General features: G+C 64.2%; 54 protein-coding genes (1 of these 54 only partly in view). 40 read left to right on the top strand and 14 right to left on the bottom strand.

Going from position 1 to position 41193, the window contains the following annotated elements; all coding sequences use genetic code 11:
- Positions 1 to 128 precede the first annotated feature (128 nt).
- The 11 genes from rpsJ (at position 129) to rpsQ (ending at position 5566) form a co-directional block, all read left to right on the top strand.
- Entirely contained in the window at positions 129 to 440 is a 312-nt protein-coding gene (rpsJ, locus tag A7V84_RS18870; RefSeq protein ID WP_025514447.1) for a 30S ribosomal protein S10, read from the top strand.
- A gap of 365 nt (positions 441 to 805) precedes the next feature.
- The gene (gene rplC, locus A7V84_RS18865; protein WP_082832947.1) at positions 806 to 1495 is read left to right on the top strand and encodes a 50S ribosomal protein L3; all 690 of its coding nucleotides are present in this window, start codon (positions 806 to 808) and stop codon (positions 1493 to 1495) included.
- Positions 1496 to 1499: 4 nt separating this feature from the next.
- Positions 1500 to 2117, top strand: a complete 618-nt coding sequence (rplD, locus tag A7V84_RS18860) for a 50S ribosomal protein L4 (protein WP_025514443.1) — start codon at positions 1500 to 1502, stop codon at positions 2115 to 2117.
- Complete coding sequence (rplW, locus tag A7V84_RS18855; RefSeq protein ID WP_025514441.1) at positions 2114 to 2410, top strand: 50S ribosomal protein L23; 297 nt, start codon at positions 2114 to 2116, stop codon at positions 2408 to 2410. Before rplD ends, rplW begins: the two co-directional genes overlap by 4 nt.
- Positions 2411 to 3238, top strand: coding sequence for a 50S ribosomal protein L2 (gene rplB / locus A7V84_RS18850; protein ID WP_025514439.1), 828 nt, complete (start codon positions 2411 to 2413; stop codon positions 3236 to 3238).
- Between the two features lie 12 nt (positions 3239 to 3250).
- Positions 3251 to 3526, top strand: coding sequence for a 30S ribosomal protein S19 (rpsS, locus tag A7V84_RS18845; RefSeq protein WP_025514437.1), 276 nt, complete (start codon positions 3251 to 3253; stop codon positions 3524 to 3526).
- A gap of 3 nt (positions 3527 to 3529) precedes the next feature.
- Positions 3530 to 3859, top strand: a complete 330-nt coding sequence (gene rplV / locus A7V84_RS18840) for a 50S ribosomal protein L22 (protein ID WP_025514436.1) — start codon at positions 3530 to 3532, stop codon at positions 3857 to 3859.
- 9 nt (positions 3860 to 3868) lie between these two features.
- Positions 3869 to 4660, top strand: coding sequence for a 30S ribosomal protein S3 (gene rpsC, locus A7V84_RS18835; RefSeq protein ID WP_025514433.1), 792 nt, complete (start codon positions 3869 to 3871; stop codon positions 4658 to 4660).
- Between the two features lie 2 nt (positions 4661 to 4662).
- Positions 4663 to 5079, top strand: a complete 417-nt coding sequence (gene rplP, locus A7V84_RS18830) for a 50S ribosomal protein L16 (RefSeq protein ID WP_025514431.1) — start codon at positions 4663 to 4665, stop codon at positions 5077 to 5079.
- 11 nt (positions 5080 to 5090) lie between these two features.
- Entirely contained in the window at positions 5091 to 5282 is a 192-nt protein-coding gene (rpmC, locus tag A7V84_RS18825; protein ID WP_025514429.1) for a 50S ribosomal protein L29, read from the top strand.
- A 2-nt stretch (positions 5283 to 5284) separates the two neighbouring features.
- Positions 5285 to 5566 carry a 30S ribosomal protein S17 gene (gene rpsQ, locus A7V84_RS18820; RefSeq protein WP_025514428.1) on the top strand — a complete coding sequence of 94 codons (282 nt, stop codon included), beginning with the start codon at positions 5285 to 5287 and terminating at the stop codon, positions 5564 to 5566.
- Between the two features lie 100 nt (positions 5567 to 5666).
- On the opposite strand, the gene A7V84_RS18815 is transcribed toward rpsQ, so the two are convergent.
- Genes A7V84_RS18815 through A7V84_RS18790 form a run of 6 tightly spaced genes read right to left on the bottom strand, consistent with a single transcriptional unit; the run spans position 5667 to position 11295 of the window.
- The gene (locus tag A7V84_RS18815; RefSeq protein ID WP_025514426.1) at positions 5667 to 6737 is read right to left on the bottom strand and encodes a branched-chain amino acid ABC transporter permease; all 1071 of its coding nucleotides are present in this window, start codon (positions 6735 to 6737) and stop codon (positions 5667 to 5669) included.
- Positions 6738 to 6746: 9 nt separating this feature from the next.
- Positions 6747 to 7766: a branched-chain amino acid ABC transporter permease gene (locus A7V84_RS18810; RefSeq protein WP_025514423.1), complete on the bottom strand. Its 1020-nt coding sequence runs from the start codon at positions 7764 to 7766 to the stop codon at positions 6747 to 6749.
- Positions 7763 to 8494, bottom strand: coding sequence for an ABC transporter ATP-binding protein (locus A7V84_RS18805; RefSeq protein WP_025514421.1), 732 nt, complete (start codon positions 8492 to 8494; stop codon positions 7763 to 7765). The genes A7V84_RS18810 and A7V84_RS18805 overlap by 4 nt, the downstream gene beginning before the upstream one ends.
- Positions 8491 to 9252 (bottom strand): ABC transporter ATP-binding protein, encoded by a 762-nt coding sequence (locus A7V84_RS18800; protein ID WP_063491694.1) that lies wholly within the window; start codon positions 9250 to 9252, stop codon positions 8491 to 8493. Before A7V84_RS18800 ends, A7V84_RS18805 begins: the two co-directional genes overlap by 4 nt.
- A 4-nt stretch (positions 9253 to 9256) precedes the next feature.
- Positions 9257 to 10429, bottom strand: a complete 1173-nt coding sequence (locus A7V84_RS18795) for a substrate-binding domain-containing protein (protein ID WP_033535214.1) — start codon at positions 10427 to 10429, stop codon at positions 9257 to 9259.
- 11 nt (positions 10430 to 10440) lie between these two features.
- Entirely contained in the window at positions 10441 to 11295 is an 855-nt protein-coding gene (locus tag A7V84_RS18790; RefSeq protein ID WP_025514416.1) for an alpha/beta fold hydrolase, read from the bottom strand.
- Between the two features lie 156 nt (positions 11296 to 11451).
- Here A7V84_RS18790 and A7V84_RS18785 point away from each other — a divergent pair, with 156 nt between their 5' ends.
- The gene (locus tag A7V84_RS18785) at positions 11452 to 12450 is read left to right on the top strand and encodes an AraC-like ligand-binding domain-containing protein (RefSeq protein ID WP_025514414.1); all 999 of its coding nucleotides are present in this window, start codon (positions 11452 to 11454) and stop codon (positions 12448 to 12450) included.
- Positions 12451 to 12490: 40 nt separating this feature from the next.
- On the opposite strand, the gene A7V84_RS18780 is transcribed toward A7V84_RS18785, so the two are convergent.
- Complete coding sequence (locus A7V84_RS18780; protein ID WP_025514412.1) at positions 12491 to 13918, bottom strand: NAD-dependent succinate-semialdehyde dehydrogenase; 1428 nt, start codon at positions 13916 to 13918, stop codon at positions 12491 to 12493.
- A gap of 269 nt (positions 13919 to 14187) precedes the next feature.
- Here A7V84_RS18780 and A7V84_RS18775 point away from each other — a divergent pair, with 269 nt between their 5' ends.
- From A7V84_RS18775 to rplQ, 19 genes are all read left to right on the top strand, one after another.
- Entirely contained in the window at positions 14188 to 14937 is a 750-nt protein-coding gene (locus A7V84_RS18775; RefSeq protein ID WP_025514411.1) for an aspartyl/asparaginyl beta-hydroxylase domain-containing protein, read from the top strand.
- A 407-nt stretch (positions 14938 to 15344) separates the two neighbouring features.
- Positions 15345 to 15713, top strand: a complete 369-nt coding sequence (rplN, locus tag A7V84_RS18770) for a 50S ribosomal protein L14 (RefSeq protein ID WP_025514410.1) — start codon at positions 15345 to 15347, stop codon at positions 15711 to 15713.
- Between the two features lie 10 nt (positions 15714 to 15723).
- Entirely contained in the window at positions 15724 to 16044 is a 321-nt protein-coding gene (rplX, locus tag A7V84_RS18765) for a 50S ribosomal protein L24 (RefSeq protein WP_025514408.1), read from the top strand.
- Positions 16045 to 16056: 12 nt separating this feature from the next.
- Entirely contained in the window at positions 16057 to 16596 is a 540-nt protein-coding gene (rplE, locus tag A7V84_RS18760; protein WP_025514406.1) for a 50S ribosomal protein L5, read from the top strand.
- A 12-nt stretch (positions 16597 to 16608) separates the two neighbouring features.
- Positions 16609 to 16914, top strand: a complete 306-nt coding sequence (gene rpsN, locus A7V84_RS18755) for a 30S ribosomal protein S14 (RefSeq protein WP_005017321.1) — start codon at positions 16609 to 16611, stop codon at positions 16912 to 16914.
- 10 nt (positions 16915 to 16924) lie between these two features.
- Positions 16925 to 17320, top strand: a complete 396-nt coding sequence (gene rpsH / locus A7V84_RS18750) for a 30S ribosomal protein S8 (RefSeq protein ID WP_025514403.1) — start codon at positions 16925 to 16927, stop codon at positions 17318 to 17320.
- A 10-nt stretch (positions 17321 to 17330) separates the two neighbouring features.
- Positions 17331 to 17864, top strand: a complete 534-nt coding sequence (gene rplF / locus A7V84_RS18745) for a 50S ribosomal protein L6 (RefSeq protein ID WP_025514401.1) — start codon at positions 17331 to 17333, stop codon at positions 17862 to 17864.
- An 18-nt stretch (positions 17865 to 17882) separates the two neighbouring features.
- Positions 17883 to 18245, top strand: coding sequence for a 50S ribosomal protein L18 (gene rplR, locus A7V84_RS18740; RefSeq protein ID WP_025514399.1), 363 nt, complete (start codon positions 17883 to 17885; stop codon positions 18243 to 18245).
- 15 nt (positions 18246 to 18260) lie between these two features.
- Positions 18261 to 18782: a 30S ribosomal protein S5 gene (gene rpsE / locus A7V84_RS18735; protein WP_025514397.1), complete on the top strand. Its 522-nt coding sequence runs from the start codon at positions 18261 to 18263 to the stop codon at positions 18780 to 18782.
- Between the two features lie 3 nt (positions 18783 to 18785).
- A complete protein-coding gene (gene rpmD, locus A7V84_RS18730) occupies positions 18786 to 18971 on the top strand; it encodes a 50S ribosomal protein L30 (RefSeq protein ID WP_025514395.1) in 186 nt (61 codons plus the stop codon).
- Between the two features lie 9 nt (positions 18972 to 18980).
- Positions 18981 to 19421 (top strand): 50S ribosomal protein L15, encoded by a 441-nt coding sequence (gene rplO, locus A7V84_RS18725; protein ID WP_038851822.1) that lies wholly within the window; start codon positions 18981 to 18983, stop codon positions 19419 to 19421.
- 14 nt (positions 19422 to 19435) lie between these two features.
- A complete protein-coding gene (gene secY, locus A7V84_RS18720) occupies positions 19436 to 20761 on the top strand; it encodes a preprotein translocase subunit SecY (RefSeq protein WP_025514390.1) in 1326 nt (441 codons plus the stop codon).
- Positions 20762 to 20787: 26 nt separating this feature from the next.
- Entirely contained in the window at positions 20788 to 21006 is a 219-nt protein-coding gene (gene infA / locus A7V84_RS18715; protein ID WP_003806927.1) for a translation initiation factor IF-1, read from the top strand.
- 34 nt (positions 21007 to 21040) lie between these two features.
- Positions 21041 to 21154 (top strand): 50S ribosomal protein L36, encoded by a 114-nt coding sequence (rpmJ, locus tag A7V84_RS18710; RefSeq protein ID WP_003806928.1) that lies wholly within the window; start codon positions 21041 to 21043, stop codon positions 21152 to 21154.
- Between the two features lie 42 nt (positions 21155 to 21196).
- Positions 21197 to 21562, top strand: coding sequence for a 30S ribosomal protein S13 (gene rpsM / locus A7V84_RS18705; RefSeq protein WP_025514374.1), 366 nt, complete (start codon positions 21197 to 21199; stop codon positions 21560 to 21562).
- A gap of 15 nt (positions 21563 to 21577) precedes the next feature.
- On the top strand, positions 21578 to 21979 hold the full coding sequence (gene rpsK / locus A7V84_RS18700) for a 30S ribosomal protein S11 (RefSeq protein ID WP_003806930.1): 402 nt from the start codon (positions 21578 to 21580) through the stop codon (positions 21977 to 21979).
- A gap of 11 nt (positions 21980 to 21990) precedes the next feature.
- Complete coding sequence (gene rpsD / locus A7V84_RS18695; protein ID WP_025514334.1) at positions 21991 to 22614, top strand: 30S ribosomal protein S4; 624 nt, start codon at positions 21991 to 21993, stop codon at positions 22612 to 22614.
- Between the two features lie 200 nt (positions 22615 to 22814).
- Entirely contained in the window at positions 22815 to 23801 is a 987-nt protein-coding gene (locus A7V84_RS18690; RefSeq protein ID WP_025514332.1) for a DNA-directed RNA polymerase subunit alpha, read from the top strand.
- A gap of 151 nt (positions 23802 to 23952) precedes the next feature.
- Positions 23953 to 24348 (top strand): 50S ribosomal protein L17, encoded by a 396-nt coding sequence (gene rplQ / locus A7V84_RS18685; protein ID WP_025514330.1) that lies wholly within the window; start codon positions 23953 to 23955, stop codon positions 24346 to 24348.
- 58 nt (positions 24349 to 24406) lie between these two features.
- Here rplQ and A7V84_RS18680 read toward each other — a convergent pair whose 3' ends face one another.
- Positions 24407 to 24841 carry an HIT family protein gene (locus A7V84_RS18680; protein WP_025514328.1) on the bottom strand — a complete coding sequence of 145 codons (435 nt, stop codon included), beginning with the start codon at positions 24839 to 24841 and terminating at the stop codon, positions 24407 to 24409.
- 98 nt (positions 24842 to 24939) lie between these two features.
- Between A7V84_RS18680 and cutA the strand changes: the two genes are divergently transcribed.
- Together cutA and dsbD are read left to right on the top strand one after the other, a co-directional pair.
- Positions 24940 to 25281, top strand: a complete 342-nt coding sequence (gene cutA / locus A7V84_RS18675) for a divalent-cation tolerance protein CutA (protein WP_025514326.1) — start codon at positions 24940 to 24942, stop codon at positions 25279 to 25281.
- A 9-nt stretch (positions 25282 to 25290) separates the two neighbouring features.
- On the top strand, positions 25291 to 27198 hold the full coding sequence (dsbD, locus tag A7V84_RS18670) for a protein-disulfide reductase DsbD (RefSeq protein WP_063491695.1): 1908 nt from the start codon (positions 25291 to 25293) through the stop codon (positions 27196 to 27198).
- A gap of 23 nt (positions 27199 to 27221) precedes the next feature.
- Here the strand turns inward: dsbD and hemB are convergent, their stop codons facing one another.
- Complete coding sequence (hemB, locus tag A7V84_RS18665; RefSeq protein ID WP_025514322.1) at positions 27222 to 28235, bottom strand: porphobilinogen synthase; 1014 nt, start codon at positions 28233 to 28235, stop codon at positions 27222 to 27224.
- Positions 28232 to 28855, bottom strand: a complete 624-nt coding sequence (gene yihA / locus A7V84_RS18660) for a ribosome biogenesis GTP-binding protein YihA/YsxC (protein WP_025514321.1) — start codon at positions 28853 to 28855, stop codon at positions 28232 to 28234. The genes hemB and yihA overlap by 4 nt, the downstream gene beginning before the upstream one ends.
- A gap of 208 nt (positions 28856 to 29063) precedes the next feature.
- Between yihA and A7V84_RS18655 the strand changes: the two genes are divergently transcribed.
- From A7V84_RS18655 to ccsB, 3 genes are all read left to right on the top strand, one after another.
- Positions 29064 to 29723 carry a c-type cytochrome gene (locus A7V84_RS18655; protein WP_051348217.1) on the top strand — a complete coding sequence of 220 codons (660 nt, stop codon included), beginning with the start codon at positions 29064 to 29066 and terminating at the stop codon, positions 29721 to 29723.
- 87 nt (positions 29724 to 29810) lie between these two features.
- A complete protein-coding gene (locus A7V84_RS18650) occupies positions 29811 to 31892 on the top strand; it encodes a cytochrome c biogenesis protein ResB (RefSeq protein ID WP_025514316.1) in 2082 nt (693 codons plus the stop codon).
- Positions 31889 to 33217, top strand: coding sequence for a c-type cytochrome biogenesis protein CcsB (gene ccsB / locus A7V84_RS18645; RefSeq protein WP_025514314.1), 1329 nt, complete (start codon positions 31889 to 31891; stop codon positions 33215 to 33217). Before A7V84_RS18650 ends, ccsB begins: the two co-directional genes overlap by 4 nt.
- 48 nt (positions 33218 to 33265) lie before the next feature.
- Here the strand turns inward: ccsB and lysA are convergent, their stop codons facing one another.
- Together lysA and lptM are read right to left on the bottom strand one after the other, a co-directional pair.
- Positions 33266 to 34558: a diaminopimelate decarboxylase gene (gene lysA / locus A7V84_RS18640; protein WP_063491696.1), complete on the bottom strand. Its 1293-nt coding sequence runs from the start codon at positions 34556 to 34558 to the stop codon at positions 33266 to 33268.
- Complete coding sequence (lptM, locus tag A7V84_RS21725) at positions 34555 to 34746, bottom strand: LPS translocon maturation chaperone LptM (protein WP_231886831.1); 192 nt, start codon at positions 34744 to 34746, stop codon at positions 34555 to 34557. Before lptM ends, lysA begins: the two co-directional genes overlap by 4 nt.
- A gap of 41 nt (positions 34747 to 34787) precedes the next feature.
- On the opposite strand from lptM, the gene cyaY reads away from it, so the two are divergent.
- Positions 34788 to 35117: an iron donor protein CyaY gene (gene cyaY, locus A7V84_RS18635; RefSeq protein ID WP_025514312.1), complete on the top strand. Its 330-nt coding sequence runs from the start codon at positions 34788 to 34790 to the stop codon at positions 35115 to 35117.
- 39 nt (positions 35118 to 35156) lie between these two features.
- Here the strand turns inward: cyaY and A7V84_RS18630 are convergent, their stop codons facing one another.
- Positions 35157 to 37607: a penicillin-binding protein 1A gene (locus A7V84_RS18630; protein WP_025514311.1), complete on the bottom strand. Its 2451-nt coding sequence runs from the start codon at positions 37605 to 37607 to the stop codon at positions 35157 to 35159.
- A 114-nt stretch (positions 37608 to 37721) separates the two neighbouring features.
- On the opposite strand from A7V84_RS18630, the gene A7V84_RS18625 reads away from it, so the two are divergent.
- From A7V84_RS18625 to A7V84_RS18615, 3 genes are read left to right on the top strand one after another with little or no spacing between them, the layout of a single operon-like run.
- Positions 37722 to 38354: a shikimate kinase gene (locus tag A7V84_RS18625; protein WP_025514310.1), complete on the top strand. Its 633-nt coding sequence runs from the start codon at positions 37722 to 37724 to the stop codon at positions 38352 to 38354.
- Positions 38354 to 39439 (top strand): 3-dehydroquinate synthase, encoded by a 1086-nt coding sequence (gene aroB / locus A7V84_RS18620; protein WP_025514309.1) that lies wholly within the window; start codon positions 38354 to 38356, stop codon positions 39437 to 39439. Before A7V84_RS18625 ends, aroB begins: the two co-directional genes overlap by 1 nt.
- 31 nt (positions 39440 to 39470) lie before the next feature.
- A complete protein-coding gene (locus tag A7V84_RS18615) occupies positions 39471 to 40613 on the top strand; it encodes a deoxyguanosinetriphosphate triphosphohydrolase (protein ID WP_063491697.1) in 1143 nt (380 codons plus the stop codon).
- Between the two features lie 168 nt (positions 40614 to 40781).
- On the opposite strand, the gene A7V84_RS18610 is transcribed toward A7V84_RS18615, so the two are convergent.
- Positions 40782 to 41193, bottom strand: partial view of a helix-turn-helix transcriptional regulator gene (locus tag A7V84_RS18610; protein ID WP_025514306.1) — the 3' portion only. The gene runs 668 nt beyond the window's last position; the window shows 412 of its 1080 coding nt (coding positions 669–1080); its start codon lies beyond the right edge, outside the window — the gene reads right to left on this strand; its stop codon occupies positions 40782 to 40784.

Here is a 41193-nt window from a genome sequence, read left to right as displayed (position 1 = left end):
CCATCCGCGAAGGCGGCCGTACCGTCGGCGCCGGCGTGGTCGCCAAGATCATCGCCTAAGCAAGACCCCATCACGAAGGCGGCCCTGTGCCGTAGGCCGCCTTCGTTTTTCGTTCTTTAGGAAACGTCATGAAAAACCAAAAGATCCGCATCCGTCTGAAGGCTTTCGATTACAAGCTGATCGATCAGTCCGCAGCGGAAATCGTTGACACCGCCAAGCGTACCGGCGCTGTCGTGCGCGGTCCGGTTCCCCTGCCCACGCGCATCCGTCGCTACGACGTGCTGCGTTCGCCGCACGTCAACAAGACGTCGCGCGACCAGCTCGAGATCCGCACCCATCAACGCCTGATGGACATCGTGGACCCCACCGACAAGACCGTTGACGCCCTGATGCGTCTGGACCTGCCGGCTGGCGTAGACGTCGAGATCGCGCTGCAGTAAGCAAGACGCCACGGGTTTGTGCCTGGCACGGGCCCGGCAAAAGGCCGCACCTCTTCGGGGTGCGGCCTTTTTCTTTGCAGGGCGGGGGCAGTTCGATCCGACCCGTTTTTTTAAGGCCACATCGCAAGCCCGCGTGCGCTAAGTACTTGTGCCAGCAGAAAAAACCGTGCTAATATGCGAGGCTTGCCATTTTGTGGCAACAAAAACTATGGAGCGGCGTCGGGTCAGGCCTTCCCAGGCGATATCTTCCGGATATTCCTGTGTTTCCACTGACGTTACTTCGGAGTTCTTAGCCCTGTAGGGCGAAGGCCGTTACCCTTTGCCTGATTAGCCCCGACCAATCGCAGTCGGGAATGGAGAAAACAATGTCGAATACGACGCCCACGCCCGCCGCCCATCGGCTGGGTCTGGTGGGTCGCAAGGTCGGCATGACCCGCATTTTTACCGAGGATGGCGAGTCCATTCCGGTCACTGTGCTGGACGTGTCCAACAACCGAGTGACCCAAGTCAAGTCCCTGGAAACTGACGGCTACGCCGCCATCCAAGTGACTTATGGCAACCGCCGCGCCACGCGCGTGACCAAGGCTGAAGCCGGTCACTTTGCCAAGGCCGGTGCCGAAGCCGGCAGCATCCTGAAAGAGTTCCGCCTTGATCCCACCCGCGCCGCCGAGTTCGCTCCTGGCGCCGTGATCGCTGTGGAATCGGTGTTCGAAGCCGGCCAACAGGTCGACGTGACGGGCACCACGATCGGTAAAGGCTTTGCCGGTACCATCAAGCGCCACAATTTCGGCGCCCAACGTGCTTCGCACGGTAACTCCCGCTCGCACCGCGTGCCTGGCTCCATCGGCCAAGCGCAAGATCCGGGCCGTATCTTCCCGGGCAAGCGCATGGCTGGCCATCTGGGTGATGTGACCCGTACCGTTCAGAACCTCGACGTCGTGCGCGTCGATGTCGAGCGCGGCCTGCTGATGGTCAAGGGCGCTGTCCCGGGCCACGCTGGTGGTGATGTCATCGTGCGTCCGGCAGTCAAGGCGCCGGCCAAGAAGGGGGCGTAAGTAAATGGATCTCAAGCTCCTGAACGACCAAGGTGAAGCCGCTACCTTCAGCGCGCCCGACACCATTTTCGGTCGCGATTTCAACGAAGCGCTGGTGCACCAGATCGTCGTGGCCTACCAGGCCAACGCTCGCAGCGGCAACCGCGCTCAGAAGGATCGTGCCGAAGTCAAGCACAGCACCAAGAAGCCCTGGCGCCAGAAGGGTACCGGCCGCGCTCGCGCCGGCATGACCTCGTCGCCGCTGTGGCGTGGGGGTGGTCGTGCGTTCCCGAACTCGCCTGAAGAGAACTTCAGCCAGAAGGTCAACAAGAAGATGTACCGTGCCGGGATCCGCTCGATCCTGTCGCAACTGGCCCGCGAAGGCCGCATCGCCGTGGTTGATTCCTTCTCGCTCGAGTCGCCCAAGACCAAGCTGGCTGCCGCCAAGCTGAAGTCGCTGGGTCTGGAATCCGTGCTGATCATCACCGACTCGGTGGATGAAAATGTTTACCTCGCCACCCGCAACCTGCCGCACGTTGCCGTGGTCGAGACCCGCTATGCCGATCCGCTGTCGTTGATCCACTACAAGAAAGTGCTGATCACCAAGCCGGCCATCGCGCAACTCGAGGAGATGCTCGGATGAACGCCGAACGCTTGATGCAAGTCATCCTGGCGCCGGTCGTGACTGAAAAAGCCACGTTCGTCGCCGAGAAGCACCAGCAAATCGCCTTCCGTGTCGTGGCCGACGCCACCAAGCCGGAAATCAAGGCTGCCGTCGAACTGCTCTTCAAGGTGCAGGTCGAAGCCGTGCAGGTCCTCAACCGTAAGGGCAAAGTCAAGCGCTTTGGCCGTTTCGTTGGCCGTCGTCGCAATGAGCGCAAGGCTTACGTCTCGCTCAAGGACGGCCAGGAAATCGACTTTGCGGAGGTGAAGTAAATGGCCCTCGTTAAAGTAAAGCCGACTTCGGCCGGCCGCCGTGGCATGGTGAAGGTCGTCAACCCGAAGCTGCACAAGGGTGCCCCGCACACCGCGCTGCTCGAGAAGAAGACCCGTGGCTCCGGCCGCAACAACAATGGCCACATCACTGTGCGCCATCGTGGCGGTGGTCACAAGCAGCACTACCGTGTGGTGGATTTCCGTCGCAACAAGGACGGCATCCCGGCCAAGGTTGAGCGTCTGGAATACGACCCCAACCGTACCGCCCACATCGCCCTGCTGTGCTACGCCGACGGCGAGCGCCGCTACATCATCGCCCCGCGCGGTCTGGAAGTGGGTGCCACGCTGATCTCGGGTATCGAAGCCCCGATCCGCGCCGGTAACACGCTGCCGATCCGCAACATCCCGGTGGGTACCACGATCCACTGCATCGAAATGATCCCTGGCAAGGGCGCCCAGATGGCGCGCTCGGCCGGCGCATCGGCGGTGCTGATGGCCCGTGAAGGCACCTACGCTCAGGTTCGCCTGCGCTCCGGCGAAGTGCGTCGCGTGCACATCGAGTGCCGCGCCACCATTGGCGAAGTGGGTAACGAAGAACACAGCCTGCGCCAGATCGGCAAGGCCGGCGCCATGCGTTGGCGCGGTGTCCGCCCGACGGTTCGTGGTGTTGCCATGAACCCGATCGATCACCCCCACGGTGGTGGTGAGGGCCGCACCGGCGAAGCTCGCGAGCCGGTCAGCCCCTGGGGTACTCCGGCGAAGGGTTTCAAGACCCGTCGCAATAAGCGGACGAGCAATATGATCGTCCAACGGCGCAAGCGCAAGTAAGAGGCGAACACTATGTCACGTTCGATCAAGAAAGGTCCGTTTGTCGACGCACACCTGATCAAAAAGGTGGAAACTGCCGTGTCGGGCAAGGACAAAAAGCCGATCAAGACCTGGTCGCGCCGTTCCACGGTGCTGCCCGAGTTCATCGGCCTTACCATTGCTGTGCACAACGGCCGCCAACACGTTCCGGTTTATATCAACGAGAACATGGTCGGCCACAAGCTCGGCGAGTTTGCGCTGACCCGTACGTTCAAGGGTCACGCCGCGGACAAGAAGGCGAAGAGGTAAGCGATGGAAACTACTGCCATTATCCGTGGGGTTCACATCTCGGCCCAGAAGACCCGGCTGGTTGCGGACATGATCCGCGGCAAGTCGGTCGCTCAGGCGCTGACCATCCTCAACTTCTCCCCGAAGAAGGCTGCCGGCATCCTGAAAAAGGCTGTTGAATCCGCCATCGCCAACGCTGAGCACAACGACGGCGCTGACATCGACGAGCTGAAAGTCACCACGATCTACGTGGACAAGGCGCAATCGATGAAGCGTTTCTCGGCTCGCGCCAAGGGCCGTGGCAACCGTATCGAGAAGCAGACCTGCCATATCACGGTCAAGGTCGGAGCGTAAGGAGTCAAGATGGGTCAGAAAATTCACCCCACTGGGTTCCGTCTCGCGGTCACCCGTAACTGGTCCTCGCGTTGGTACGCCGACGACAAGGCTTTCGGCAGCATGCTGGCCGAAGACATCCGCGTACGTGAGTACCTGAAGAAGAAGCTCAAGAGCGCTTCTGTCGGTCGCGTGGTCATCGAGCGTCCTGCCAAGAACGCCCGCATCACCGTTTACTCGGCTCGTCCGGGCGTGGTGATCGGCAAGCGTGGCGAGGACATCGAGAACCTGAAGGCTGATCTGCAGCGTCTGATGGGCGTGCCCGTGCACGTCAACATCGAGGAAATCCGCAAGCCGGAAACCGACGCTCAGCTGATCGCCGACTCGATCGCCCAGCAGCTCGAAAAGCGCATCATGTTCCGCCGCGCCATGAAGCGCGCCATGCAGAACGCCATGCGTCTGGGCGCCCAGGGCATCAAGATCATGAGCTCGGGCCGTCTGAACGGCATCGAAATCGCACGCACCGAGTGGTATCGCGAAGGCCGTGTGCCGCTGCACACGCTGAAGGCGAGCATCGACTACGGCACCTCGGAAGCCCATACCACCTACGGTGTGATCGGCATCAAGGTGTGGGTCTACAAGGGCGACATGCTGGCCAATGGCGAGCTGCCGGCCGAAACCGCTGCCCCGCGTGAAGATGAGCGCCGTCCGCGCCGTGCGCCCCGTGGCGATCGCCCCGATGGCGCCCGCAACGGCCGTCCGGGTGGTCGTGGTCGTGCTCCCCGCAAGGCGGACGCGGCTCCGGCTCCTGAAGGAGAATAACCATGCTGCAACCCTCTCGCAGAAAGTATCGCAAAGAGCAAAAGGGCCGCAACACCGGCCTGGCCACTCGCGGCGCGCAAGTGTCGTTCGGCGAGTTCGGTCTGAAGGCCACCGGCCGCGGTCGTCTGACCGCACGTCAGATCGAAGCCGCTCGTCGTGCCATCAACCGCCACATCAAGCGCGGCGGCCGTATCTGGATCCGCATTTTCCCGGATAAGCCGATCTCGCAGAAGCCCGCCGAAGTCCGTATGGGTAACGGTAAGGGCAACCCGGAGTTCTGGGTCGCCGAAATCCAGCCGGGCAAGGTGCTGTACGAAATGGAAGGGGTCAGCGAAGAGCTGGCGCGCGAGGCGTTCCGCCTGGCCGCTGCCAAGCTGCCGATCTCGACCACGTTCGTCGCGCGTCATATCGGTGCTTAAGGGGTACAAATATGAAAGCTAGCGAACTCCGTTCGAAAGACGCCGCCGAGCTGGGCAAAGAGCTCGAGAGCCTGCTGAAGGCGCAATTCGGTCTGCGTATGCAGAAGGCCACGCAGCAGCTCGGCAACACCAGCCAGCTGCGCAATGTGCGTCGCGACATCGCGCGTGTGCGTACCTTGCTGACTGAGAAGGCAGGGAAATAAACATGAGCGAAACGCAAAACACCCAGGTTACCAAGCGCCAGCGTACGCTGGTTGGCAAGGTCGTCAGCAACAAGATGGACAAGACGGTCGTCGTTCTGGTCGAACGCCGCGTCAAGCACCCCATCTTTGGCAAGATCATCATGCGCTCGGCCAAGTACAAGGCTCATGATGAATCGAACCAATACAACGAAGGCGATACCGTCGAAATCGCAGAAGGCCGCCCCATCTCCCGCTCGAAGGCGTGGAGCGTGGTGCGTCTGATCGAAGCGGCGCGCATCATCTAAGTTGTGCCTGCTGCGCCCCGGGTCCGACCCAGGGCGGCAGCAAAAGAAAAACCGGCATGGAGCGATCCCTGCCGGTTTTTTTATGGGCGCTGTCCCCGGTTCAGGGAGTGCGGCGCAACTTGCCGGCGATGCCGCCAGGAAAGTAATAGACCGACAGCACGAACAGCACACCCAACCAGAGCAGCCAGCGTTCGGGGGTGAGCAGCGGCTCCAGCCACGGAGCCAGCGGCCCCAGGCTGGTCGCGCCCTGGTGCAGAATCTGCAGACCATCCTGCAGATAGCTTTGGGCAAACACGAACAACGTGGCGCCCAGTACGGCGCCATACATGGTGCCCATGCCGCCGATCACCAGCATCAGCAGAATGTTGAGCATGATCTCGAAAGAGAGCGTGGTGTCGGGCCCGTTGTAGCGCAGCCAGAGCGCGTAGAGTGCGCCGGCCAGAGTGGCGAACAGCGCCGCCAGCACGTTCGATGCGCTGCGATAGATTACCGTGCGGTAGCCGATGGCTTCGGCGCGGAAGGGATTCTCGCGAATGGCCTGCAACACCCGACCGAAGGGCGAATTGACGATGCGCAGCAACAGCAGGAAGAGCACGAGGGCGGCAAAGAAGATCAGGTAGTAGGTCAGGATGCGGCCATCGATCCTCAGACCCAGCACCGGCTCGGCGAACAGTCTGTAGGCCGGGCGCAGCAGGGCAGGCACTTTGAAATTCAGGCCGTCTTCGCCACCGGTGAGCGCCGAGAGCTGTGAGCTGAGGGTCTGGAAGGCCGCAGCCACGGCCAGTGTGATCATGGCGTAGAAGATGGCCCGCACGCGCAGGCTCGCCAGGCCGATCAGCAGGGCAAACAGCAGCGATACGCCCAGTGCGAGGGCCACGCCCGTGCCGACGGCTGCCCAGCCCGGTTCCATCCGGGTGCTGGCGATCGCCACGCCGTAGGCGCCGATGCCGAAGAACATGGTGTGCGCGAAGCTGACGATGCCGGTGTAGCCCAACAGCAGGTCATAGCTGGCCACCAGCACGATGAAGACCAGGATCTTGGCGGCCACGGCCAGTGCGCGCGGACCGGGAAAGGCAAAAGGGGCGATGGCCAGCAGCACCACGATGAGGATGAGCAGCAACGCCAGCAGGCGGCTGCGGGGCGGATCGCCGGAAAGGATCTGTACAGGCATGGCGGAGGGTTAGCGCGGCTGGGCGACGGGATAGACGCCTTGCGGACGCCACAACAGGATGGCAACCATCAGGGCGATGTTGGAGAACAGGGCGGCTTTGGGCAGCAGAAAGCCGGTGTAGTTGGCCATCAGGCCAACCAGCAGCGCGCCGATCAGGCAGCCCACGGTGGACCCCAGCCCGCCGATCATGATGACGATGAAGATCAGCACGTTGACCTGCGCGCCCATCTGCGGCACGACGGACTGCTGGTAAAGCCCCCACAGCACGCCGCCCAGCCCGGCCAGCATGGACCCGGCGACGAACACGGCCACGAAGAGATGCCGGATGCGATAGCCCAGGCTCTCGACCATTTCGCGGTCTTCGACACCTGCCCGTATCAGCAGCCCGAGCTTGCTGCGGTTGAGGATCCAGACCAGCAGCAAGAGCACTGCCACGCCGCTTCCCAGCGCCAGCAGCCGGAATTTCTCGATCGCCGCATCGCCCAGCAGCAACGCGCCGCGCAGGGCCTCAGGCATCGGCAACGACAGGGTCTGGGGACCCCAGATCATTTTGATCAGTTCTTCGCCGATGATCAGCCCGCCCATGGTGATGAGGATCTGCTTGAGGTGCTGGCCATAGACGGGGCGAACGATCACGCGCTCGAACACCGCGCCGATGGCGCCTGCGACCAGCATCCCCACGATCATGGCCGGCACGATGGCGCCCAGATTGGCCAGCAGGCTAGGGCTGGCGGTCCAACCACCCATGGCGCCCAGCACGGTGGTTGCCATGTAGGCGCCGATGGCAATGAAAAGGCCGTGGCCGAAATTCAGGACGTCCATCAGGCCGAAGACCAGCGTCATGCCGGAGGCGACGATGAAGATGATCATGCCCATGGCCAGACCGGCCAGCGTCAGCGTCAGCCAGGTCGACCAGGATCCCACCAGCAGCAGCGCGATCAATGCCAGGCCGAGCACCAGCAGGGCAGGCAGGAAGTCGCGCCGCGCTGCGGGCAGGCGTTCGTCGACAGCGGAAAGGGTCGCGTTCATTGATGACTCCCGAGGGATAGCCCGAGCAGACGCTGTTGCAGGGCATCGTCTTCGGCCAGTGCGGCCATGGGGCCGCGATGGATCACGCGGCCGTCGTCCATCACGGCGACGTGATCGCCCAGCTGGCGCGCGAAACCGAAGTTCTGCTCCACCAGCAAGATCGTGGTGCCGCCCTGCTTGAGCTCCAGGAAGGCGTCGATCATGTTCTGCACGATTGCCGGGGCCAGCCCCTTGCTCGGTTCATCGACGATCAGCAGGCGGCGCGGCTCGATGATGGCGCGTGCGACGGCCAGCATCTGCTTCTGTCCGCCCGACAAGTTGCCAGCCGGGTACAGCCAGAACTTGCGCAGCGCCGGGAAGAAACCGAAGATCCATTCCAGCCGGTCGCTGTCCATGTCCCGGGCGCGGCGCGCCTGGCGGGCGGCGAGCAAGAGGTTCTCCTTGACCGTCAGGCCGGCGAAGATGCCCATGTTCTCCGGCACGTAGGCGATGCCGCGCCGCGCCATCTCGGGCGGGCTGGCCTGGATAGCCAGGCCATCCAGTTGCAGTTCACCCTGCGAGAGCGGCCACAGTCCCATGATCGTGCGCAGCGTCGTGGTCTTGCCCGCGCCATTGCGGCCCAGCAGCATCGTCACGCCGCCCTGGGCGATCTCCAGGTCGACACCATGCAGGATGTGGTACGCACCGATGTGGGTGTGGACATCCCGAAGTCGGAGTAAGGCCGTCATGCCGGCGCTCCCGTACCCAGATAGGCCTGCTGGACCAGCGGCGAGGCCATGATTTCGGCCGGCAGACCATCCGCCATGAGGCGGCCGTTGTGCAGCACCACGATACGGTCGGCCAGTTCGCGCACGACATCCATCTTGTGCTCGACCAGCAGAATGATCTTGCTGCGATCCTGTTTGAGTTCGCGGATCAGGTCCAGCACCACCGGCACGTCGTCAACACTCATGCCGGCGGTCGGTTCGTCGAACATGAAGACCTTGGGGCGCAGCGCGGCCAGCATGGCAATTTCAAGCTTGCGCTGATCGCCGTGCGGCAGCGAGGCGGCGCTGTGATCGCGCCGCGCCTGCAGACGGACCCGTTCCAGCAGGGTGTCGGCCTGCTCGATCAGATCGCGCTCGGCCCGCCAACTGCGCCACAGACGGATATGGCGCCAGCCCGCGCCTTGTTTGCGCGATTGCAGTGCCAGCCGGAGGTTCTCGTGCGTGCTCAGTTGTGGAAAGAGCTGCGTGAGCTGGAAGGCGCGGCCCAGTCCGGCGTGCATGCGCGCGGCAGCGCCCTGGTGGGTCAGGTCGCTGCCATCGAGCAGCACGCTGCCTTGGCTGGCTCGCAGCTGCCCGGAGATCAGATTGAAGTAGGTGGTCTTGCCTGCGCCGTTCGGGCCGACGATGGCGGTCAGCGACCCCGGTGCATACCGGGCGCTGACATCGTCGACGGCCGTGTGGCCGCCGAAGCGGATGGTGAGCGAGCGGGTTTCCAGCATGGGTTCAACGCTTGTTCATGACCGGCACGTTCATTTCCCCGGGAGGAATTTCCCGCAGCAGTTCCTGGACAGCCCAGGGAACGGAGGGGTCATCCTTGATGCGGAAGTGATACATCGATTGCATGGCCTGGTGGTCCTGCTCGCGGAAGGTCATGCGGCCCTTGGGGGTCTCGAAGCTCATGCCTTCCATTGCCTTGATCAAGGTGTCGGTATCCGAGTCACCTCCGGTCTTCTTGAGCGCCTCGACGATGGCGATGCCCGATGCCATGCCGCCGGCGGTAAAGAAATCGGGGGGCTGCCCGTGGCGCTTCTGGTGTTCGGCCACGAGCCACTCATTGACCGGGTTGCGGGGGATGCCGTAGTAGTAATAGGTCGCGCCTTCCATGCCGGCCAGGCTCTTGAGTGGCGTCATTGCGGCCAGCGTGTTGCCGCCGGTGGCGATCTCGATGCCGTAGCGCCTGGGATCCAGGTCGGCAATCTTGAAAGGGTTGCCGGCGCCGGCCCAGATGATGAAGATGATCTTGCGGCCGGGCTTGTCCTTGAGGGCATCGAAGAGGCGTTGCGCACCGCCCGTGAAATCGGTGGCGTTGGCCGGCAGGTACTCTTCATGCACGATCTTGGCGTTCTTGAGGGCGCCCTTGAAGGCGCGCACCCCGTCGCGGCCGAAGGCGTAGTCCTGTGCCAGCATGCCGATGTGGGTGCCTTCCTGGTCGAAGGCCACGGCGTTGGCGATGGCGTCCTGTGATGAGTTGCGGCCGGTGCGGAAAATATAGCGATTCCACTTTTCGCCAGTGATGGAATCGGCCACGGCCGGTTCGACCAGCAGGATCTTCTCGTACTCTTCGGCGATCGGCAGCATGGCCAGCGCCACACCCGAGGAGGTCGGCCCGACGGCCAGATCGGCGTCGTCATCGGCATAGGCAGAGGCCAGCTGGGCGCGGGCGATGTCCGGCTTGCCCTGATTGTCTTTCTCGATCACGCGGATCTTGCGGCCGGCCACCTCCATGCTGCCGCCGGTGGCGTACTCCAGCCCCATCATGAGACCGTTGTGGGTCTGTTTGGCGTAGGCCTCCAGCGGGCCGGTCTTGTCGTAGACATGAGCGATGACCAGGTCGGCGGCCCAGGCGGGCGCGCACAGCGCGATGCTGGTCAGGGCTGCGGCGATAAGGCGTTTCATGGGCGTTCTCCTCAGGCGCGGTGGTGCGCCAGGAATTGGCGTACCGGTTCGATCTGGGCGGCAACGTTCAGGCTGGGGGCATGACCGCAGCCGGGGAAGGTAAGCAATTGCGCGCGCGGACCGCGTTCGGTCATGGCTTGCGCCACCTCCGGCAGCAACAGATCGGATTCCTCGCCGCGCAGCAGCAGCAGCGGCTGGCGCAGGCTGTCGTACTCCATCCAGCGCTCGTAGTCGTCGGGGTAGTGTTCGAACTGGCCGACGATGGCCGGGTCATAGTGCAGGGTCAGGCGTCCATCGGGCAGACGCCGCAGCGACGTCTCGGCCATGCGGCGCCATTGGGCGTCGCTTTGCCAGCCGTAAGGCTGGTAGGCGCCGCGCAACCAGGTCTCCAGTTCGGTTACCGTGTCGAAGGCGGGCGGCTGGCTGGCGTAGTCGAGAATGCGCCGGATGGCCGGGCGCGGCAGCGTCGGGCCGATGTCGTTGATCACCAGGTGGCTCAGTCGCCCACGCAACTGCGTGGCGGCACCCAGCATGCCGATGGCGCCGCCCATCGAGGTGCCGACCCAGGCGGCGCGCTCGATGTGCAGGGCGTCCAGCAGGCCGGCGGCCAGGCCGATGTAGAAGTCGAGCCGGTATTCCTCGCGCGGGGCCGGGCTCCATTGCGACAGCCCGCGGCCCAGTGTGTCGGGGCAAAGGATGCGCCAATCCCGGCAAAGCGCCTGGGCCAGGTCGTCGAAGTCGCGTCCGGTGCGCGCCAGGCCATGCCACATGACCAGCGTGGGTGCGTCAGCCGGGCCCCATTCCATGTAATGCAGTTCGCGGCCCAGCACGCGCGCATAGCGCGAGGCCGGCAAGAATGCCGTCATGTCTCCTCCCAGATATCCCAGGTTGTTCTCTATCCGGGCCGACTATAGACTTGACGCTAATGCGGCAACAATGCGCCACCGCTGCGGCAATAGGCTGGATCAAAAGAATGTGCACGCTGCATCAAATGAGTGGGGCTCTGCCCGCCGGGAGACAGCATGGCCGACATGACATTTGCCACGACGCAGGTTGATCCGCGTCGCCGGCTCGACAGCTGGCGCGAAGCGCTGGCCGACGCCTTCGGGCCCTTCGAGGTGCATGCCGGGCAGGGCTGCGGAGCGTTCGCCGGTCGCCTGCGCTATCTGCGCCGGGCCAATCTGCAGTTCAACGATCTGCACTACCAGGGACAGAAACTCGAGCGCACGCGCGGCAACGTGTCGCAACTCGACGAAGAGTTCTACACCTTCGGGCTGCCGCTGGCCGGGCCGCTGGCGGTACTGCAGGAGGGCCGGCGCTTCGAGGTCGAGCCCGGCTGCGTCTATCTCATGAACCAGAGCGCGCCCTACCAGGCCGTTGCCCAGGGGGACGGCGGCTATCGCAGCCTGAGCATTTCATTTCCGCGCGCCGCTCTGGCGCAGCGGGCTGGCCGGCTGGAGTCGTTCTATAAACTTCGCGTCGATGACGGCGGCCCGCAGGGCCTGCTGCTCAAGAGCTACCTGGATCATCTGCTGGGCGGCATGCCGGCCTGGAGCGAGGCCGAGGTGGGTGCGCTGGGTGAGCATCTGATCGATCTGATCGTGCTGTTCCTGGTGCAGTCGCAGGCGGCACAGGCCTCCGAACTCGACAGCAGCGTCACGCTGGCGCACCGTGAGCGCGCCCTGGCGTACATGCGTCGCCAGCTTTCCGATCCTGCGCTGACACCGGCCTCGGTCGCCCTGGCCTGCGGAATTTCGCTGAGTTACCTGCACCGCATCTTTCAGGCTGCGGGGCTGGGGGTGGAGTCGCAGTTGTACGCGCTGCGCCTGGAACACTGCCGCCGCCTGCTGCAGGATCCTGCCCATGCGCATCGCTCGATTGCCGAGCTGGCGTTCCAAAGCGGTTTTGCCCATGCCGCGCATTTCAGTCGTCAGTTCCGCCAACGTTTTGGCATGACGGCGCGCGAGTACCGGGCAGCCGCCCGCCAGGCCGGCGGGCGGCGCGACGCCATCGACGGATGACGTCACGCGCGGGGCGGAGATGCCCCGCGCGGGCTCATCCTCACACGTGGGTGATGAACTTGGTGACCAGGTAGCCGTCGAAGGTTTCCTGGCCGCCTTCGCTGCCGATACCGCTGTCCTTGACGCCGCCAAAGGGCGTCTCGGCCAGAGCGCTGCCGAAGTGGTTGATGTTCACCATGCCGACCTCCAGGGCGTTGGACACCTTGGTGGCGGTCTTCAGCGACTCGGTGAAGACATACGAAGACAGGCCGAAGGGCAGGCTGTTGGCGCGCTTGAGGACTTCGTCGGTGTCCTTGAAGCGCACGATCGGAGCCACCGGGCCGAAGGGCTCTTCGGTCATCAGCATGGAGTCATCGGGCACGTCGGTGATGACGGTCGGATTGAAGAAGAAGCCCTTGTCCGAAGGCGCGTCGCCGCCCAGTACCACCTTGCCGCCCCGCTTGCGGGCGTCTTCGATGAATTGCGTCATCACCGGCACGCGGCGCTCATGCGCCAGCGGGCCCATCTGCACGCCATCATCCAGGCCATTGCCGACCTTGATGCCGGAGAGGACTTCGGTGAAGGCCGACACAAATGCGTCGTAGGCGCCTTCCTGGATATAGAAACGGGTCGGCGAGATGCAGACCTGGCCGGCGTTGCGGATCTTGAAGCGGGCCAGCATGTCGGCGGCGCGCTTGACGTCGGCGTCGTTAAACACCAGCACCGGGGAGTGGCCGCCCAGCTCCATCGTCACCGGCTTCATGTGGGCGCCGGCCAGGGCGGCCAGCTGCTTGCCCACCGGCACCGAGCCGGTGAACGACACCTTGCGCACGATCGGCGAGCGGATGAGGTAATCGGAGATCTTGGCCGGTTCGCCCCAGACGATGTTCAGGCAGCCCTTGGGCAGGCCGGCTTCGTGGAACAGGCGGGCAATCGCCATGACGGCGCTGGGCGAATCTTCCGGACCCTTCAGCACGATGGTGCAGCCGGCGCCCAGCGCGGCGCAGATCTTGCGAATGGCCTGGTTGTACGGAAAGTTCCAGGGGGTGAAGGCGACGCATACGCCGATCGGCTCGCGCACGACCATCTGGCGGGCATCCGGATTGCGCGGCGGCACGATGCGGCCGTAGATGCGGCGGCACTCTTCGGCGTGCCAGTCGGCATGCTCGGAGCAGCTGACGATCTCACCCACGGCCTCGGCCAGCGGCTTGCCCTGGTCCAGGGTCATGTTGCGTCCGATGGTCTTGGCCTGTTCGCGCGAGAGCTCGCCCACTTTGCGCAGAATGGCGGCGCGCTCCATCGGCGAGGTGCGCTTCCAGGTCTGGAAGGCGCGTTCGGCAGCCTGCAGGGCGCGATCCAGGTCAGCCTGGCTGGCATGCGGCAACTGGCCCAGCACTTCGCGGGTGGCCGGGTTGATCACATCCTGAGTCTTGCGGCCTTCGCCGGACAGAAACTCACCATCGATATACAAAGCCAATTGTTCGTACATGCCAATCTTTCCTTGGAGGAAGTGGGAGGAATGAAAAAAAAGGGGGGCGCATGCCCACACCCGACAAGAGTCAGTCTAAACCAGCTTGACGGTTGTGGTCTGCACCACTGTGGATCTTCTGGAAGGGGCCAATGCCGCAGCCCGGGATTGCCCGGGGGTGGCAAGGGGGTCGGATTGGGTATGATCGTTCCCTACTTTGTTCGCAGCTTGCCCTTGCCGCTGCCAGGAAAGGTCCAGGCAGGGCGCCCTATCCGCACAGACCACGCCCCGTGACGCCGAATTCCGCCTCCCCAACCCGCCAGAGCCTGTTCTCCCGCCTGTTGTTCGGTTTCATTTCCTGGCTGCATGTCAGGATCGCACGGGCCTCGCTGGTGGGCGACCGGCCGATTTTCGACAACCAGGCTTTCCCATGGGTGCCGGCGCTGGAGGCGCAGACGCCAGCCATCCGTGATGAGCTGGAGCGGCTGTTGCAGGATCGCGAACGTTTGCCCGCCTTTCACGAGATTTCCCCGGATGTCGGCATGATCACCGGCGACAAGCACTGGAAGACCTTCGTGTTCATGGGCTACGGCATGCGCTCGGCGCGCAACCTGGCGCGTTGCCCGGCGACGGCTCAGGCCCTGCGCGGCATCCCGGGGGTGCGTACGGCGTTCTTCTCCATCCTGGAGCCGGGCAAGCGCATTCCCCTGCATAAGGGGCCATACAACGGCGTGCTGCGTCTGCATCTGGGGCTGCGCGTGCCGCAGCCGCGCGAGCGCTGCTGGATCGAGGTCGATGGCCAGCGCTATCACTGGCGCGAAGGCGAGGCGGTGATCTTCGATGATCTCTACCCTCATCAGGTGCACAACGACACGGCGGGCCTGAGGGCGGTATTGTTCGTGGATTTCGAGCGGCCCTGCCGCGCGCCGGTGCGCTGGCTCAACCGACTCGTGCTGGCGCTGGCGCCCATGAGCGACGAGATCCGCCGCGGCAAGGCCAATCACGACGCCTGGGAGCAGGCGTACTACGAGAAAAAATAGGGACGCCCTGCGCGGCAGGCGACTGTGGCGCGGATACGGCAAGCCTTTGTTTTCGTGCCTGAATATGGCTTGCATGAAAAATCTGGCTGGGATAGAATAAGCAGCTTTCCCAAATTGTTGGTTGGGTTGGCCCAAGCTCGGTGGTGGTAAAACACCCCGGATAACTTCCCGGATTCAGTTGCGGGCGGTTCATCCCAAGAGTTACCTCCGAGGCGCCGCCTCAGGGGAGATGAAGGGCTTTGTGCCGGTTTGACCGACGTTCAGGGGAAACTTCCGCAGGATTTCAACCCAGGGTCGTTGTTGCCAGCAGGCAGCGCGGACCTGACGGGACCAAAACTGGCAGGAAGCACGGGCCTTATCCAACAAGGGAAGGGCGTGTTTTCAGTTAAGTTGGAACAGGAAAAATCATGATCCAAATGCAGACCACGCTGGACGTGGCCGACAACACTGGTGCGCGTGCCGTCATGTGCATCAAGGTGCTCGGTGGCTCCAAGCGCCGCTATGCCGGTATCGGCGACATCATCAAGGTGAGCGTCAAAGATGCGGCCCCCCGCGGACGCGTCAAGAAAGGCGAGATCTACAACGCTGTGGTGGTTCGTACCGCCAAGGGCGTGCGCCGCAAGGACGGTTCGCTGATTCGTTTCGGTGGCAATGCCGCCGTGTTGCTCAATGCCAAGCTGGAGCCGATCGGCACCCGCATCTTCGGACCGGTTACGCGCGAACTGCGTAACGACAAGTTCATGAAGATCGTGTCGCTGGCCCCGGAAGTGCTGTAAGGAGCCCACGATGAACAAGATCCGTAAAGGCGACGAAGTCATCGTATTGACTGGCCGCGACAAAAAGCGTCGCGGCACCGTGCTGTCCATCGTTGACGCCGACCACGTGCTGGTCGAGGGTGTCAACGTCGTGAAGAAGCACATGAAGGCCAACCCCATGGCCAACAACCCCGGCGGCATCGTCGAAAAGACGCTCCCGATCCACATCTCGAACGTGGCTCTCTTCAACCCCGCCACCGGCAAGGGTGATCGCGTGGGCATCAAGGAAGAGGACGGTCGCAAGGTTCGCGTGTTCCGTTCCAATGGTGCCGTTGTCGGCGCCAAGGCGTAAGGGGCGAAAGACATGTCTCGTTTGCAAGATTTCTACAAGAGCAAGGTCGTTGCCGACCTGCAAGCCAAGTTCGACTACAAGACCGTGATGGAAGTCCCGCGCATCACCAAGATCACCCTGAACATGGGTGTCTCGGAAGCCGTGGCTGACAAGAAGGTCATCGAACACGCCGTCTCGGACCTCACCAAGATCTCCGGCCAGAAGCCCGTCGTCACCAAGACGCGCAAGGCTATCGCCGGCTTCAAGATCCGTGAAAACTACCCGATCGGTTGCATGGTGACGCTGCGTGGTCAACGCATGTACGAATTCCTGGATCGCCTGGTGGCGGTTGCGCTGCCTCGCGTGCGCGACTTCCGCGGTGTGTCGGGTCGTGCATTTGACGGCCGTGGCAACTACAACATCGGGGTAAAAGAGCAGATCATTTTCCCCGAAATCGAGTACGACAAGATCGACGCGCTGCGTGGGCTGAACATCAGCATCACCACCACCGCCAAGACCGACGACGAAGCCAAGGCGCTGCTTGCGGCCTTCAGCTTCCCGTTCCGCAACTAAGGGGCTGATGACGTGGCTAAACTCTCCCTCATCAATCGCGATATCAAGCGCGCCAAGCTGGCTGACAAGTTCGCCGCTCGCCGCGCCGAACTGAAAGCGATCATCGACGATCAGTCGAAGACCGACGAAGAACGTTACCAGGCTCGGCTCAAGCTGCAACAGCTGCCGCGCAATGCCAACCCGACGCGTCAGCGCAATCGTTGCGTGGTGACCGGTCGTCCGCGCGGCGTGTTCCGCAAGTTCGGCCTGACCCGTCACAAACTGCGTGAAATGGCCATGAAGGGCGAAGTGCCCGGCATGACCAAGGCCAGCTGGTAGGAGAACGAATATGAGCATGAGCGATCCCATCGCCGATATGCTGACCCGCATTCGCAATGCGCAGCAAGTCGACAAAACCACGGTGAACATGCCCTCCTCGAAGCTGAAGGCGGCCATTGCCGCTGTGCTGAAAGACGAAGGCTACATCGACGGCTTTGAAATCAAGGGCAGCCAGGCCAAGCCTGAGCTGGAAATCACCCTGAAGTACTACGCCGGCCGCCCGGTCATCGAGCGCATCGAACGCGTCTCGCGCCCCGGTCTGCGTATCTACAAGGGCCGCAGCAACATTCCTCAGGTCATGAACGGCCTGGGCGTGGCTATCGTTTCGACCTCGCGCGGCGTGATGACCGACCGCAAGGCTCGCGCCAATGGCGTGGGCGGCGAAGTCCTGTGCTACGTGGCCTAAGGAGAGTCGAATGTCACGTATCGCTAAATATCCGGTAGAACTGCCGAAGGGTGTTGAAGCCAACATCCAGTCGGACCAGATCACCGTGAAGGGCCCGCTGGGCACGCTGGTGCAGTCGCTGACCGGCGATGTCATCATCAACGAAGACGGCGGCAAGCTGTCGTTCATCGTTGCCAATGACTCGCGTCACGCCAACGCCATGTCGGGCACCCTGCGCGCTCTGGTCGCCAACATGGTGACCGGCGTGAGCAAGGGCTTCGAGCGCAAGCTGAACCTGGTCGGCGTGGGTTTCCGCGCCTCCGTCCAAGGTGATGCCGTCAAGCTGCAACTGGGCTTTTCGCACGACATCCTGCATCAGCTGCCTGCTGGTGTGAAGGCCGAATGCCCCTCGCAGACGGAAATCATCATCAAGGGCGCCAACAAGCAAGTCGTCGGTCAGGTGGCCGCTGAAATCCGCGCATACCGCGAACCCGAACCCTACAAGGGCAAGGGCGTGCGTTACGCTGATGAACGCGTCGTCATCAAAGAGACCAAGAAGAAGTAAAGGCGACAAGGACGAATCATGGACAAAAAAGTTTCCCGTTTGCGTCGTGCGGTACCGACCCGCCGGAAGATCGCGCAGCTGGGCGTTCATCGCCTCTCGGTCTACCGCTCGAACCTGCACATCTACGCCAACATCATTTCGCCGGAAGGCGATCGTGTGGTCGTCAGCGCCTCGACGCTGGAAGCCGAAGTGCGTGCGCAGCTGTCTGGCGCCGGCGCTGGTGGCAATGCCGCTGCTGCCGCGCTGATCGGCAAGCGCGTGGCCGAGAAGGCCAAGGCTGCTGGTATCGAACTGGTTGCCTTCGATCGCTCGGGCTTTCGTTACCATGGCCGCGTCAAGGCGCTGGCCGAAGCCGCGCGTGAAGCCGGCCTGAAGTTCTAAGCGAGGATCAGTCACATGGCTAAAGTACAAGGCAAGAACGCCGCGGAAAAAGAGAACGACGACGGTCTGCGCGAGAAGATGATCGCGGTCAACCGCGTGAGCAAAGTGGTCAAGGGTGGTCGCACCATGAGCTTTGCTGCGCTGAGCGTGGTCGGCGACGGCGATGGTCGTATCGGCATGGGCAAGGGCAAGGCGCGCGAAGTGCCGGTGTCGGTCCAGAAGGCAATGGAACAGGCCCGTCGCGGCATGTTCAAGGTTGCCCTGAAGAACGGCACGCTCTACCACACCGTGGTGGGCAAGCACGGCGCCTCGACGGTGCTGATTTCGCCGGCCGCTGAAGGTACTGGCGTGATCGCCGGTGGCCCGATGCGCGCCATTTTCGAAGTGATGGGTGTGCGTAACGTCGTTGCCAAGAGCCTGGGCTCGAGCAACCCGTACAACCTGGTTCGCGCCACGTTGAACGGCCTGCGCAATTCCCTGACCCCGTCGGACGTTGCTGCCAAGCGCGGCAAGACCGTCGAAGAGATCCTGGGGTAAGTCATGGCTCAGAAGCAGATCAAAGTTACGCTCGTGCGCTCGGTCATTGGCACCAAGCAATCCCACCGCGATACCATTCGCGGCCTGGGCCTGCGCGGTCTCAATAGCAGCCGTGTGCTCGTCGACACCCCGGAAGTGCGCGGTATGATCCGCAAGGTCGAATACCTCGTCTCCGTGTCGGAAGGCTAAGGAATCACGATGTCGGAAATTCAACTTAATTCCATCAAGCCCGCCGAGGGCGCCAAGCACGCCAAGCGTCGCCTTGGCCGCGGTATCGGCTCGGGCCTGGGTAAAACCGGTGGCCGCGGCCACAAGGGCCAGAAGTCGCGTTCGGGCGGCTTCCACAAGGTTGGCTTCGAAGGCGGTCAGATGCCGCTGCAGCGTCGCCTGCCCAAGCGTGGTTTCACCCCGCTGGGTCGTCACCTGTTCGCCGAAGTGCGTCTGTCCGAGCTGCAGGGTCTGGATATCGAGGAAATCGATCTTCAGGCGCTGAAGGCCGCGGGTGTGGTTGGCCAGGCAGTGCGTTTCGCCAAGGTCATCAAGTCGGGTGAACTCTCGCGCAAAGTGGTGCTTCGCGGCATCACTGCGACGGCTGGCGCTCGCGCCGCTGTCGAGGCCGCGGGCGGCTCGCTTGCCTGATCGCGAGGTGACGCGTGGCTAAAGCGCAGGCACTGGGTAAGACCGGATCCCGGTACGGTGATCTGAAGCGCCGGCTGGTGTTTCTGATCCTCGCCCTGGTGGTTTACCGTCTTGGTACCCACATCCCTGTCCCGGGCATCAATCCGGACGCGCTGGCGGACTTGTTCCGCCAGAACGAGGGCGGGATCCTGGGCCTGTTCAACATGTTCTCGGGCGGTGCGCTCTCGCGCTTTTCGATCTTTGCCCTGGGGATCATGCCGTACATTTCGGCATCCATCATCATGCAGTTGATGTCGGTGGTGATGCCGTCGCTGGAAGCCCTCAAGAAAGAGGGCGAAGCCGGCCGGCGCAAGATCACTCAGTACACCCGCTACGGCACGGTATTGCTGGCGCTGGTGCAGGCTGTGGGCATTTCGGTAGCGTTGGAGTCCCAGCCGGGGCTTGTGGTCGATGCAGGTATGTTGTTCCGCTTCACCACGGTGGTGACGCTGGTCACCGGCACCATGTTCGTCATGTGGCTGGGTGAGCAGATTACCGAGCGTGGTCTGGGCAATGGTATTTCGATCCTGATCTTCACCGGTATCGTCGCGGGCTTGCCCTCGGCGCTGGCGGGGCTGCTGGACCTGGTGCGCACCAACTCGATGTCGGTGATCTCCGCACTGTTCATCGTGGCTCTGGTCGTGCTGGTGACGGCGTTTGTGGTGTTCGTCGAACGCGGACAGCGCAAGATCACGGTGAACTATGCCAAGCGCCAGGTGGGCAACAAGATCTACGGCGGTCAAAGCTCGCATTTGCCGCTCAAGCTGAACATGGCAGGGGTGATTCCGCCGATCTTCGCATCGTCGATCATTCTCTTCCCGGCTACGGTCACCAGCTGGTTTGCCACGGGCGAAAGCCTGGGGTGGCTGCGCGATCTGGCTGCTGCGCTTGAACCTCGTCAACCGCTCTACATCACGCTGTATTCTGTCGCGATCATCTTCTTCTGCTTTTTCTACACGGCTCTGGTGTTCAACAGCCGCGAAACGGCAGATAACCTGAAGAAGAGTGGTGCGTTCGTCCCGGGCATCCGCCCTGGTGAACAAACCGCGCGCTACATCGACAAGATTCTGATGCGTCTCACGCTGGCTGGTGCCCTCTACATCACGCTTGTGTGCTTGCTGCCGGAATTCATGGTGATGCGCTGGAACGTACCGTTCTACTTCGGTGGGACGTCTCTGTTGATTATTGTTGTGGTGACGATGGATTTCATGGCGCAAGTTCAGGCCTACATGATGTCTCACCAGTACGACTCGTTGCTCAAGAAGGCCAACTTCAAGGGTGCGGGTTTGCCTATGCGATAGATGTTCTCTAGCCTTGAGCAGAAAGCATGTCAAAGGACGACGTCATCCAGATGCAGGGCGAGGTTCTTGAGAACCTCCCCAACGCGACATTTCGCGTCAAGCTCGAAAACGGCCACGTGGTGTTGGGCCATATTTCCGGCAAGATGCGCATGCATTACATCCGGATCCTTCCCGGAGATAAGGTCACGGTGGAGCTCACGCCCTATGACCTGACGAGGGCCAGGATTGTCTTCCGCTCAAAATAGGCGGAACCGGATTACGGAAAATTAGGAGTCAACCATGAAAGTAATGGCATCGGTTAAGCGGATCTGCCGCAATTGCAAAGTTATCAAACGTCACGGCGTGGTGCGCGTCATCTGCACCGACCCGCGTCACAAGCAGCGTCAAGGCTAACCCTGGTTAGCGTTACGCAACGGATTAAATCAAGGAACAGTCATGGCCCGTATTGCTGGCATTAACATTCCGCCGCAACAGCACGCCGAGATCGGCCTGACCGCCATTTTTGGCATCGGTCGTACGCGCGCCCGCAAGATCTGCGAAGCTGCTGGTGTGCCCGTTACCAAAAAGGTCAAAGATCTGACCGACGCTGAGTTGGAACGCATCCGTGAACACGTTGGCGTGTTCACCGTCGAAGGCGACCTGCGTCGTGAAGTGCAGCTCTCGATCAAGCGTTTGATCGACCTGGGAACCTATCGCGGTATGCGTCACAAGCGCGGTCTGCCGGTGCGCGGCCAGCGCACTCGCACCAACGCTCGCACCCGCAAGGGCCCGCGTCGTGCTGCTGCGTCCCTGAAGAAATAATCGAGGATTTAGATTATGGCGAAAGCTTCCACCAGCGGCGCTTCGCGCGTGCGCAAAAAGGTTAAGAAGAACGTCTCGGACGGCATCGCGCACGTTCACGCGTCGTTCAACAATACCATCATCACCATTACCGATCGTCAGGGCAACGCCCTGTCGTGGGCAACCTCGGGTGGTGCCGGTTTCAAGGGCTCGCGCAAGTCGACCCCGTTCGCTGCTCAGGTCGCCGCCGAAACGGCTGGCCGCGTGGCAATGGAGTACGGCATCAAGACCCTCGAAGTCCGCATCAAGGGCCCCGGCCCCGGCCGCGAGTCGTCGGTGCGTGCTCTGAACGCGCTGGGCATCAAGATTTCGAGCATTGCCGATATCACGCCCGTTCCGCACAACGGCTGCCGTCCGCCGAAGCGTCGTCGTATCTAAGGGGAACCTCCATGGCTCGTTATATTGGTCCCAAGTGCAAGCTCTCGCGCCGCGAGGGTACTGACCTGTTCCTGAAGAGCGCTCGTCGCTCGCTGGACTCCAAGTGCAAACTGGATTCCAAGCCTGGCCAGCATGGCCGTACTTCGGGTGCTCGCACCTCTGACTACGGTCTGCAGCTGCGCGAAAAGCAAAAACTCAAGCGCATGTACGGTGTGCTCGAGAAGCAATTCCGCAAGTACTTCGTTGAAGCCGAGCGTCGTCGCGGCAACACCGGCGAAACGCTGATCCAGCTGCTCGAATCGCGTCTGGACAACGTGGTGTATCGCATGGGTTTCGGTTCGACCCGCGCTGAAGCCCGCCAGCTGGTGAGCCACCGCGCCATCGAGCTGAACGGCCGCACCGCCGACATCGCCTCGATGCTGGTCAAGGCCGGCGACGTCATCACCATCCGTGAAGGCGCCAAGAAGCAAGCCCGTATCCGCGAATCGCTGGATCTGGCTTCGAGCATTGGCATGCCGCAGTGGGTGGAAGTCGACACCAACAAGCTGACCGGTACGTTCAAGTCGGCTCCCGACCGCGCTGATGTCGCCCGCGACATCAACGAGTCGATGGTTGTCGAACTGTACTCGCGTTAATCTGCAGCGGGCTCGCGCCCGCTTCGGTTATACTGCGAATCCAGCCCGCCCAGGCCTGTTGGCCCTGGCGGGCTTTGCGGTGTTTACCCCCCGCAGTCATACGGCCCCGCGGGTTTGCCCGTCAGGCGGCTGATTACCGATTCATTTCCATCAGCCTTATCGGTGTAACGAGCCGAGGGTATTGAAAAGGAACTTGCTCCATGTCCAATCAAGGTTTTCTGAAACCGCGCTCCATCGAGGTCGAACCCATCGGCCCCAACCACGCCAAGATCGTGATGGAGCCTTTCGAGCGCGGTTACGGCCATACGCTGGGTAACGCCCTGCGCCGCATCCTGCTGTCTTCGATGACCGGCTTTGCGCCGACCGAAGTGCAGATGACGGGCGTGGTGCACGAGTATTCGACCATCCCGGGCGTGCGCGAGGACGTCGTCGACATCCTGCTGAACCTGAAGGGCGTGGTGTTCAAGCTGCACAACCGCGACGAAGTCACGCTGATCCTGCGCAAGACCGGCGCCGGCCAGGTGCTGGCCAGCGACATCGAGCTGCCGCACGACGTCGAAATCGTGAACCCCGACCATCCCATCTGCAACCTGACCGATGCCGGCAAGCTGGAGATGCAGATCAAGGTCGAGAAGGGCCGCGGCTACGTGCCGGGCAACGTGCGTGCGCTGTCGGAAGACCGCACCCACACCATCGGCCGCATCGTGCTGGACGCTTCGTTCAGCCCCGTGCGTCGCGTCAGCTATGCCGTCGAGAGCGCCCGCGTCGAGCAGCGTACCGACCTGGACAAGCTGGTGCTGGACATCGAGACCGATGGCGTGATCTCGCCCGAGGAAGCCGTGCGCCAGTCGGCCCGCATCCTGATGGACCAGATCTCGGTGTTCGCCGCCCTGGAAGGTGCTGGCGACTCCTACGAAGCGCCGGTGCGCGGCACCCCGCAGATCGATCCGGTGCTGCTGCGCCCGGTCGACGATCTGGAGCTGACGGTGCGTTCGGCCAACTGCCTGAAGGCCGAGAACATCTACTACATCGGCGACCTGATCCAGCGTACCGAGAACGAGCTGCTCAAGACCCCGAACCTGGGCCGCAAGTCGCTCAACGAAATCAAGGAAGTCCTGGCCGCACGCGGCCTGACGCTCGGCATGAAGCTGGAAAACTGGCCCCCGCTGGGCCTGGAGCGTCCGTAATTGTCAAAGGGCGCGGCGTTTCGCCGCGCCCGACCGGCTTCGGCCGGGTAACCCGATTCCACCGGACCGCGGCGCGCCCCTGGCGCGTCGATAGAAGAGCCGGCAACCCGATGGCGGAAACGCCATCTTTTAGATTCAAAGGAAAATCACCATGCGTCACGGTAACGGACTGCGCAAACTCAACCGCACCAGCAGCCATCGTCTGGCCATGTTCCGCAACATGGCTGTTTCGCTGATCACCCACGAAGCGATCAAGACCACGCTGCCGAAGGCGAAAGAACTGCGCCGCGTCATCGAACCCCTCATCACGCTGGGCAAGGAGCCCACGCTCGCGAACAAGCGCCTGGCTTTTGCCCGTCTGCGCGATCGCGACGCCGTGGTCAAGCTGTTCGCCGAAATCGGCCCGCGCTACGCGGCCCGCAACGGCGGCTACACCCGTGTCCTGAAGATGGGCTTCCGTCAGGGCGACAACGCTCCCATGGCTTTCATGGAGCTGGTTGACCGTCCGGAAGTGGATGCTTCCGAAGCGGAAGGCGCTGCCGAATAAGGCATTGCCCTCAGCGGAAAAAGCGGGCTTCGGCCCGCTTTTTTTATGTCCGCCCGGATCAGGCGCCCAGCGCCTGGCGTAATTCGTCGGCTGCGGCCTGCAGCAGGGCGCTGTCGGCCTGCGGCGGCATGATGAAGTCCAGGTCGCGCTGTGCGATGTACTGCGTGGAGGTGATGTCCTGGGGGTGGTGCATGGGAATGATGTGGGCATGCGCATGCGCCACATGGATGCCGGTGAAGGCCAGGCCCACGCGTTCCACGCCGTAGATCTGCTTCATGTGGCGGGCCAGCTTCTGACCCAGATTGACGATATGTCCGGCCAGATCGGCAGGCATGTCCTCAAAGTAGGGATAGTGCTGCTTGGGGATGATCAATACGTGGCCCCGGCGCACCGGATGGATGTCCAGGAAAGCCAGCACGCGGCTGTCTTCGTGGATGATGTGGGCCGGTAGCTCGTGCCGCGCGATGCGGCAGAACAAACAGCTGTCCTGCATGGTTGGGTCTCCTGAGCGGGGCGTTGTGGATCCGGCCCCTTGATCGATCCCATAAAATACCCCGAGTCGAGCGTGCAGGTCTTTGAGGGGGAGCGTACATGTTGCGAGATGACGACGTTGTGCTGATCGTCAGCAATGCGCCGGATACGGCGATCGCCAGGCAGATTGCGCAGGGTCTGGTCGGACAGGGGCTGGCCGCCTGCGTGAACCTTGGCGCGCCCATCGTGTCTGTCTATCGGTGGCAGGGCGCGGTCGAACAGGCCGAAGAGATCCCCCTGACCATCAAGACCACTCGTGGCGCCCAGGAGGCGGTGGTGCAGGCGCTTGGCCGTCTGCACCCCTATGAGGTGCCGGAGATCATCGTGCTGCCCGTGACGGGCGGCCTGACGGCCTACCTGGACTGGGTGCGCGAGCAGACCCGCCAGCCGGCTTCGGATTAAGAGGATGCAATGCAGCGAGTGTTGAATCGGCGTGGCGGTCCGTGGGCCGGCGTTTTGGCGGCCTTGCTGGCCCTCTGGCTGGCGCTGGCCGCCGCGACGGCTCAGGCCCAGGAGGATTTCCTGGCCCCGGAACAGGCCTTCGGCCTGACGGCGCGCGCCGTGGGCGACAACGCCCTGGAACTGGACTTCAAGGTGGCGCCGGGCTACTACATGTACCGCGAGCGCTTCGACCTGGAGGCCGTGCCTGCGGGAGCCATCGATACGGCGCAGGCCGAGTTTCCGGCCGGCGAAGTCAAGTACGACCCGACCTTCGAGCAGGACATGGAGGTCTATCACGACAATGTGCGGATCCGGTTGCCCATGACGCTGCGGGGCGAGGCGGCGCGGCTGCGCGTGACCAGCCAGGGATGCGCCGATGCCGGGCTGTGCTATCCCCCGATGTCGCATCTGGTGTCCGTGACGCCGCGGGACGGTGTGCCCGAGGTGCGCGTGAGCGCCATCGAGCCAGGTCAGGAGGCCCAGGCGTTGCAGGCCGGCCCCGCCCCGGCCGCAGCCGGCGTGTCGACGCCGACGGGCGGTTTGGGCGCCTTGCTGGAGTCCGGTGACCGCGGCTTGGCTGATGCGATCGGCGGACTGGGCCTGCTGAAGACGGCGGGTGTTTTCTTCCTCCTGGGGCTGCTGCTGGCGTTCACGCCTTGCGTGCTGCCGATGATTCCGATTCTTTCGTCCATCATCATCGGTCGCGATGGCGGGGCGGCCAACGCCTCCCGACGACGCGGCCTGGGGTTGGCGGCCGCCTATGTGCTGGGCATGTCGCTGATCTACACCCTGTTGGGCGTGGCTGCCGGCTTGAGCGGCGCCGGCTTGGCGGCCTGGTTGCAGACGCCCTGGGTGCTGGCGCTGTTTGCCGGTCTGCTGGCCCTGCTGGCGCTGGCAATGTTCGATGCCTATACCCTGCAGTTGCCGGCCAGCTGGCAAGCCCGCCTGAGCGCGCGCGCCGACCGCATTCCGGGCGGGCACTATGCGGGCGCCTGGCTGATGGGGGCAATATCCGCGCTGATCGTCGGCCCCTGCGTGGCGGCGCCCCTGGCGGGCGCCCTGCTGTACATCTCCCAGACGGGCGATGTGGCGCTGGGGGCTGCGGCCCTGTTCGCCATGGCCTGGGGCATGGGTGTGCCGTTGCTGCTGGTGGGGGCCTCTTCGCGCGCGCTGTTGCCCAAGGCCGGTCCCTGGATGGAAGGGGTCAAGCGGCTGTTCGGCATGTTGTTGCTGGCCACGGCCTGGTGGATGCTGATCCCGGTGGTGCCGGCCTGGGCGCTGATGCTGGGGTGGGCCCTGCTGGCGCTGGTCAGTGCGGTGATGCTGCGCGCCTTCGAGCCGCTGCCGGCGCAGGCCGGCGCGGCGCGCATGTTCGCCAAGGGTCTGGGCCTGCTGCTGGCGCTGGCCGCGCTGGCGTGGGTCGTGGGGCTGGCCAGCGGCGGGCGCGATGCGCTGGCGCCGTTGGGGCACCTGGCCGCGCGAGAAGGCACGGCCGTGGCGGCAGCGCCGCATCCGACGTTCAAGCGGGTGCGCACGGTGGCCGAGCTGGACGCCGCCCTGGCCGCCAGCACCCAGCCGGTGATGCTGGATTTCTATGCCGATTGGTGCGTATCGTGCCGCGAAATGGAGCGTTTCACGTTCAGCGATCCGGCTGTGGCGCAGCGCATGGCGGGCATGTTGCTGCTGCAGGCCGACGTCACCCAGAACAATGCCGATGACCGCGCCTTGCTCAAGCGCTTCGACCTGTTCGGGCCGCCGGGCATCCTGTTCTTTGCGCCCGGCGGGCGCGAGCTGGCCGAGCCGCGTGTGGTGGGTTTCCAGGATGCGGCGCGTTTCGCCGCCTCGCTGGATGAGGCTGCGGCGCAGGCGCGCCGCTAGCCGCGCAGCCGGAGGCGCGTCGCTCAGGCGCGCCGCAGCAGTTCCGCCGCTTCGATGGCGAAGTAGGTCAGGATGCCATCGGCGCCCGCCCGCTTGAAGGCCAGCAGGGCTTCCATCATGACCTTGTCGTGGTCGAGCCAGCCATTGGCGGCAGCCGCCTTGATCATGGCGTACTCGCCGCTGACCTGATAGGCAAAGGTCGGCACGCGGAAGGTGTCTTTCACGCGGCGCAGCACATCCAGATAGGGCATGCCGGGCTTGACCATCACCATGTCGGCGCCTTCGGCCAGATCGCCGGCCACTTCGCGCAGGGCTTCGTCGATGTTGGCCGGGTCCATCTGATAGGCCATTTTATTGGACTTGCCCAGATTGCTGGCCGAGCCGACCGCGTCGCGGAACGGGCCATAGAAGGCGCTGGCGTACTTGGCCGAGTAGGCCATGATGCGCGTGTGAATATGGCCGTCGGCTTCCAGCGCCTGGCGGATGGCGCCGACGCGCCCGTCCATCATGTCGCTGGGTGCGACGATGTCCACGCCCGCCTGTGCCTGCACCAGGGCCTGGCGCACCAGGATTTCCACGGTGGGCTCATTGACGACGTAGCCGTCGGCGTCGATTACGCCATCCTGGCCGTGGCTGGTGTACGGGTCGAGCGCCACGTCGGTCAGCACGCCCAGTTCGGGGAAGCGCTGTTTCAGTTCGGCAACCACACGCGGGATGAGGCCGTCGGGGTTGGTTGCCTCGATGCCATCGGGGGTCTTGAGCGCGGGGTCGATCGCCGGAAAGAGCGACAGCACCGGGATGCCCAGCTCCAGGCAGCGTTCGGCGACCGGCATCAGGGTATCGGGCGAATAGCGCACCACGCCGGGCAACGAGGCGACCGGCTGCTGCAGGCCTTTGCCTTCGGCCACGAAGACCGGATAGATCAGGTCGTCGGTGGTCAGGGTGTTCTCGCGCACGAGGCGGCGGGTGAAGTCGTCACGGCGCAGGCGGCGCGCACGCGCGACAGGAAAGGCGGGGGTGATGAGCTTCGGGGTCATGGCACTACCTTGGGAGAGATCCAGTTCTCGATTTGCGCACTGGCTTCTTCCAGGCCGATGCGCTCCGTGGCGGAGAAGGGCACGGTGTGCAGCGCACCGATATCCGCCAATTGCTTGCGTACCGCGAACACGGTGCGTACCCGCTGGCCATAGGGCAGTTTGTCGGCCTTGGTCAGCAGCGCCAGCACCGGCCGGCCGGTGGGGGCGATGAAGTCGGCCAGGCGGCGATCCAGGTCGGTGACGCCGCGCCGAATGTCGATCAGCAGCACGATCCCGGCCAGCGAGCTGCGGTCGCGCAGGTAGCCACCCAGGACATCGGCCCACTTTTCCTTTTCGCTCACGGCGACCGAGGCGTAGCCGTAGCCGGGCAGGTCGACCAGAAAGCCCAGCGGCTGTTCGGGATTGAGCGGGTCGGGCAGGTCGAACATGTTGATCAGGCGCGTGCGCCCGGGCGTCTTGCTGGAGAAGGCGAGACGGCGCTGGTTGCACAGCACGTTGATGGCGGTGGACTTGCCCGCATTGGAGCGGCCCACGAAGGCCACCTCCGGCGCACCGGCTGGCGGCAACTGGTCAAGGCGGGCTGCCGAAACGAAAAAAGAGGCGCGTTGAAGAAGGGACACGGGTCGCCTAATCGGGTGGTTGTAGCCCCCATTGTATAATCGCCCGTTTGCGGCCGGGGCCTGAGTGCCCAGGCGCCGGTCTGCGGCGCCGCTCACCGGGTCGCGATGGATGGCCATGCCGCGGCAGGCTGCACGCCCCTCGCGGGGCGGGCGTCCGGATCCGGCCAGTGCCTGTCGAGGTCTACCGATGCACCCTGCGCCGTCAAGAATGGCCGTCACCCTGGGCGTGTTGCTTTGCCTATCGCTGGCTGGGCCGGCGGTGGCTGCGGGCCCCGACGCGGCAGCCGGGGCGCGGCTTTACCTGGACGGTGACATGGAGCGCGGCATTCTGGCCTGTGCATCCTGTCACGGCGAGGCCGGCAACAGCGACATTCCCCTTTATCCCAATCTGGCCGCCCAGCCGCACGAGTATCTGGCGCAGCAGCTGCGTAATTTCCAGATCCGCGATGGCGCGTCGCTGCCGGCGCGCCTGGGCCCGCAAGGCGAGCCCACTGCCATGACGCCCATGGCCCAGCCTCTGACCCCCGAAGACATCGCCAACGTGGCGCGCTACCTGGCCGAGCAGCCATTGCGGCAGCCGGCTGCCTCGACACAGGAGGACGTGGGCGGGCATGGGCAGCGCTTGTGGCGCGGCGGGTTGCCGGAACGCAATATTCCGGCTTGCGCGGCCTGTCATGGCCCGGCGGGCGCGGGTCTGCCGGGCCAGTATCCGCGCCTGGCCGGGCAGTTTCCTGCCTATCTGGAGGAGCAACTGCGGCTGTTGCGCAGCGGCGAGCGGGGTGTGAGTCCGGTGATGCAGGACATCGCTTCCCGCATGTCGGATCAAGACATTCAATCTGTGGCAGATTATGCTGCGGGCTTACGTTAAACGCTTTTGCGGCGCAGCCGCTGGAGCGCCGGCGCAACCATGCCCCGCCCTTGCCGGCACGGGATGGCGCGCCCTCACCGATACGCGATGACACAAACCGATTCCCGCTCTGCGCGCCACAGCCTGTCGCGCGACCTGTTCGAACTTCTGGGTTCGATGCGTTTTGCCATCAGCCTGCTGGTGTTCATCTGCGTGGCCAGCATCGTCGGCACAGTGTTGCCGCAGAACCGCCCGCCTAATACCTATGTCGATCAGTTCGGCCCGTTCTGGTTCGAGGTGTTCGACAAGTTCTCGCTCTGGCATGTCTATAACAGCTGGTGGTTCCTGCTGATCATGGGCTTTCTGGTGGTGTCGACGTCGATCTGCGTGATCCGTCATGCCCCCAAGATGCTGCGCGATGCCGCCTCGTTTCGCGAGCATGTGCGAGAGGGCAGCCTGCGGGCTTTTCCTGAGCGCGTCGAACTGGACTTGCCCGAGACGCCCGAGGCGGCTGAGGCGCGTCTGCGCGGGGTGCTGCGCAGCCAGGGCTATGCGGTCCGTGAGCGGCGCGAGGCTGGCGGCGTCCTGCTGGCCGCCAAGAAGGGCAGCAGCAACCGGCTGGGTTATATCTTTGCCCACCTGGCGATGGTGGTGATCTGTATCGGCGGCCTGCTCGACAGCGAGCTGCTGGTGCGGCTGCAGGTGCTGTTCGGCGGCAAGCAGCCAATTGTCGAGAACATGCTGATCGCCGATGTGCCGGCCAGCGGCCGGCTGCCGTTGGGCAACCCGAGCTTTCGCGCCAACGTGCTGGTGCCCGAGGGGGCCGAGCGCAACACCGCCCTGGTGATGGTCGATGATGGCGTGCTGGTGCAGCCGCTGCCGTTTACCATCAAGCTGGAGAAATTCGACGTCGACTATTACTCCACCGGCATGCCGAGCCGCTTTGCCAGCCATGTCGAGATCATCGATCCGGACGACGGCAGCAGCTTCAAGCGCGTGATCGAGGTCAATGAGCCGCTGCGCTACAAGGGGGTCACGGTCTATCAGTCCAACCTCGATGATGGCGGCAGCGCCGTCACGCTGACCGGCTACCCGCTGCGTGGCACCTCGCCGGCCACGTTCCAGGTCGAGGGCGTGGTGGGCGAGAGCAATGAGCTCAATGCGAGCGTGGCGGGCGCAGCCACCGACAGCTACAAGCTCAATGTCACGGCGCTGCGGCCGATCAACGTGGAAGACATCGGCGAGGGCGGTGCGCCCACGCCGCCGCGCAGCGGCCTGAGCGAACATGTGGCGGCGGTCACCGGCAGCGCTGCCGGGCGCAAGAACGAGCGTCTGCGCAATCTGGGGCCCACGGTGGAATACCAGCTGATCGACAACGCCGGTCAGGCGCAGGAGTACCGCATCTACATGGTGCCGGTCGATCTCGACGGGCTGGAGGTTTTCCTGGCCGGTGTGCGCGAGAACCCTTCGCAGAACTACGCCTACCTGCGCATCCCGGCCGATGAGCAGGGCTCGCTCGACGAGTTCATGCAGCTGCGCGCGGCGCTGGCCGATCCGGCCGTACGCGCCGAGGCGGTGCACCGGTTCGTCGAGCGCAACCTGCCGCCGGGCGCCGACCGCGCCGCCCTGACGGGCGCGGCCAGCCGGGGCCTGGACACCTTCGCCAATGGCGGGCTGCGCGCGCTGTCGGAGTTGCTGGAAGGCACCACCGATCCGGCCGATGTCGACCGTGCGGCCAATGTGGTGCTGCGCCTGCTCAACAGCACGTTGTTCGATGTGCGCGCCATCATGCGTGAACGCCAGGGCATGCCCGCGCTGGCCGACAGCGGCGCGCAGGCCGAACAGCAGGCGCGCTGGCAGCAGGCGGCCATGGCGGCGCTGTCGGATCTCGCGCTGTATCCGGCGCCGGTGCTGCTGACGCTGAGCGATTTCCGGCAGGTGCAGGCCAGCGGCTTCCAGGTCAGCCGTACGCCGGGCAAGAACGCGGTTTATCTGGGCTGTCTGTTGCTGATCCTGGGCGTATTCGCCATGTTCTACATCCGCGATCGCCGGGTCTGGATCTGGATCAAGCCGCAGGCCCAGGGCAGCGAGGTCAAGGCGGCAATGACATCGCAGAAGCGTACACTGGACTACTTCCAGGAATTCGAGCGTTTCCGGGCCGCGCTGGGCCCCTCCCGAGGTGAGCAATGAGCACGTCCACCCGCAGCCCTGTCTGGCAGGGCAGTTTTTCCCAGACCGGCGACAGCCGAGTCAGCCGCGGCCGGCCCGACTGGACCGATGCGGTGTTCTTCCTGTTGCTGGCGCTGGGCGCGGGCTTTGCCCTGACGCGCTACAGCCAGGCGATGGATTACTACGAGAAGCTGATCCTGTGCGGCACGGTGCCCGTGCTGGCCTGGCTGGGATGGCTGTGGCGGCCGCTGCGCCGCCTGATGCTCGCCTGTGCTCTGGCAACCGGCCTTGCCCTGCTGCTCTACCAGAACGATCTGGGGCGCGCCGATGAGGTGTTCTGGCTCAAGTATCTGTTCTCGTCGCAATCGGCCATCCTGTGGATGAGCATGCTGTTCATCCTGGCCACGGCCTGCTACTGGATCGGCATCGTCAGCCCCACGGCGGCCTGGCTGGGTACGGCCCTGACCTGGGGCGCGGTGTTTGCCGGCGTGACCGGGCTGCTGGTGCGCTGGCGCGAAGGCCATCTGATGGGCCCTGACCTGGGCCACATCCCGGTGAGCAACTTGTACGAAGTCTTCGTGCTGTTCGCGCTCATGACGGCGCTGTTCTATCTCTACTACGAACGCAAGTACGCCACGCGGGCGCTGGGCGGCTTCGTGCTGCTGGTGATCTCTTCGGCGATGGTGTTCCTGCTCTGGTATGCCTTCACCCGCGACGCAGGCCAGATCCAGCCCCTGGTGCCGGCGCTCAAGAGCTGGTGGATGAAGCTGCACGTGCCGGCCAACTTCATCGGCTACGGCACCTTCTCGCTGGCGGCCATGGTGGGTTTCGCCTATCTGGTCAAGCAGCATGGGGAAACCGCGTCATGGCGCAAGCTGGTGCCGCTATTCGTGCTGGGGGTGCTGCTGTGCGCCGAGCCGATGGTGTTCCGCAGCGAGGGGCTGTCGGCCACCTGGATGATCTATGGCGGGGTCAGTGTGGTGATCGTGAGCGCCATTCTGCTGGCGCGCCGCCGCATTGCGCAGGCGCTGCCCCCGCTGGAAGTGCTCGATGACATCATGTATCGCGCCATTGCCGTGGGGTTCGCTTTCTTTACCGTGGCAACGGTGCTGGGCGCGCTGTGGGCGGCCGATGCCTGGGGTGCCTACTGGCAATGGGATCCGAAGGAAACCTGGGCCCTGATCGTGTGGCTGAACTACGCGGCCTGGCTGCACATGCGCCTGCTCAAGGGCCTGCGTGGCACCATGGCCGCCTATTGGGCGCTGATCGGGCTGTTGATCACCGGCTTTGCCTTCCTGGGCGTGAACATGTTCCTGTCGGGCCTGCACTCCTACGGCGAGCTGTAGGCCGGACGGGCGACGCGCCCCGCCAGGGGGCGCGTCGCAAGGGCTGTTTCAGGGCAGGGTGGATTCGCCGCGCAGCAGGTCGTCCAGGGTTTCGCGCTGGCGCACGATGTGAAAGCGGCTGCCATCGACCATGACTTCGGCCGCACGCGGGCGCGTGTTGTAGTTGCCGGCCATGACCATGCCATAGGCACCGGCCGATTCGACCGCCAGTACGTCGTCTTCGGCAAGCGCCAGGCTGCGTTCTTTGGCGAGCCAGTCGCCGCTTTCGCACACCGGGCCGACCACGTCATAGATCTGGGCCGGGCAGTCCTGGCGCGGCACCACCGGCGCCACGCCGTGGTAGGCCTGGTACAGCGTGGGACGCAGCAGATCGTTCATGGCGGCATCGACGATGGCGAAGTTGCGCGCGTCGTTGTGCTTGAGGAATTGCACCGTGGTCAGCAGCACGCCGGCGTTGCCCACCAGCGAGCGGCCCGGCTCCAGCACCAGGTGCAGGTGGCCGTGGCCACGGGCCTTCAGGCGCTCGAAGACGCCGTCCAGCAGGGCCTTGGGCGAGGGCGGGACCTCATCCGTGTAGCGGATGCCCAGGCCGCCGCCCAGATCCAGGTGCTCGATGGTGATGCCAGCCTGGGCCAGGCGTTCGATCAGGTCGATCAGTTTGTCCAGGGCGTCGAAATACGGGCTGATGTCGGTCAGTTGCGAGCCGATGTGACAATCCACGCCGACGATCTTCAGGCCCGGCAGCGAGGCGGCCAGCTCATAGGCCTGCAGCGCTTCTTCGATGGCGATGCCGAACTTGTTTTCCTTCAGCCCGGTGGAGATGTAAGGGTGGGTGTGGGCGTCGACGTCGGGGTTCACGCGCAGCGACACGCGCGCCTGCAGGCCGGTGACCTGGGCCACGCGCGACAGGCGGCGCAGCTCGGCGGTGGATTCGACGTTGAAGCATTTCACGCCCGCCTGCAGGGCGTCGCGCATTTCCCATTCTTGTTTGCCAACACCGGAAAACACCACCTTGGCCGGATCGCCGCCGACGGCCAGCACCCGCTTGAGTTCGCCGCCGGAGACGATGTCGAAGCCCGCGCCCATGCGGGCGAATTCCTTGAGCACCGCCAGATTGGAGTTGGCCTTCATGCCGAAGCACACCAGCACCGGGCGTTCGCCGATGGCCTGGCGATAGTTGTCGTAGGCGGCCTGCAGCGCGGCGCGCGAATAGACATACAGCGGCGTGCCGAGGTCGCGGGCGAGCGTATCGAGCGCGACGCCCTCGGCGTGCAGCACGCCGTTCTGGTAATGGAAATGAGGGTGTCCGGCCAGCTGAGGCAGGGAAACAGTCGAGGTCATGGCAGCGTCGGATTCGAGGGGATTCGGGGCCGTTCATCCTGTGCCTTCGGATGAGCGGGCGTCGCGCTGGAGCGGTCCGAGTCTTGGCTGGGCGGCATATAAAGCGGCCCTTTGTAGCCACAGGCTGAGATCAGACCAAAGACTGAAAGCGTGGCTACAATGCGAAGAATCCTGCGGCTTATGGCCATAAGGGACACTGGTAACTCCGTAATCGTTGCAGGTATGGATTATGACTGAAACCGAATTTCTTGCGTTGACCGAACAGGTGCTCGACAGTATCGAACGCCAAGCCGACGATTGGATGGCCACCCATGACGTGGATATCGAAACCAGCCGCAGCGGCAATGTCCTGACACTGATCTTTGAAGATCACAGCCAGATGGTCATCAACAGCCAGGCCGCCATGCAGGAGCTGTGGGTGGCCGCGCGCAGCGGCGGCTTTCACTACCGTTACGACGGCCAGCAGTGGCTGGACACGCGTGGCGGCCCTAATCTGGCCGATGCGCTGTCGCAGATCTGTTCGGCCACGACCGGCGTGCCGCTGACGGTACGCGTTTGATGCAAAAACGGCGGCCCAGCAGGGCCGCCGTGACTGGAATCAGAACATCAGGTCCTGGTTCCAGGGTTGTGCCTGGCCACCGACGCCGGGCGCGACCCGCAGCTTGGGTTGGGCCGCCTGCCCGCCCAGGCCATTCAGGAAATCGCCCAGGGCGTCTTCGCCCGGTTGCGGCAAGCCCAGACGGGCCACCGACTGCCCCGGCGGGAACTCTGCGAAGAAGAAATCGCCGTTTTCGGCCAGCAGGCCCTCGGGACGGGGGCGCTGCTTGATTTCCGGCGTGCCCTTGAGGACATCCTGCATGTAATCCAGCCAGATCGGCAGGGCCAGCCCGCCGCCGGTTTCGCGTGCGCCCAGCGAGCGCGGCTGGTCAAAGCCGAGCCAGGCCGTGGCCACCAGGTCGGGGTTGTAGCCCGAGAACCAGGCGTCATAGGAGTCGTTGGTGGTGCCGGTCTTGCCAGCCAGGTCATTGCGCTTGAGGGTGGCACGGGCCCGGGCGGCGGTGCCGCTGGTGGCCACGCCGCGCAGCATGTCGTCCATCAGCCAGGCGGTGCGAGGGTCGATGGCGCGCGCAGCCTCGTCGCCGGCGATGACCGGGCGGGCCTGCATGAGCACCTTGCCGCTGCTGTCGGTGACGTGGTCGATCAGGAAGGGCGTGACACGGAAGCCGCCGTTGGCGAAGACCGAGTAGGCGCCCGCCATCTGCAGCGGGGTGACCGAACCTGCACCCAGCGCCAGGGGCAGCACGGCCGGCTGGCGCGCCTTGTCAAAGCCGAAGCGGGTCAGGTATTCCTGGCCGTACTGCGGGCCGATGGCCTGCAGAATGCGGATGGACACCATGTTCTTGGACTTGTACAGGCCTTGGCGCATGGTGAGCATGGGCTCGTAGCTGTTGCCGTAGTTTTTGGGGCGCCAGGGCTTGGAGCCGGTTTGCGCGGCCGACAGCTCGAAGGGCTGGTCGGAGATCTGCGTGCCGGGCGTCAGGCCGCGCTCCAGCGAAGCCGCATAGATGAAGGGCTTGATGTTCGAGCCGGGCTGGCGCCAGGCCTGGGTGACGCGGTTGAAGTTGCCGCGATAGAAATCGAAGCCGCCGACCATGGCGCGGATGGCGCCGTTTTGCGGCGACAACGCCACGAAGGCGGCCTGCACGGCCGGCATATTGATGACTTCCCACTCGCCGTTGTCCATCTTGCGGATATAGACCACCGAGCCGCGTTGCAGGCGCTGATCGGCGCGGGCGTTGCTGGCCAGGGCGCGTGCCACCACGCCCAGCACCTTTTTGTCGGTCAGGGTGATGATTTCACGCGAACTGCGGGCGATCTTGAGTTCGTTGGGCGAGGCCGACAGCACCACGCCGGTCAGCAGGTCGGCGCTGTCGGTGTATTTCTCGAAAACGCCATCCAGGAAGTCGTCCAGCGCCTGCGGGTCATTTTCGATGCCGGCCGGCATGTCGAGCTGCTTCTCGGGGCCGGGGTAGGGCGCGCGGCGCGTGTATTGCAGCACGCCGTCGCGCACCGCGCGGTAGGCCGATTCCTGGTCTTTGGAGAGCACGGTGGTGTAGACGTTGATGCCGCGCGAGTACGCTTCATCCTGGTAGACGCCATAGACCAGCTGGCGGGCCAGCTCGGCCACGTATTCGCCGTGGATCGCATAGCCGCCGGCCGGTGTGCCTTCGGCCGACTTGATGACGATGGGCTGGGCCAGCGCTTCTTTGTATTCGGCTTCGGTCAGGTAGCCCAGCATGTGCATGCGATTGAGCACATAGCGCTGGCGCAGCTCGGCGCGGGGGCGGTTGGCGATCGGGTTGAAGCGCGACGGCGCCTTGGGGATGCCGGCCAGCATGGCCGCCTCGGCCGGCGTGATCTGCGACAGGGGCTTGCCGAAGTAGGTGCGCGAGGCCGCCGCGAAGCCATAGGCGCGGTGTCCCAGGTAAATCTGGTTCATGTAGAGCTCCAGGATCTGGTCCTTGGTGAGCTCCGACTCGATCTTGAACGTCAGCAGCAGTTCGTAGAACTTGCGCGAATAGGTCTTCTCGGAAGACAGGTAGAAGTTGCGCGCCACCTGCATGGTGATGGTGCTGGCGCCCTGCGACTTGGACATGCTGATGAGGTTGGTCAGCCCGGCGCGCACCACGCCGGTCCAGTCGATGCCGCCGTGCTGGTAGAAGCGGTCGTCTTCGGCGGCCAGCACGGCCGATTTCATGACATCGGGGATTTCGTTGAAGCGCAGCACATTGCGGCGTTCTTCGCCGAACTCGCCGATCAGGACCTTGTCGGCGGTGAAAATGCGCAGCGGCACGCGTGGACGGTAGTCCGTCATGGCGTTCAGATTGGGCAGGTTGGGCCAGGCCAGCGCGAGCGCCATGCCAGCCAGCACCAGGCCGCACAGGATCAGGCCACAGAAGAGAATACCGGTCTTGACCAGAAACCGCAGGAACGTCGATCCGACCGGGGCGGGCTGGTCCTGCTTGGAGGAATTGGTGCGCTTGCTCATCGCGGCGATTTTACGGTGATCTCTTCAAACCGCCCCCTGCGGCTGGCCGCCAGGGCAGTAACAAAATATACGGTGTGGTAAGCGGGCAACTTGCGGCAATGGGATAATGGCGTCATGAACCTCACCGCAAATCCCTGCGCCGGCCTGGAAGATCTGCCGTCCGACGCCGCCGCCGCCGCCGAAACGGCCGCCGTCGAGGCCATTGAGCCCTCGACGCCGCTGCCGCACGATCTGCCCATTTTCCTGGTCGGGATGATGGGAGCGGGCAAAACCACCATCGGGCGCGGCCTGGCGCGTGCGCTGGGCCGCGAGTTCATCGATCTGGACCACGAGCTCGAGGCGCGCTGCGGCGTGCGCGTGCCCATCATTTTCGAGATCGAGGGCGAGGCCGGGTTTCGCAAGCGTGAGTCCATGGCACTGCAAGAGTGTACTCAACGGCGCGGAATTATTCTCGCAACCGGAGGCGGAGCGGTATTGGCCGAAGAGAACCGCCGCCTGCTGCGCGAGCGCGGCGTCGTGCTTTATCTGCGCGCCAGCGTGGATGAGCTGTTTCGCCGCACCTGCCGCGACCGCAACCGGCCGTTGCTGGCGACCGCAGATCCGCGCGGCACGCTGCGCGATCTGATGGTCAAGCGCGAGCCGCTCTACAGCGAAGTGGCCGACCTCGTCATCGAGACCGGTTCGACGCCGATCGCCACGCTGATCAAAACCATCCTGCCCAAGTTGCAAGCCTACGAGAAGAAGTAATGAATACTGTTGAGGTCGAAACCCCGGGAGGCAGTTATCCCATCCATATCGCACCGGGCCGTCTGGACCGGCTCGACGAGTGCATTCCGGCGGATGCCACCGCCATTGCCTTGGTCACCAACCCCACCGTGGCTGCGCTGTACGGCGCGCGCGCCGAGGCCGCGCTGGCGCGCACCGGCCGCAAGATCGTGCGCATCGAGCTGCCCGATGGCGAGACCCACAAGGATTGGCAGACGCTGAACCTGATCTTTGACGCCCTGCTGGAGCAGCGCCTGGACCGCCGCGCGGTCCTGGTGGCCCTGGGCGGAGGCGTGATCGGCGACATGACGGGATTTGCCGCCTCGGTGTACATGCGGGGGGTGCGCTTTCTGCAGGTGCCGACCACCTTGCTGGCCCAGGTCGATTCGTCGGTGGGCGGCAAGACGGCCATCAACCATCCGTTGGGCAAGAACATGATCGGGTCGTTCTACCAGCCGGTGGCGGTGGAAATCGATACCGACGTGCTGGCCACGCTGCCGGCACGCGAGATTTCGGCCGGTCTGGCCGAGGTGATCAAATACGGCCTGATCCTGGATGCTGCCTTCTGGCAGTGGTGCGAGGACAACGTGCAGGCCTTGCGCGCCCTGCAGCCCGAGGCGGTGGCCTACGCCATCCGCCGCTCTTGCGAGCTGAAGGCGCAGGTGGTGGGCAAGGACGAACGCGAGTCGGGCCTGCGCGCCATCCTGAACCTGGGCCATACGTTCGGCCATGCCATCGAGTCCGGCCTGGGCTATGGTCAGTGGCTGCATGGCGAAGCCGTCGGCTGCGGCATGGTCCAGGCCGCTGAACTGTCGGCCGAGGTGCATGGCTTTGCGCTGGCCGACGTGCAGCGGGTGCGCGAACTGGTGGCGGCCATCGGCTGTCCGGTGATGGCGCCCGACCTGGGCTTCGAGCGCTGGGTGTCGCTGATGATGGTGGACAAGAAATCCACCGCCGGCGAGATCCACTTCGTGCTGATGCCGCGCATTGGCCAGGCCGAGACGCGCACCGTGCCGCATGCTGCGCTGGGCAAAGTGCTCGAGCGGACCGTACAGACCACCCCCTGACAATCATCCAGAAGGACGGGACGGCAGTGTCATGAGTGAATTGGCTTCTTACGCATCCGACCCGACCCGAACGCGCGGGCGGCGTCATTCCGAACCGGCCGCGCAGAATCGCAGCGAATTCCAGCGCGACCGCGACCGCATCATCCATTGCACCGCTTTCCGACGGCTGGAATACAAGACCCAGGTGTTCGTCAACCACGAAGGCGATCTGTTCCGCACGCGCCTGACGCACAGCCTGGAGGTGGCCCAGATCGCGCGCACGCTGGCGCGCAGCCTGGGGTTGTCCGAAGACCTGACCGAAGCCATCGCGTTGGCCCATGACCTGGGCCACACGCCTTTCGGCCATGCCGGTCAGGATGAGCTCAATGCCTGCATGCGCGAGCTGGCCCCGGACGCAGGCGGCTTCGAACACAATCTGCAGAGCCTGCGTGTGGTCGACGAACTGGAAGAACGCTATGCCGAGTTCAATGGCCTGAATCTGTGCTTCGAGACCCGCGAGGGGATTCTCAAGCATTGCTCGCAGGCCCACGCGCGCCAGCTGGGCGAGGTCGGCAAGCGGTTTCTCGACCGTACCCAGCCTTCGCTGGAGGCGCAGCTGGCCAATCTGGCCGACGAGATCGCCTACAACAACCACGACATCGACGACGGCCTGCGCTCCGGACTGCTGACCCTGGAACAACTGGGCGAGGTGGATTTCTTTGCGCGCCATTACGCCGAGGTGCGCGCCCATTACCCGGCGCTGGCCGCGCGGCGCGCCACCGCCGAGACGGTGCGGCGCATGATCAACACGCTCATCATGGATCTCACGGCGACCTCGCAGGCGCGCATTGCCGAGGCGGCGCCGGCCAGCGCCGACGACGTGCGCAGCGCGCCGCCGTTGGCGGCTTTCTCCGAGCCGGTGCGCCGCGAGGCCGACGCGCTGAAGAAGTTTCTGTTTGACAACCTGTACCGTCACTATCAGGTGCTGCGCATGACCACCAAGGCGCGGCGCATCGTGCGCGAACTGTTTCAGGCTTTTCTGGATGATCCCCGGCTCTTGCCGCCGGATTACCGTCGCGACACCGACAATGGGCAGGCGCGCGCGATCGCCGACTATATTGCCGGGATGACCGACCGCTATGCCATCGCCGAGCACCGGCGGCTCTTTGAAATGGGTAGCACGGCAACGACCTGAGCTGACCTTTCCCCCCTTGGGGGGATGCGGTCCTGCGCCAAGACCTCTAGCATTGAGGTCAGCACATTCGCCGTGCTTGCCCGCCCACTGTGATGCGATTCGGGGCTACCGTCGCATCAGAGTCGGCGGGGTTTTTTTGTCCATGCCAGGCCCGGGCCGGGATCGCGCCTATCCCTGGGTCATGGGGCGCTGCAGGGCGCTCATCAGGCGCATCAGGTCTGTCTGCCGCCGGCAGCCGGTCTTCTGGAGCACCGCTTTGCTCTGTGTACGGGCCGTTTCAACCGACACGCCCAGGTGCTGGGCTGCCTGCGACAGCGTCATGCCTACCATCAGCAACTCCAGCAGCCGGTATTCGGCGGTGCTCAGGCCGAATAGCGATTTCAGCATGCCGGACGCCGGGGCCGTGGCCTGTTGGGGCGTATGCACCAAGACCAGGGCCAGACGCGATGGACCGCCTTCCTGAGGCTGGAAGGCCGACGGGGCGGGCAGGACCACCACGTGGGTGCCATCGGGCAGGCTGAGGCCTTCGGCCAGAGCCGGTCCAAGCCGCCCGGTGGCGGTCGCCAGGGCGTGACGCCAG

This window comes from Bordetella trematum, from assembly GCF_900078335.1.
In the GTDB taxonomy this organism is placed as follows: Bacteria; Pseudomonadota; Gammaproteobacteria; order Burkholderiales; family Burkholderiaceae_B; genus Bordetella; species Bordetella trematum.
The sequence above is the reverse complement of the archived record's forward strand: the minus strand, read 5'-3'. Positions and strand labels throughout refer to the sequence as shown.

Bases quoted from the DNA above. Each gene is read 5' to 3' on its own strand.
- rpsJ (WP_025514447.1), top strand. From the start codon at position 129: ATGAAAAACCAAAAGATCCGCATCCGTCTGAAGGCTTTCGATTACAAG.
- rplC (WP_082832947.1), top strand. From the start codon at position 806: ATGTCGAATACGACGCCCACGCCCGCCGCCCATCGGCTGGGTCTGGTG.
- rplD (WP_025514443.1), top strand. From the start codon at position 1,500: ATGGATCTCAAGCTCCTGAACGACCAAGGTGAAGCCGCTACCTTCAGC.
- rplW (WP_025514441.1), top strand. From the start codon at position 2,114: ATGAACGCCGAACGCTTGATGCAAGTCATCCTGGCGCCGGTCGTGACT.
- rplB (WP_025514439.1), top strand. From the start codon at position 2,411: ATGGCCCTCGTTAAAGTAAAGCCGACTTCGGCCGGCCGCCGTGGCATG.
- rpsS (WP_025514437.1), top strand. From the start codon at position 3,251: ATGTCACGTTCGATCAAGAAAGGTCCGTTTGTCGACGCACACCTGATC.
- rplV (WP_025514436.1), top strand. From the start codon at position 3,530: ATGGAAACTACTGCCATTATCCGTGGGGTTCACATCTCGGCCCAGAAG.
- rpsC (WP_025514433.1), top strand. From the start codon at position 3,869: ATGGGTCAGAAAATTCACCCCACTGGGTTCCGTCTCGCGGTCACCCGT.
- rplP (WP_025514431.1), top strand. From the start codon at position 4,663: ATGCTGCAACCCTCTCGCAGAAAGTATCGCAAAGAGCAAAAGGGCCGC.
- rpmC (WP_025514429.1), top strand. From the start codon at position 5,091: ATGAAAGCTAGCGAACTCCGTTCGAAAGACGCCGCCGAGCTGGGCAAA.
- rpsQ (WP_025514428.1), top strand. From the start codon at position 5,285: ATGAGCGAAACGCAAAACACCCAGGTTACCAAGCGCCAGCGTACGCTG.
- A7V84_RS18815 (WP_025514426.1), bottom strand. From the start codon at position 6,737: ATGCCTGTACAGATCCTTTCCGGCGATCCGCCCCGCAGCCGCCTGCTG.
- A7V84_RS18810 (WP_025514423.1), bottom strand. From the start codon at position 7,766: ATGAACGCGACCCTTTCCGCTGTCGACGAACGCCTGCCCGCAGCGCGG.
- A7V84_RS18805 (WP_025514421.1), bottom strand. From the start codon at position 8,494: ATGACGGCCTTACTCCGACTTCGGGATGTCCACACCCACATCGGTGCG.
- A7V84_RS18800 (WP_063491694.1), bottom strand. From the start codon at position 9,252: ATGCTGGAAACCCGCTCGCTCACCATCCGCTTCGGCGGCCACACGGCC.
- A7V84_RS18795 (WP_033535214.1), bottom strand. From the start codon at position 10,429: ATGAAACGCCTTATCGCCGCAGCCCTGACCAGCATCGCGCTGTGCGCG.
- A7V84_RS18790 (WP_025514416.1), bottom strand. From the start codon at position 11,295: ATGACGGCATTCTTGCCGGCCTCGCGCTATGCGCGCGTGCTGGGCCGC.
- A7V84_RS18785 (WP_025514414.1), top strand. From the start codon at position 11,452: ATGGCCGACATGACATTTGCCACGACGCAGGTTGATCCGCGTCGCCGG.
- A7V84_RS18780 (WP_025514412.1), bottom strand. From the start codon at position 13,918: ATGTACGAACAATTGGCTTTGTATATCGATGGTGAGTTTCTGTCCGGC.
- rplN (WP_025514410.1), top strand. From the start codon at position 15,345: ATGATCCAAATGCAGACCACGCTGGACGTGGCCGACAACACTGGTGCG.
- rplX (WP_025514408.1), top strand. From the start codon at position 15,724: ATGAACAAGATCCGTAAAGGCGACGAAGTCATCGTATTGACTGGCCGC.
- rplE (WP_025514406.1), top strand. From the start codon at position 16,057: ATGTCTCGTTTGCAAGATTTCTACAAGAGCAAGGTCGTTGCCGACCTG.
- rpsH (WP_025514403.1), top strand. From the start codon at position 16,925: ATGAGCATGAGCGATCCCATCGCCGATATGCTGACCCGCATTCGCAAT.
- rplF (WP_025514401.1), top strand. From the start codon at position 17,331: ATGTCACGTATCGCTAAATATCCGGTAGAACTGCCGAAGGGTGTTGAA.
- rplR (WP_025514399.1), top strand. From the start codon at position 17,883: ATGGACAAAAAAGTTTCCCGTTTGCGTCGTGCGGTACCGACCCGCCGG.
- rpsE (WP_025514397.1), top strand. From the start codon at position 18,261: ATGGCTAAAGTACAAGGCAAGAACGCCGCGGAAAAAGAGAACGACGAC.
- rpmD (WP_025514395.1), top strand. From the start codon at position 18,786: ATGGCTCAGAAGCAGATCAAAGTTACGCTCGTGCGCTCGGTCATTGGC.
- rplO (WP_038851822.1), top strand. From the start codon at position 18,981: ATGTCGGAAATTCAACTTAATTCCATCAAGCCCGCCGAGGGCGCCAAG.
- infA (WP_003806927.1), top strand. From the start codon at position 20,788: ATGTCAAAGGACGACGTCATCCAGATGCAGGGCGAGGTTCTTGAGAAC.
- rpmJ (WP_003806928.1), top strand. From the start codon at position 21,041: ATGAAAGTAATGGCATCGGTTAAGCGGATCTGCCGCAATTGCAAAGTT.
- rpsM (WP_025514374.1), top strand. From the start codon at position 21,197: ATGGCCCGTATTGCTGGCATTAACATTCCGCCGCAACAGCACGCCGAG.
- rpsK (WP_003806930.1), top strand. From the start codon at position 21,578: ATGGCGAAAGCTTCCACCAGCGGCGCTTCGCGCGTGCGCAAAAAGGTT.
- rpsD (WP_025514334.1), top strand. From the start codon at position 21,991: ATGGCTCGTTATATTGGTCCCAAGTGCAAGCTCTCGCGCCGCGAGGGT.
- A7V84_RS18690 (WP_025514332.1), top strand. From the start codon at position 22,815: ATGTCCAATCAAGGTTTTCTGAAACCGCGCTCCATCGAGGTCGAACCC.
- rplQ (WP_025514330.1), top strand. From the start codon at position 23,953: ATGCGTCACGGTAACGGACTGCGCAAACTCAACCGCACCAGCAGCCAT.
- A7V84_RS18680 (WP_025514328.1), bottom strand. From the start codon at position 24,841: ATGCAGGACAGCTGTTTGTTCTGCCGCATCGCGCGGCACGAGCTACCG.
- cutA (WP_025514326.1), top strand. From the start codon at position 24,940: ATGTTGCGAGATGACGACGTTGTGCTGATCGTCAGCAATGCGCCGGAT.
- dsbD (WP_063491695.1), top strand. From the start codon at position 25,291: ATGCAGCGAGTGTTGAATCGGCGTGGCGGTCCGTGGGCCGGCGTTTTG.
- hemB (WP_025514322.1), bottom strand. From the start codon at position 28,235: ATGACCCCGAAGCTCATCACCCCCGCCTTTCCTGTCGCGCGTGCGCGC.
- A7V84_RS18655 (WP_051348217.1), top strand. From the start codon at position 29,064: ATGGCCGTCACCCTGGGCGTGTTGCTTTGCCTATCGCTGGCTGGGCCG.
- A7V84_RS18650 (WP_025514316.1), top strand. From the start codon at position 29,811: ATGACACAAACCGATTCCCGCTCTGCGCGCCACAGCCTGTCGCGCGAC.
- ccsB (WP_025514314.1), top strand. From the start codon at position 31,889: ATGAGCACGTCCACCCGCAGCCCTGTCTGGCAGGGCAGTTTTTCCCAG.
- lysA (WP_063491696.1), bottom strand. From the start codon at position 34,558: ATGACCTCGACTGTTTCCCTGCCTCAGCTGGCCGGACACCCTCATTTC.
- lptM (WP_231886831.1), bottom strand. From the start codon at position 34,746: ATGGCCATAAGCCGCAGGATTCTTCGCATTGTAGCCACGCTTTCAGTC.
- cyaY (WP_025514312.1), top strand. From the start codon at position 34,788: ATGACTGAAACCGAATTTCTTGCGTTGACCGAACAGGTGCTCGACAGT.
- A7V84_RS18630 (WP_025514311.1), bottom strand. From the start codon at position 37,607: ATGAGCAAGCGCACCAATTCCTCCAAGCAGGACCAGCCCGCCCCGGTC.
- A7V84_RS18625 (WP_025514310.1), top strand. From the start codon at position 37,722: ATGAACCTCACCGCAAATCCCTGCGCCGGCCTGGAAGATCTGCCGTCC.
- aroB (WP_025514309.1), top strand. From the start codon at position 38,354: ATGAATACTGTTGAGGTCGAAACCCCGGGAGGCAGTTATCCCATCCAT.
- A7V84_RS18615 (WP_063491697.1), top strand. From the start codon at position 39,471: ATGAGTGAATTGGCTTCTTACGCATCCGACCCGACCCGAACGCGCGGG.